Below are 55,237 nucleotides of genomic sequence, written 5' to 3'. Positions count from 1 at the left end.
GCGGCCGGTGGCGAGGACCGTGCCGTCCTCGGCCACCAGCGCCACGTCGGTCTTGCTGTTGCCGCCGTCGACCGCGAGGACGGTCCTCACGACACCACCCACGGCAGGTGCGCCCTGTTGGCCTCGAGCAGTAGGCGGGTCAGCTCGCCCGCGACGGCCTCCTGGCCGATCAGCGGGTGGGCCAGCAGCGCGTTGCGCACCCGTTCCTCTCCGCCGCGCAGCGCGGCGTCCAGGGCCAGGCTCTCGTAAGCCGACACGTTGGCGATCAGCCCCGCGTACAGCGGCTCCACCGCCGGCATCGGCAGCGGAACGGCCCCCGCGGCCCCGATCGTGGCGGGCACCTCGATGACCGCCTCGTCGGGCAGGAACGGCAGCGTCCCCGCGTTGCGCACGTTGACCACCTGGGCGTCGCGCCGGTCGCCGAGCAGCGAGGCGATGAGCGCCACGGCCGCCTCGGAGTAGAACGCGCCGCCCCGCCGTTCCAGCAGCTCGGGCTTGGTGTCAACGGTGGGGTCGGCGTACAGCCCGAGCAGCTCGGCCTCCATCGCCGCCACCTCGGCGGCCCGCGAGGGCTTGGCGCGCTGCTCCTCGACCACGAGGTCGTGGGCGTAGAAGTAGCGCAGGTAGTAGGAGGGGACCACGCCCAGCCTGCGCACCAGCTCCACCGGCAGCCCGATGTCGTCGGCGAGTTCCTGCCCGTGCTCGGCGATCAGCTTCGGCAGCACGTCCACGCCGTCGACGAGGACGGAGCGCTCCCACGTCAGGTGGTTGAGCCCGACATGGCCGAGCGACACCTGCGCCGGGGCGAGTCCCAGGTGCGCGGCGAAGCGCCGCTGGAAGCCGATCGCGACGTTGCACAGCCCGATCGCGCGGTGCCCCGCGTCGAGCAGGGCGCGCGTCACGATGCCGACGGGGTTGGTGAAGTCGACGATCCACGCCTCCGGCGCGTGCTCGCGCACCCGCTCGGCCAGCTCGAGCACGACGGGAACGGTCCGCAGCGCCTTGGCCAGACCGCCGGCGCCGGTCGTCTCCTGCCCGACGCACCCGCACCGCAGCGGCAGGGTCTCGTCGACCTCGCGCGCCGCCTGCCCGCCCACTCTCAACTGGAACAGCACCGCCTGCGCGCCGGCCACTCCCTCCTCCACGGAGGAGGTGGCGACCACCTCGGCCGGATGCCCCGCGCGGGCCAGCATCCTGCGTGACACCCCCGCCACCAGCTCCAGGCGGGAGGCGTGCGGGTCGACGAGCGCGATCTCGGTGAGCGGCAGTTCGTCGCGCAGCCGCGCGAACCCGTCGATCAGCTCCGGCGTGTACGTCGAGCCGCCCCCGACAACGGCGAGTTTCAACCCTTCACTCCTGTCAAAGTCACGCCCTCGATGAAGACTCTCTGGGCGAAGAAGAACACGATGATCACCGGCGCGGTCACCAGGAGCGTGGCCGCCATGGTCAGGTTCCACTGCACGCTGTGGAAGGCCTTGAACGTCGCCAGGCCCAGGGACAGCGTCCAGTTGTCCTGGTTGATACCGGTGTAGAGCAGCGGGCCGTAGTAGTCGTTCCAGCAGTAGAAGAACTGGAACAGCGCCACCGCGGCGATCGCGGGCCTGGCCATGGGCAGGATCACCCTGACCAGGGTCCTGAGGTCCGAGCAGCCGTCGACCCTGGCCGCGTCGGTGTAGTCACGAGGGATCGTGATGAGGAACTGCCGCAACAGGAAGATGGAGAAGGCGTCGCCGAGCAGCATCGGCAGGATGAGCGGCCACAGCGTGTCGGTGAGGCCGACCCTGGCCCACACCAGGTAGATCGGCACCGCGATGACCTGCGGCGGCAGCATCATCGCGGTGATCACCAGCAGGAAGGCGAGCCCGCGTCCGCGGAAGCGGAACCTGGCCAGCGCGTAGGCGACGGGCACCGAGGACAGCAGCATGAACAGCGTCCCGAGCCCCGCGTACAGCAGCGTGTTCAACGTCCAGCCCAGCAGGTGCGACTTGGCGAAGACGTCGGCGAAGTTGGACCAGGCGAACGACTCGGGCCACAGGTTGCCGGTCAGCGCCTGCTCGTCGCTCATCAGCGCGGTCAGGCTCACCAGCACGAGAGGCCCGAGGAACATCGCCGCCAGCGCCACCGCGATCGCGTGGGTGGCGATCCACGACAGCGTCCTGCGCCGCCTGGCGCCCACCCGCGCCTGCGGTGTCGCCCTGGTGGGCCGCGGAGCGGTCAGCGTGGTGCTCACGAAAGGACCTCCTCGGCCTTGCGGAACTGACGCAGCAGGATCAGCGTGAAGATCATGGACGTGCCGAACAGCACCAGCGCGAGCACCGAGGCGTAGCCCATGCTGAAGTCGCGGAAGCCCACGTGGAACAGCCACTGCGGCAGCGTCAGCAACGACTGGTCGGGATAGCCGGGTGTGAAGGTGCTGCCCGCCGAGTCGGTCGCGCCCGAGGCCACCCTGGAGGCGATCATCGCCTGCGTGAAGTACTGCAGGGCGTAGATGACGCCGGTGACGGCCGAGAACATCAGCACGGGCGAGATCGTCGGCAGCGTGATGCTGCGGAACTGCCGCCACGCGCCCGCCCCGTCGATCGACGCCGCCTCGTACAGGTGCTTGGGCACGTCCAGGAGCGCGGCCAGGAAGATCACCATGGTGTTGCCGCAGCCCCAGAGGCCCAGCAGGGTGAGGCTCGGCTTCGACCACGACGCGTCGCCGAACCAGTCGGGTCCGCCGACGCCGATCCACGACAGGATCTCGTTGACCGGGCCGACCGGGTTCAGCAGGAACACGAAGGCCACCGTGCCCGCCACCATCGGCACAAGCGTCGGCAGGTAGAAGACGGTGCGGAAGAAGCCCGCCCCTGCCTTCACCTTGGTGAGCAGCTGGGCGACGGCCAGCGCGAAGATCACCTGGGCGGGCACCATGAAGACCACGAGCCACAGCGTGTTCTTCGCCGAGATCCACACCCGCTCGTCCTGCAGCAGGTACCGCCAGTTGTCCAGTCCCACCCATTCCAGTGTGAACAGGTCGTACCTGGTGAAGGAGAAGTAGGCGACGGAGATCAGCGGGTAGACGAAGAAGATCGAGAATCCCGCGATCCAGGGGGAGAGCCACAGGAGGGCCCGCAGGCCCTCCCGCCGCTTCGGGCCGGCTGTCATCCGCCCGACAGCTTCAGCTTGTCGTCGATGCGCTTGTCGACGCCCTTGAGCCCCGCGTCCAGGTCCTTGACGGCGCCCTTCTCCCAGTTGGTGAGGAAGGTGGAGAAGGCGTCCTGGTTGAAGACGCTGTTGACCGACGCGGGCAGCGTGCTGGTCTTCGGGTGGGCGAAGATGTTCAGGAAGGTCTTGAAGTTGGCGTCGGCCGCCAGCTGCGGCGACTCCATCGCGGCCTTGGTGGTGGGCACGTTGCGCAGCGCGTTGGACAGCGTCACGAGGCTGTCGGTGTCGGTGGTGAGGTGCTTGATCAGCTCCCACGCGTGCTGCGGGTTCTTGGCGCCCTTCGGCACGCCGATCACGGTGCCCGCGGTGAAGCCGCTGCCGTACAGGTCGGGCTTGTCGTCGGCGACGGGCAGCGGGGCGGTGCCGTAGTCGAGGGACTTGGCCTTGGAGTCGTTGGCGATCATGGCGTTGCGCCACTCGCCGTCGAGGATCATCGCGACCTTGCCCTTGAAGAACGGGTGCGCGGCCCCCCATTCGTCACCCAGGCTGCGGCGGAACTTCTCCAGGTTGGCGTAGCCGTACCAGTCGACCAGTTCCTTCTGCCACGTCAGCAGCTGCTTCCAGGCGGGGTCGGTGCCGATGGCCGAGGTGCCGTCCTCGTTGTACCACTTGGCGCCGACCATCGGGCCGAGGTGGGAGGGCGAGTTCTCGTAGTACTGGAAGCTCGGGATGAAGCCGGCCACCTTGATCGTGCCGTCGGGGTCCCTGACCGTCAGCTCCTTGGTGAGCTTGGTCAGCTCCGACAGTGTCTTGGGCGGCTCGTTGCCCTTCATCAGGGCCTTGTTGTAGTAGAGGCCGTACGCGTCGGCCAGCAGCGGCATGGTGCAGCGCTTGCCGCCGAACTCGGTGTAGGAGCGTGAGGCCTCGGGCAGCACGGTCAGGTCGATGCCGTCCTGCTTGATGACCGCCGTGAGGTCCTGGAACGCTCCCGTCTTGCACCACAGGGCCACGTTGTCGGTGGTGAACGAGGCGGCCACGTCGGGTGCCTTGCCGCTGCGGATGGCCTGGGTGATCTGGTCGTCCTGGACTGCCTTGGTGACCTTCACGGTGATCTGCGGGAACTTCTTGTTGAAGCCCGCGATCGCCTCGTCGAAGGCCTTGACCTCGGCGTCTGTCTGGAAGCCGTGCCAGAGCTCGACGGTGGCCGCGGGCAGGGCCTGCGAGGCCGAGCCCGAGGGCTTGGGCTGGGCGCCGAGTGAGGGCGGCGCCTCCTTGCCCGCCGTACACGCGGTCAGCGCAAGAGCGGTGAGTCCTGCGGCCGCGATAGGGACAAAACGCACGGGGGGTGCCTCCCTGGTTCTAAGCGGTTGGAACGGTGGAGCTGAAGACCTCTTCACGCGTGGTGTCGAGGGCGAGGTCGAGGGCGCCGGCCAGCACCGGGTTGCCCTCGACGGTCGAAAGGCGCACGTGCGGGCGCGGGATGGTGAGCGCGTGCAGCTCGTGCTCGATGAGCTCGCGCAGCGTCTCTCCGCCGGCCAGCACGATGCCGCCGGTCAGGACGATGAGCCCGGGGTCGAGCACGGAGGTGATGGCGGCCAGGCCCACGGCGAGGCGGGCGGCGATGTCGCGCAGTCCCGCGCGGGCGTCGTCGGCCTTCTTGCCGGTGCCGGCGGCCGTGCGGACGGCGGCGGAGACGGCCTGGCGGAAGTCGGTGCCGCGCACGCCGTACGAGCGCAGCAGTTTGAGCACGGCAGGGCCGCCGGTGAGCGCCTGGTAGCCGTGGTTGGCGTAGTGTCCCGCCTCGCGTGCGGTCGGCGCGCCCGGGGTGGGCATGTAGCCGACCTCGCCCGCGCCGCCCGTCGCGCCGCGGTGCATGCGGCCGCCGAGCACGACGGCGGAGCCGATGCCCTCGTCGGCCCACAGCAGCACGAAGTCCTGGTGGTCGCGGGCGGCGCCGTGGGCCTGCTCGGCGACGGCGACGAGGTTGACGTTGTTCTCCACGTCGACCGGCACGCCGAGCCCGGAGCTGAGCGTCGGCACCAGGTTGGGGATCTGCCAGCCCGGCATGTCCTTGGCGGTGGCGTAGCCGAGACGGCCGGTGGAAGGGTCGATCGCGGCCTGCACGCCGATCACGATCCTTCGCAGCGGCCCCGGCGAGCCCGCGCCGTCGAGCGCGGCGCGCAGCCTGTCGATGAGCCCGTCGGTGGGGCGGCGGGAGGTGGGCAGGACATGCGAGCCGACGATCTCGCCGGTGATGTCGGCGACGCGCGCCTCGATGCGGTCGGGGGCGACGTCGAGCGCGGCCACGTACGCGGCCGCCGGGTTGATCCGGTAGAGCTCCGCCGTACGGCCGGGCAGCCCCTCCCTGATGCCGTCGAGCACGACGAGGCCGGCCTCCTGCAGCCTGGACAGCAGCTGCGAGGCGGTCGGCTTGGACAGCCCGGTCAGCGTGCCGATCTCGGGCCTGGTCAGCGGCCCTCGGTCCAGCAACGCCTGCAGGGCGGCGCGATCGTTGATCGCACGCAGCAGGCTGGGTGTTCCAGGAACCGGACCGCTCACTCGTCGCTCCCATTAGAGTTAGGAAACTTTCCTAACTCACAATGGACGTGAAGAACCCATAGAGTCAAGCGGTGAGATGAAGACGTGATGTCAGCGGCTCAACGGACCTGATATGGTAGCGATTTGTTGCCACAACAGTCAGAAAGGCCCGGAGCGTCCCATTACTACCAACACTAACGGTTCGGCGGTGACTCGTCAAACCGAGCTGGCCAGAGAGCAGGACTACGTCTCCCGGCTGTACGGGCGCCTGGACGTCCTCCGCGAGCGCACACAACAGCAGCTCAAGGACGTGCTGGCCACGGGGGCGGTCGGCACGCAGCAGAACCGGTCCGAACGCGACTCCTTCGCGGGGATGTACGCCGCCAGGCTGGCCAGGCTGTGGGCGGTCGAGCGCGGCCTGGCCTTCGGGCGGCTCGACCACGTCGAGGAGGGCCGGCTTTACATCGGAAAGCTCGGCCTGAGCGACGACGAGCAGGAGCGGCTCCTGATCGACTGGCGCGCCCCCGTCGCCCAGCCCTTCTACCGCGCGACCCCGACCTCCCCGATGGGCGTGACCCGCCGCCGCCACCTGCAGACCCGCGGCCGCACGGTGATCGGCGTCGACGACGACCTGCTCGACCTCGACGGCCTCACCGACGACGACAGGGCCACGCTGAACGGCGAGGCCGCGCTGCTGGCCGCGCTCGACGAGAAGCGCACCGGCAGGATGCGCGACATCGTGGCGACGATCCAGTCGGAGCAGGACCGCGTCATCCGCGCCGACCTCAACGGGGTGCTGGTCGTGCAGGGCGGGCCGGGCACCGGCAAGACGGTCGTGGCGCTGCACCGGGCCGCCTACCTCCTCTACACCCACCGCGAGCGGCTCGAACGCCGCGGCGTGCTCATTCTGGGTCCCGGCCTCACATTCCTGCGCTACATCGAGCAGGTGCTGCCCTCGCTCGGCGAGACCGACGTGCTGCTGTCGACGGTCGGCGAGCTGTTCCCCGGCGTCAGCGCCACCACGAGGGACCGGCCCGAGGTCGCCGCCGTCAAGGGCGACGCGCGCATGGCCGAGGTGATCGCGCGCGCCGTGCGCGACAGGCAGCGGGTGCCGCGCCAGCCGATCGAGCTCGCCCTCGGCCGCCAGACGCTCACCCTGGACCAGCGGACCATGGAGAACGCCAGGAACAAGGCCATCCGGTCGCGGCGCAGCCACAACCAGGCCCGCGCGGTGTTCGTGCGCTCGGTGCTCAACGCGCTCGCCAGGCAGCTGGCCAGGAAGCTCGGCAAGGGCCTCATCGACGACGACGAGCTGGCCGACCTGCGCGAGGACCTGCGCACCGAGCCCGTGGTCAAGAGTGCGCTCAACAAGCTGTGGCCCTACCTGACGCCGCAGCGGCTGCTGCTCGGCCTGTACGGCTCGGCCGAACGCCTCGACTACGCCGCGGGCAACCTCAGCCGCGAGGAGCGCGCCCTGCTGCGCCGCTCGTCCGCCGAGTGGACCGAATCGGACGTCCCTCTGCTCGACGAGGCCGCAGAGCTGCTCGGCGACATCGACGAGCAGGTCCTGCGCGCCACCGCCATGCAGGCCGAGGAAGAGCTGGCCGCCGCCCGCGCCGCGCAGGAGCGGGAGAAGGAGTCCGAGCTCGCCTACGCGCGCGAGGTGCTGGAACTGACCGGGCTGTCCGACGTCATGGACGCCGAGCGGCTGGCCGAGCGTCAGCGCGGCGACCAGCCGTACCTGACGACGGCCGAGCGGGCGGCCGCCGACCGCAGCTGGGCCTTCGGCCACGTGATCGTGGACGAGGCGCAGGAGCTGTCGCCGATGGCCTGGCGCGCGGTCATGCGGCGCTGCCCCACCAGGTCGATGACCATCGTCGGCGACATCGCCCAGAACGGGTCGAGCGCGGGCGCCCGCTCGTGGGGCCAGGTGCTCGACCCCTACGTCGCCGGGCGCTGGCGCGAGGAGACGCTCACCATCAACTACCGGACCCCGGTCGAGCTGATGGAGATCGCCTCGCGGGTGCTGGCCACCATCGACCCAGTCCTGCGCGCCCCCATGTCGGTGCGCGAGAGCGGCGCCAGGCCGTGGGCGGCGCCGCTGGCCGCGCTGCCCGAACTGGTGCGCAGAGAGACGGAGGACGGCGGCAGGGTCGCCGTGCTCGCCCCCGACGCGCTGCTGGAGAAGGTCGCCGAGCTGGCCGGCGGCGTCACCGGCAGGGGAGTGCTCGACGCCTCCGTGGCTGTGCTCGGCGTCACCGAGGCCAAGGGCCTGGAGTTCGACTCGGTGATCGTCACCGAGCCCGACCAGATCCTCGGCCAGTCGCCGCGCGGTGCCAGCGACCTCTACGTGGCGCTCACCCGCGCCACCCAGCGGCTCGGCGTCGTCCACGACGGGTCGCTGCCCGAATCGCTTCGCGGACTCGCGGGGAGATGAGCGCATTAGACTGAGCTCGCCGAGCATGTCCTAGCTGCGAAAACTTGAGGTTTCCGCTGATCGGGACACGGTTGACATCTGAGTTGGAGTCGGTAGTTTGCTGCCCAGTCCAGCACGGGACTTGGCCGGTTGGCCGTCTCTGACATCGTCGGACCCTGCGTCCGTGACGGAGCGTGACTCCGTCCATACAGCCAGGTGCAGGGCCGTCGGTCCGTCGAGTCGGGGCACCCCAACCGGGCGGGGGGTTGGACCCGGGACGGGCCCGGTCGCCCAGTAGACAACGGAACTCCGCGCTCGCCGCCGACGAGACGGATCCGGTCCGAAGGGTTTCCGGGCCCTCTTCCCGCTCCCGTGCGCTCGGATCACACCGCTAGCGGGTGATCCCATGGCATCCGTCTGCCAAGGGATCACCCTGCAAGCGTGTGGCCTTTGGGGGTCGGCCACCTCGGGCGGTAGCGTTTCCGCAATCAGGTTGCGAACGCGAGGAGAACCCCGGCCGTGGTGCAGGAGAAGCAGGGCGTCGCACCGGCGCCCACCGCGCCGGACGGCGCCCCGACGTGGCCGCTGTGGGGCAGGCTCGCCGCCGCGGCACTCGGCGGACTGCTGCTGTTCCTCGCCTTCCCTCCGCTCAGCTGGTGGTGGTGCGCGCCGCTCGGCATCGGCCTGGTCGTGCTGGCCCTGTACGGCTGCCGCCCCCGCCGCGCCGCGTGGCTCGGCTACGTGGCCGCGCTCGTCTTCCTGCTGCCGGCGCTGGCCTGGGTCAGGCCGATCGGCTACGACGCCTGGCTGGCCCTGGTCGCCGTCGAGAGCCTCTTCTACGCCGCCATGGCCGCTGGGGCCGCCCTGGTGTTCAGGCTGCCGCTGTGGCCGCTGTGGTTCGGCGCGTTGTGGGTCGCCATGGAGTGGGCGCGCGGCCTGTTCCCCGTCGGCGGGTTCCCCTGGGCGCGGGTGGCCTTCAGCCAGGGCGAGACCCTGTTCACCGGCTACGCCGCCCTGGGCGGGGTGCCGCTGGTCTCCTTCGCGGTGGCGCTCAGCGGAGCGCTGCTCGCTCTCGCCGTCGTCACTCCGCGTCGGGTCGTCCCCGCGGCTCTGGCGCTCGCGGTCCCCCTGCTGACGCTGCTCCTCCCGCGCCCCGGCGACGAGGGCAGGAGCGTGAACGTCGGCATCGTGCAGGGCAACGTGCCAGGGCAGGGAATGCACCCGCTGGGCGACGAGCCGGCGATCGTGCTGCGCAACCACGCCAACGGCACCCACGCGCTGGCGCGGGCCGCACGAGAGGGCAAGCTGCTCAAACCGGACCTGGTGATCCTGCCGGAGAACTCCACCGACATCGACCCCTACCGCGACCAGACGGCCCGCCAGATCATCGACGCGTCGGTCAAGGACGTCGGCGTGCCGACGCTCGTCGGCGCGGTCGTGGCGATCGGCGACGAGAACCGGGCCACACGCAGCCTCGTTTGGGACCCGATCACCGGGCCCGGCGCCTACTATGACAAGCGGCAACTGGTGCCGTTCGGCGAGTACACGCCGTTCAAGGAGATCTTCCTCGCCCTGTTCGAGCGGGCCAACCTGGTCGGCAGGCAGTCCGTCGCCGGCGACAGGCCAGGCGACCTGAAGATGGGACCCGTGACCATCGGCGCGGTCAACTGCTACGAGGTCGCCTTCGACGGCGTGGTGCGCGACACTGTCACGGCGGGTGGCACGCCGCTGGTCGTCCAGACCAACAACGCCACCTACGCGCTGTCGAACCTGCCGCCGCAGCAGCTGGCCATGTCGCAGCTGCGGGCCGTCGAGCACAACAGGGCCGTCGTGACCGCGGCGACCACGGGGATCTCCGCCTACGTCACGCCTGAGGGTAGGGTCGCCTGGCAGACGAAGGAACGCGTCGCCGACATGAACGTCGTCAAGGTGCCGGTCCGCACCGGGACGACGATCGCCACGCGGGTGGGCGCGGCGCCTGAGTGGGCATTGTTGGTAGTGGGGGCGGTCGCGATCGGAGCGGCCGCGTGGCGCCGTAAGGGAGAGGATCGATGATGGAGCAGACGCTCGGCCGGGTGCTCGTCGTCGTCCCCACCTACAACGAGCGGGAGAACCTCCCGCTGATCGCCGAACGGCTGCGCAAGGCGCTGCCCGAGGCGCACCTGCTGATCGCCGACGACAACAGTCCCGACGGCACTCCTGAGATCGCCGACGAGCTCGCCGCCGCCGACGACCACATCCACGTCCTGCACAGGCAGGAGAAGCAGGGGCTCGGGGCCGCCTACATCGACGCCTTCCGCTGGGGCATGTCCGAGGGCTTCGACGTGCTCGTCGAGATGGACGCCGACGGCTCCCACCAGCCGGAGGAGCTGACCAAGCTGCTCGACGCCCTCGCCGAGGGCGCCGACCTGGTGATCGGGTCGCGCTGGGTGCCAGGGGGCAAGGTCGTCAACTGGCCGGGCCACCGCGAGTTCCTCTCCAGAGGCGCGAACGTCTACGTGCGGCTGATGCTCGGGCTGCCCGTCCGCGACGCGACCGCGGGCTTTCGCGCCTACCGGGCCGCGGCGCTGGAGAAGATCGGGCTGTCCGACGTCGAGTCGCAGGGCTACTGCTTCCAGGTCGACCTCACCCTGCGTACGGCCAGGCACGGGCTGCGGGTGGTCGAGGTGCCGATCACGTTCGTCGAGCGGACCCACGGCACCAGCAAGATGAGCGGCAAGGTCATGTACGAGGCGTTCTGGCGGGTCGGCATCTGGGGGGTCACCGGCCTGCCCGGCAGGCTGCGCCGCCGCCACTGACCGCCGCGCGGAACGTCCGCGAGTCGGCGGACGTTACTACCAGGTGAACCCCTTCCGCCCGCGCGAATGAGGAAACGATGGTCCGGCTCCTGCTCTTCCTGGCCTTCCTGGTCGTCCCCGTCCTGGAGATCTGGCTGCTCATCCAGGTCGGCTCGGTGATCGGCGGGTGGCCCACCGTCGCGCTGCTGATCGCCGACAGCCTGTTCGGCGCCTGGATCGTGCGCCGCGAGGGCCGCAGGGCCTGGCGCAGCCTGCAGGAGGCGCTCCAGGCGGGGCGGATGCCCGACAGGGAGCTGGCCGACGGCGGGCTCATCCTGGTCGGCGGCGCCCTGCTGCTGACGCCGGGCTTCCTGACCGACCTGTTCGGCTTCCTGTGCGTGCTGCCGTTCACCCGGCCGCTGATGCGGCGGCTCGGGTCGTGGTTCTTCGCCCGGCGGGTCAAGGCGATGGCGGCCGCCTCGCCGTACGCGAACCTCGGGGTGCCCTTCCCGCGCACCGACGGCTTCGGTGGCGGGACGGGCGGCGCGGGCGGGTCCGCCGGCAAGGTCGTGCACGGCGAGGTCCTGCGCGAGGACTGAGGCCCGCGGTCAGGTCTTGACCGCTCCGGCGGTGAGACCACCGGTGATGAAGCGCTGCAGGAACTGGAAGAGGACCAGCACCGGCAGCGCGCCGATGAGCGCACCGGCCGCGAACACGCCCCAGCTCTGGCCGAGCTGGTAGGAGACGAGCTGGTAGAGGCCGACGGCGAGCGTCTGCTGGTCGGGGTCGGTCAGGACCAGACCGGCGATGACGAAGTCGTTCATGGTGGCCACGAACGAGAACAACGCCACGACGACCAGGATGGGCCGCACCAGAGGGAGCAGGACCAGGAAGAAGACCTGCGCGTGCGAGGCGCCGTCGATCTGGGCGGAGTCGTCCAGGTCCCTGGGCACCGAGTCGAAGAAGCCCTTCATGAGGTAGGTGTTCACGCCGAGCGCGCCACCGAGATAGACCATGACCAGGCCGAGCCTGCTCCCCAGCCCGAGCGGCGGGAACACCTCCTTGACGGCCGACAGCAACAGGAAGATCGCCACATAGGCCAGGACCTGGGGGAACAACTGGATGAACACCAGCCCGGCGAGCCCTGCCCGGCGCCCCCTGAACCGGAAGCGGGAGAAGGCGTAGGCCGCGCACGCGCCGAGGAACACCGACCCCGCCGCGGTGACCAGCCCGATCACCATCGAGTTGGCGAACCAGAGGGGGAAGGGATGCAGCCCGTCGGTGAACAGCGTCGCGTAGTGATCCCACGTCACGGCCGCGAACAGGTCGTTCGACCCGGTCAGCGTGCCGCTGGGATCGAGCGACGCGGCCAGCACGAACACCATGGGGAACAGCGCGACCACCGCGGCCGGCACGCCGACCAGGTGCCTCCATGCCTTCATGCCGCCTCCAGCCGCCGCGCCCTGCGGAACCCGGCCAGCGACACCGCCGCGATCACCGTGAAGATCACGATGGACACCGCGCAGGCCAGGCCGTAGTTCCTGGAGGCGCCGCCGAAGGCCAGCTTGTAGACCAGCGAGATCAGCAGGTCGGTCGAGCCCACGTCGACCGGCGCGCTCAAGTCCCTCGGCCCGCCCCCGGTGAGCATGTAGATCACGTTGAAGTTGTTGAAGTTGAAGGCGAACGTCGCCACCAGCACAGGGGCGGTCGAGGCCAGCAGCAGCGGAAGCTTGATCGCCCGCAGCACCCGCCACGGCCCGGCCCCGTCCATCTGCGCGGCCTCCGACAGCGTGGGCGGGATGGCCTGCAGAGCGCCGGTGCAAACGAGGAACATGTAGGGGAACGCGATCCACACGTTCACCAGCAGCACGCTCAGCCTGGCCAGCCACGGATCCGACAGCCACGGGACGTGCGCCCCGCCGAGCAGCACGACGTTGACGAACCCGTGGTCGGTGTTGAGCAGCCCCTGCCAGAGCAGCGCCGCCATGAACGCGGGGAAGGCGTACGGGAAGATCAGTAGCGAACGGTAGATCCGGTGACCGTCGAGGATCAGGGCGAGCGCGAGGCCGAGGCCGAAGCTGAGTGCCACCGACAGGGTCGCGAACACGAACGTCCAGACGAGAACCTCGAGGAACGGTGCCCTGATTCCGGCATCGGTGAACACGCGGGTGAAGTTCTCGGGACCGACGAAGACCTTCCAGCCGGGGCTCAGCGAGCGCCCGTTCGCGGCGGTGAAGGCGCCGTGCCCCCCGTCGCGGTACACGGCGCTCCCGTCGGTGATGCTGTCGCTCTTGGCGTCGTAGGCGAGCGTGGCCCGGTAGAGCGCCGCGGTCACACCGTCGGCGGTCTTCAGCGTCCCGCCGTCCTCCGGCACGCGCAGCGCCGTGATCTCCGCCTGCCTGGCGACGATCTCGCCGTACGCCAGAGGCCGCCATCCCGCCGCCGGCCGGCCCTCCACCAGGAGCCCGAGCCGCCCGTCCCGTTCCATGATCCTGATCGGATACGGCCCGGCCCCCTCCACCTTCACCTCGCTGCCGGCCAGGATCGCCGCGATCGCGTCCGCCTTGGTCCCGTTGTGGCCGTCGCCGTAGTTCGTGAACGCCGCATAGCCCGTGTAGAGGACCACGTACACCTGGTAGACCAGCAGCAGCAGGACCCCTGGCGCCAGGTACTTGGCCGGCACGGCCCGCTTGCTCAGGTAGATCCCGTTGATCGCCACCGTCCCCGCCAGCAGGCCGGCGAACATCCACCACGAGCGCTGCCCGCCGAGCGCCACCAGCCCGTACAGGGCCAGCGCGTCCACCACGGCGAGCGGCGCCAGCCTCAGCGCGCGCCTCACGACGAGCCGATCTTGGCACGGATCTTGTCCGCGGCCTTCCTGGTCAGGTCCGCAGGGTCGCCCTGCCCCGCGATGATCGCCAGCTGGGACAGCCCCCAGTCGGCCCAGACCGCGTCCATCTGCGGGACGTTGGGCGTGGGCAGGCCTTCGGCCGCGGCCTTGGCGAACCCTGTCATGACCAGGTCACCCGCGAGCTCCTCGCGTACAGAGGTCATCGCGGGAGGGCGCCCTCCCGCCGAGTGCAGCGCCCTCTGCGCCTCCGGGGTGGCCAGGTAGTTGACCAGCAGGTCGTTGGCCAGGATCGGGTTGGCGCTCTTGGCGCTGACGTAGAACCCCTGCACGCCCACGAACGGCCTGGCCTGACCGTCTCCCGCGGGCGGCACCGGGTCCACGGAGAACGGCACGCCCGCCTTGGTCACGGCGGGCACGTCCCACGGCCCGGTGACCAGGAAGGGCGTCTCGCCCTTGAGGAAGGCGCTGGTCGCGATGTCCCCGGTCAGCGACGTCGACACCGCCTTCCGCCTGGCCAGTCCGCGCAGGTACGCGGCGAACCGGAGCCCGCCCGCGTTGTCGATCTCCAGGTCGCCGCCGTCGCCGAACACCCGCGAGCCGAAGGAGGTCTGCAGCGCGTACAGGTGGAACGGCGAGCCCGCCTTCGGATCGACGGGCAGGCCGACGGGGAAGACCGCCCTGCCCGACGCCACCAGCGCCTCTCCCTTGGCGACCAGTTCGTCGAACGTCCGGGGGGCCACGGGCACGAGCTTGTTGTTGCGCAGGACCGCCACGCTCTCGACCGCGTACGGCAGGCCGTACGTCTGCCCCCGGTAGGTCATGCCGTCCAGCGCCACCTTCGAGAAGAGCGCGGACCTGGCCGACAGGTCGAGAGGCGCGACGACGCCGTTCTGGACGAGCTTGCCCAGCCAGTCGTGCGGGCCGACGATCACGTCCGGTCCCTGGCCCGAGGGCGCCTGGGAGACGAAGTCGTCGCGCAGGCCGCCCATCGCCTTCTGCACGATCTTGACCTTGACGCCGCGCTCCTGCTCGAAGCGGGCGGCGATCCGCGCCAGCGGGGCCGCCCTGTCGTCGTCGGCCCACACGGTCAGCGTCGGCGTGGCAGGCGGCTCCTGCTCGGCCGCGCATCCGGCCAGCGCCAGGAGCGCGGCAAGGATCGGAAGGGTACGCATCGGGATTCTCCTCAGGATCCGGCGTGCGGGTCGGCCTGGGCGGGATCGCTCCAGGCCGCGACGCGCACCCACACGCGCCGGTCCCCGTCGTGCCGTAGGGGGGTGCGGATGGGCAGGCCGTCGGCGTCCAGCCCGTCGCGGCGCCAGCCGCGGCCGATGGTGCCGTTCAGGCCGACGCCGCGCGGCAGCCGCCACGCGCCGTGGTGGACGCCGGGCGCGACCTCGGTGGTGACCAGGCCGGAGAAGTAGACCGGCGAATCGGCCGGGGTGTCCTCAGGGACGACGACGGTGACGTCGAGCAGCGCGTCGGCCGGGCCGTCCACGACCGTGACCCGCCCGGCCGCCTCCAGCCGTCCGGCTCTGGCGACGACCTCGGCGGTCCCCGCCTCCACCCCGGTCAACAGGCCGTGACCCGCGCCGGGCTCCAGCATCTGGGGCGGTCGCCACGTCACATCGGCGCTCAGCACCGAGTAGACGCAGCCGTCGGACCGCTCGCCGACGGGCGCGACGTCCACGGCCTGGCCGACGGCGCCATGACCGTCCGAGCCCGACAGCGCGACCGGCGGGCCCTCCACGCCGAACAGGTGGAGCAGCGCGCTGCCCGCACGCCCTGCCCAGGCGTCCTCATGGTGCGGCGCGGACGGCTCGTGACGGTAGCGCAGGTCCTCGTCGGGCCCGTACCCCACGCCGATGAGGTGGCCGACCAGCTCGCGCACCGGCTTGACCATGATCAGGCCCTCCATGCCGCCGATGTCGATCCAGATCCGGTTCGGCCCGCGCCCGGGGAAGCGGCGGAAGACCGGCGTCTCCTCGAGGGTCTCCGGGTCCACGAAGACGAGGAACGGCGACAGCACGGCCGCGAGACCGAACACGTCAGGACGGCGGAAGGCCAGGTGGTAGCTGACCAGGCCGCCCATGGAGGAGCCCATCACGGCGGTCGCGCCGGGGTCGCCGGTGATCGCGTAGCGCTCGCGCACCAGCGGGAGCAGCTCCTCGACGAGGAAGCGCTCGTACAGCTCGCCGCGGCAGCTGCCGTTCGGGTCGCGCGGGTACGGCACCTCGTGCGAGTACTCGTTGCCGCGCTGGTCACCGGCGTTGGCGACGCCCACGGCCACCAGCGGCGGCAACAGCCCCCTGCCGATGAGGTCGTCGAGCGTCTCGTCCACCCGCCAGCTCGGCTCGAGGCCCGCGCCCGCGAACACGTGCTGCCCGTCGTGCAGGACCACCAGCGGGTACGGCCCCGCCGCCGCGTCGTAGCCGGGCGGCAGGTAGACGAACACGTCCCTCGCGTTGCCGAGCGCCTCGGAGCGCACACCGGCCAGAACCTCGATCATCGGGCGACCTCCCAGACATGGAAGGCGGGCCCGTCGCCCGGCATCGGCTCTCCAGGTCGCAGGTCGGGACCTCCGGTGAGGCTGGACAGCGCGCAGGGGGCCGGCACCGGCGCGTGGCTTGCCCTGCTGACCTGGATCAGCAGGCTCTCGCCCGGCACGGCACGCTCGAAGAGCAGGACGTCGTCCTCGGCGCGCAGCCAGCGCAGGCCGCCCCTGCGCAGCGCCTGCCTGCTCCGGCGCAGTGCCACGAGCTCGCCGTAGGTCCGGTACGTCTGCCGGTCCCACGTCCCCTCGTCCCAAGGGAAGGGGCGGCGGCCGTCCTCCAGATGCACCCCCTCCACGCCGACCTCGTCCCCTGCGAAGATCATGGGCAGTCCCGGCAGCGTGAACAGGAGCGCGACGCCGAGATGCTGGCGGTCGCGGCCCGCGATCGACCGGAACCTGGCCGTGTCGTGCGAGTCGAGCAGCGTGAGGTTGTGGGTGTAGGAACGCCACGGGAGCCGGCCGGCATGCTCGCGCATCACGTCGGCGACGTCCCGCCCGCCGTACAGCGGGATGGGGCCCGGCGTGCCCCAGAACTCGGTGGCACGTTCCAGCGCCAGCCACGACCAGACCGGCCGGGCGAAGCCCGCGTAGGACATGGTGCCGTGCCAGCCGTCGCCGCGCAGCGCCGCCGACGCGTCGAACTGGTGCTCGGCCAGCAGCAGCCTTCCCTCTCCCAGCGCCGCCCTGGCGTCCGCGGCGACCAGGTCGTTGAGCTCGACGCCACCGTGACGGCCCGCCGACTGGGCGACGTCCACACGCCAGCCGTCGAGCCCGAACTCGTCCGGATAGCGGGCCATCACCCTGCCCAGGCGTCTTCGCAGCTCGGCCGACCTGTGGTCGAACTTGGGCAGCGTCCTCACACCCGCGAACGTGGCGTAGTCGTCGCCGTCCACGTAGTAGAACTCGCGCTCGGGGCTGCGGGGGTCGCCCATGGCGCTGGTGAACCAGTCGTGACCGTCGCCCGAATGGTTGAGCGTGATGTCGCCGATCACCCGGATGCCGCGGGCATGCGCCCTGGCGGTGAGCTCCCTGAGCGCCTCGTCGCCGCCGAGCAGCGGGTCCACCCGGTCGAACGTGGTGGCGTCGTAGCGGTGGTTGGAACGGGCGGGGAAGAAGGGCGTCAGGTAGATCAGGTTGGCGCCGAGCCCGGCGATGTGGTCCAGGCGGTCGGCCACGCCCCACAGGTCGCCGCCGTAGATCTGCTGGAGCGCTTCGGGCCTGCCGTACGGGATGGGCTCGTCCCAGGCCGCGGGCCTGGCCCAGCCGGGCAGGGGGCCGCGTGGCCGGTCGGAGCGGGCGAAACGGTCGGGGAAGATCTGGTAGATCACCGCGTCCGCAGCCCAGGCGGGCGGCGGCGGATAGGCGGTGAGCGTGAAGTCGGCGGCGTCGGTGACCTCGGTACGGCGCAGCCCCGACGCGTTGAGCCAGAGCGGCCCGCGCTCCGTGTGCAACAGGAAGCGGTAGCCGCACTCAGGGTTGACGATCTCGACAGGCGCCCTCCACCACGTCTCGTCCTGCGTGGCCCTGTCGATCCTCGCCTCGGTGAACCTGGGCTCGCCGTCGGGGGAGGTGCGCACGTACAGGCGCTTGACGCCAAGCGCGCCGGCGGTGCGCACGAACACCTCGACACGCTCGCCCAGCCCCGGCGACGGGTCGGACACGTAGAGCGGCGAACCGTCGTGGTGCGCGCTCGTGTTGCAAAGTGTTTCGGACTGCCACATGCTGTCAGTGCTCCGCAATTCGCTGCTTACCTGCTTATCTGGCCGGGAGCCTAGGTCGCTCCCGAAGAAGGTCGCAACACTCGGCAACATGTTTCAATAGTTTCTGGAGGGCGGATGTCAAGGCTGTCGGTCCGGACGATCGCCAAGCGCGTGGGGGTCAGCGCGGCGACGGTCAGCCGCGTGCTCAACGACCGGCCTGGCGTGGCGGAGGAGACCCGCGACCGCGTGCTTCGCGCCATGCGCGAGCAGGGCATGGTCGCGCCCGCGCCCGCGTCCGAGCCGTTCGTCGGCATCATCGTCCCGGAGCTGGACAACCCCGTCTTCCCGCTCCTCGCCGGCGCGATCGAGACGAGGCTCGGCGCCGTCGGCGTGACCGCGATGATCGGCAGCTCCACCAAGAAGGGGCCGACCGAGCTCGACTACATCGCCTCTCTCGTACGGCAGCGCATCCAGGGCCTGGTCCTGATCTCGGGACGGCACGCCAACCCCTCGGCAGACCACGGCTTCTACTGGCAGCTCCACCAGCAGCACCTGCCGATGGTGCTCGTCGGCGGGCACGTCCCCGACCTGCCGGTCTCCACCGTGACCACCGACGAGGCCGCGGGCGCGGCGATGGCGGTGGCGCACCTACGGTCCCTCGGACACACCCGCATCGGCCTGGCCGGCGGCCAGGGGTACCTGCGGCCCTCGCAGAACCGGCTGAACGGCTACCGCAGGGAGATGCGCAAATGGTTCGGCTCGGTCGACGACGCGCTCTACGCGGAGACCGACTACTCGCTGACGGGCGGGCACGCCGCCGCCCAACGGCTGCTGGCGGCCGGCGCGACCGCCATCGTCGCCGGCAGCGACCTCATGGCGCTCGGCGCCCTCGCCGCGGCACGCCAGGCGGGCCTGTCCGTGCCGGGCGACGTGTCCGTGATCGGGTACGACGACTCCTATCTCGCCTCGCACAGCAACCCGCCCCTGACCACCGTCCACCAGCCCATCGAGCAGATGGCGGGGGCCGCGGCCAACGCGCTGTGGGAGCGCCTGCAGGGCTATCACACGCCCCACGTCGACCACGTCTTCCCACCGACGCTGATCGCCCGCGGTTCAACCGGCCGCCCGTCCGGGTGAACGGCGGCCCTTCCCTGAGTCCTTTCCCGTCCTGCCCTTCGCGACGTCCCTTCGCGGCCTGCCCCGGTCCGCCCACGGAGTCGGCACAGCGCGGCTGGGGACCGGCCGTTACCGGCCACGCTGACCGGCGAGCCTGCGTGGGGGTGCCGGCCTCAGGGCAGCAAAAACGCCCCGGACCGGGAAGGTCCGGGGCGTTCCAGCGTCACCGTGTCGGAGGTCAGGCGCTCTTGCGTCGCTGTGCGCGAAGGATCGCCAGCCTCTCGTTGAGAACCTCCTCCAGGTCCTCGATGGACCGCCGCTCCAGCAGCATGTCCCAGTGCGTCCTCGGGGGCTTCGCCTTCTTGGCCTCCGGCAGCTCGCCGTCCACGCGAACCGCGGTGGCGCCGCACATGCGGCACTCCCAGGTCGCGGGGATCTCTGCCTCAGCTGCAAGCGGAACCTCGAAGCGATGCCCCTTCGAACAGGTGTAGGACACCTCCTGGCGCGGGGCCAGATCCGTGTTACGGTCGTTCTCGTAGCTGGTTGCCCCGAGCCTGGTGCCACGAAGTGCGCGCTCGCCCATGTTTTAATGCCTCCTACAGGGCCCCCATCGTGGGGGGTCTGTCTCCCACGGTGTCTAACGCTTGATACCGTGAGTGGATTCCCACCCAAGGGGTGATCCAATCTCGCTTTTTGCGACGAGAGGTGAGCGCGCCGGGCTCTGAGGGCCTGGCGAGATCGTCGGCGGACACGCCGATCACATCCTCTACCCCCCGGATCAGCACCCTGGCCTCGGCCGCCGCACCTCCCACCGGCGCCCGCGCCATCTCCTCCGCTCCACGAACCGATTTCCGCCTCGCCACCACGTCCGGTGGATCGTTCCGCCGGGAACGCTGCCTCACCCCGGCCCTTCCCACGGCCCCCGCGCCCCCGCGCCTCCTCGCTCACGCCTCTCGAGCGACTGCGCCGCTGAGGTCCCGCCGTGTCGGCCTCCGCCGGGCGGCACGGCGACGGCCCACGGACCGAGGCCGGGACGCCTGTGAGCGGCGTACCGGCCTCGGTCCGTGGGTTGAGGGTTCTCAGGCGGGCACGCCCGCATCGGCCCTCGTGCGTCCCCTGGCCAGCGCGATCGCCAGCCACACCCCGCCGACCGCGATCAGCGCGCCATGGGCGATGCGGATGGCGTAGATCGGCGCGAAGAACTGCGGGATGAAGAGCGCGAACCCCACCGCCAGCGGCACGGCGCTCCACGCCGGCAGGGTCCCCGAGCGCCACACGGACACCGCGGTCATGATCGTGCCGATGCCCAACAGGGCCAGCCCGATCGCGAACATCGTCACCGCCGGCGCGCCGTAGCGGAACTCCACGGCGAGTTCCATCAGCGCCGGGGTGTTGTCACGCAGGGCCCGCTTGGCGATCACGTTGAGGCCGAAGTCCTCGGCGCCGTAGTAGGGAAGCGTCAGCCCAGCGCCGATCCAGGTCACCACCGCCGCCCGCAGCGAGAGCCGATCCTTCAGGATCTGGTGCAGTCCGAGCGCGGCCAGGCCGAGGAGGATGAACCCGATCATCGCCGCGAGGTGGCCGACCACCCAGGCGGTCGTGGACATCGCGGCGGCGTCGTCCCCTGAGGGACGCACGGCCGGATAGACGAGGAAGAGCGCGCCGGTGAGCGCGTAGGCCGCCTGGGTGAGCTTCACGAGAACTCCAGATGGGGGAAGGTGCCCTATTGTGAGAGCAATGCTCTCGTTAAGGAGCAGCGATGTCAAGAGCGGTGCTCTCTGTAGTGAGAACTGCTCTGCGCCTGAGCGTGTGCGCTCTCAGGATCGCCGGTCGGGGCGGCCGTGAAGTAGTGCCGGGATCACCTCATGGACATGCGTTCCGCATAGGGCGGCCATGGCGGGGTTCGAGGCGCGAGAAGGTTCTTCAGCGGCGCGGCGACGCTCCGGTGACGAGTGGGACCAGGGTCCTGTCGCCGCTCTCCGTCATGAACACCAGCGGTCCCGCCGCCAGGCCGACCAGTGCGGCCACCGCCTTCCTTCCCTGCGCGCGCGCCAGCCCGGTTCCGAGCGCGGCCATGAGCCTGGTGAGGGCCGGCAGCGGGCGGACGAACATCGTGATCTCGGAGATCAGGCCGCTCTCGTCGAGTTTGAGCAGGACCGACTCCTCCATGGTGTGGCCGCCGAGCGTGGTGGTGGCGGCGAGCATGCGGGTCCTGTCGTCGCCGACGTCGGTGTGGTAGCGGAGCTCGCCGATGGTGGCGAAGACGACGCCGAACAGGGCCCTCAGCTCGTCGTGGCCCCGGAATCCGGCCCGGGCGCTGAGCGGGGAGTGGAAGACCACGTCGGGCGCGAGCGTGGACATGAGCGCGTCGAGGTCCTTCTTCTCGCCGGCCTCGCGGTAGCGGAGTGCGTTGTTCATCCTGGGCTCCCTGAAGGGTTAGTCCTGAAAGTGAACTGATACGAGTTCACTTTAGCAACTGACTATGCTGGGGTCATGAACAGGTTCGGGGACATGCATTGCTCAATCGCTCAGGCGGTCGGCGTGATCGGCGAGCCGTGGACGCCGCTGATCCTTCGCGACCTTTTCCTGGGCGTGCGCAGGTTCGACGAGCTCGCCGAGGATCTGGGCATCTCCCGCAACCTGCTGACGGCCAGGCTGGAGCGGCTCGTCGCGGCGGGTGTGGTCGAGAAGCGGCTCTACCAGGAGCGGCCGGTCCGCTACGAATACCACCTGGGCGAGGCGGGCCGGGAGATCGTGCCCGCGCTGATCACGCTGATGGCATGGGGCGACAAGTGGTCGACCCCTCCCGGCGGCCCTCCGGCGCTGCTGCGGCACTCGTGCGGTGAGCTGTTCACGCCCGTGGTCACCTGCCCGCACTGCGGCGGCGAGGCGCGCGCCGACACGATCACCGTGCTGGGAGGCCCCGGCGCGGCCCAGGGCCCCGGGACGATGGTGCTGGCCGCCCCAGGGGCCGAAGGTCTCGGCATCGGAGGCTAGACCTTCTCCGGCACCTCGTTGCCCGCCTCGCGGATCGCCTTGGGCAGGTTGACGGCCGCCAGCAGCGCGCCGCCCAGGATGAAGAAGATCACCAGCGAGATGATGCCGAGCCGGTAGCTGTCGGTCAGCTGTAGCGCCAGGCCCAGCGTGAACGAGCCGAGGAAGGTCGAGCCCTTGTCGCTGATCTCGTAGAGGCTGTAGTACTCGGCCTCCTTGCCACGCGGGATCACGTGCGAGAACAGCGAGCGGGACAGCGCCTGCGTGCCGCCCATGACGATCGCGATGGCGAAGCCCAGCGCGAAGAAGGCCGTGGCCGAGCCCTTGGGCAGGAAGTAGGCCACGCACACGACCGCGGTCCACGCCACCAGCGCGGCCAGCACCACCCGCTTGGCGCCGAACAGCGAGGCCAGACGGCTGAGCAGCAGTGCCCCGCCGAACGCGACGAACTGCACCATGAGGATGGCCGCGATCTGCACGGTCTTGTCCAGTCCGAGCTCCTTGTCGGCGTATGTCGCGGAGAAGGAGATGACGGTCTGCACGCCGTCGTTGTAGAGCAGGTAGGCCACCAGGAAGGCCAGCGTGAGCGGGTAGCGCCGCAGCTCCATCGCCGTCCTGCCGAGCTGGCGGAAGCTGCCCGCGACCGCCCGTCCCGCCGTCTCGCCCCGCTCGGCCGCCGCGCGCCTGTTGCGCAGCCGCAGCAGCGGGATAATCGTGAACCCGCCCCACCACAGCCCCGCCGAGCTCAGCGCGATGCGCGCCGCGGTGCCGCCGTCCAGCCCGAACGACTCCGCCCGCAGGAACAGCACCAGGTGTACGGCCAGCAACAACCCGCCGCCGAGGTAGCCGAAGCCCCAGCCCATGCCCGACACCCTGTCGCGCTCGGCCGGTGTGGCGATCTCGGGCAGGAAGGAGTTGTAGATGACGAACGCGCACGCGAACCCGACGTTGGCGACCAGGAACAGCGCGCCGCCCAGCAGGTAGCGCCCGTCGCTGACGAACCAGAAGCAGACGGTCGCCGCCGCGCCCACCATGGCGAAGAAGCCCATCAGCTCCTTCTTGCGCCCCGTGTGGTCGGCCAGCGCTCCCGCGATCGGCATCAGCACGATCTGCAGCACGGCCGCCACGCCGACCACGAAGGAGTAGTAGGCGCTGGGCCGTACGTCGAAGCCGAGCACGTCCACGTACGGCGCGCCCGCCGCGGCGGTCTCGGCGATGTCGGTCAGGTAGGGCCCGAGGAACACCGTCAGCACGGTGGTGGGGAACGCAGAGTTCGCCCAGTCGTACCAGTACCAGCCGCGCTGTTCTCGGCGGCGGGCGGCGGGGGAGTCGTCGGAGACGTCAGGGGGTGAGGGGACTGCCAAGGCAGGGCTCCTAGGCTGCGAGCTGGCCGGGGTGCCAGAGCCCGCGCCGGTCGAGGACGTCGCGCAGGCCGGAGATGTTGTCGGTCATGATGCCGTCGACACCCAGGTCGAGCAGGTGGTCCATGCGCAGGGTGTCGTTGATGGTCCACACGTGGACCTGCATGCCAAGAGCGTGCGCCGTACGCACGAGGGAGCGGGTGGTGACCCGCAGCCCGCGGAAGCCGACCGGCACCTGCGCGCACGGCACGCCCGAACGGGCCAGGCGGGCGAGGACACGGCCGTACCCCGAGGTGGCGGCCGCGGCGCGCAGGGCCGCGACGCCTCGCGGGCCGAGCGCCGAGCACACCTCGCGGCCCATCGCCGCGCGCGCCCTGACCAGCCGCTCGTCGGAGAAGGAGGTCAGGCAGATCCTGTGGAAGGCGTTCGTCCGCCTGACCACGGCGGCCAGCGGCTCGATCGCGCCGGCCTCCTTGACGTCGATGTTGAACCGCGCCTCGGGGAAGGAACCGAGCAGGTCCTCCAACAGGGGGATGTCGTGCACGCCGCCGATGCGGGCCTGCCTGACGAAGCTGTAGGGCAGGTCGGCGATCCTGCCCCGGCGGTCGGTCACCCTGTCGAGCGTGTGGTCGTGGAAGGCCAGCAGCACGCCGTCGGAGGTGGCGTGCGCGTCGGTCTCCAAGTAGGTGTAGCCGAGCCCGACCGCCCGTTCGAAGGCCGTGGTGGTGTTCTCGAGCCCTTCGAGTGCCCCGCCGCGATGTGCGAAGGCCAGCGGGCCGGGATGATCGAGAAACGCGAATCGACGGCTGAACACAGGCCGAGTATGCCGGTTGTGAGCCCGGCCCGTCATGTCACCCGGGTTACGACTCGGGCAATTTACTCCATTCCTGACGGCGGGCCTCGGACAGCGCGATCGCGGCGGCCACGCCGACGTTGAAGGAGCCGACCCTGCCGACCTGAGGGATGTAGGCAGCGAGGTCGGCGGCGTCGAGCAGGGCGGGGGAGCAGCCGTGGTCCTCGCTGCCGACGACCAGGCACACGTCACGGTCGAGGTTGGTCCTGTGCAAGGGGCGAGCCTCGCCGGTCAGCTCGATCGCGATGACGGTGTAGCCGTCGTCCTTCGCCTCGCGCACCGCGTCGAGCACCGGCACGGCGTCCTTCCACGCCACGAGCCTGTCGGTGCCGAGCGCGGTCTTGCCCGCCTTCGGGTTGGTGGGCGGAGTCGCGTTGCCCGCCAGCCAGATCTGGTCGACGCCGAACGCGGCCGCGCTGCGGAAGATCGAGCCGATGTTGAACGGGCCCGTCACCGACTCGACGATCATCGACAGTCGGTTCTCCGTGCTGCGACGCCATGTGCGGTTGAGCCGCTTGACGTCGGTCGGGCGCAGCTGCTTTCTCATCGGGTCACCTTCAGGATTCGGTACGCGGCGCGGGAGGTGTGGCGGGTCGCCTGCCACCCCTGGTCGGACAGCCAGCGCTGCAGGGAGTCGGAACCGAGGTGCTTCTGCACCACGAGGTAGGCCACCCCGTCGGGGGTCAGCCGGGTCAGCCAGCGGGTCAGCATCTCGTGCATGGCCTGCTTGCCGATGCGGATCGCCGGATTCGACCAGATCGCCGCGAAGCGCACGTCCTCGGGCACCTCGTCGACGTGCACGGGCCGCACCCGGGGGAGGGCGGCGGCCTCGGCGTTGCGCAGGGTCAGCTCCAGCGAGCGGCGGTTGACGTCGACGGCCCACACGTTCGCCTCGGGCGCGCGGGCGGCCATGGTCAGCGCGATGGGACCGTAGCCGCAGCCCAGATCGAGCAGATCGCCCTCCTGCGGGGGCTTCGGCACGCTCTCCAGCAGGATGCGGGTGCCGAGGTCGAGCCGGTCAGGGGAGAAGACGCCCCTGTCGGTCGCCAGCCGCAGGTGAAGGTCGGGCAGGACCAGATCGACGGACGCGGGTCTGCTCGCCGCCTTCGGCTGCTCCTCGAAGTAGTGGGCCACGTGGGAAAACGTTACCGCCCTCAAGGAATGCGATGGCCCAGCAGGATCGCCGCCGCCGCCACGAGCAGGCCGGCGACGATCGCCGCGACGATGAAGTACTGGCTGACCTCCTGGCTGACGGTCTTGAACCCGAGAGAGGTGCCGATCTGCTCGTAGACCTCGCGCAGCTCGGTGCCCGACTCGGCGGCGTAGGCGCGGCCCGAGGTGCCCTCCGACAGTGACTGCAGGGTGGCCTTGTTCACCGGTACGGTCACCGGGCGGCCGTCGATCATGACGGCGCCGTCCTGCGTGCCGTACGCGATGGTCGAGACCGGCACCCGCGCCTGCTTGGCGGCGTCGACGGCCTCGTTCACCGAGCGGCCCGAGGTGTTGTCGCCGTCGGACAGCAGGACGATCGCGGCGGGCGGCGGGTCGGTGGCCGCGCGCTGGTCGAAGGAGCGGATCGACTCCAGCGAGTTGAAGACCGCCTCGCCGATCGCGGTGCCCGGCCTGGTGGCCAGGTTCGCGATCGCGGTCACGACGGCAGGGCGGTCGGTGGTGGGGGAGATGACCACGTTGGCGGAGCGGGCGAAGGAGACCAGGCCCACGTTGAAGCGCTCGGGCAGGCCGCGCACGAACGACTGCGCGGCGGTCTTGGCGGCGGCGATGCGGCTGGGCGGCACGTCGTCGGCGTCCATCGACAGCGACACGTCCAGCGCCACGATGATCGTGGCCCTGTCGCGCGGCACGCGCACCTGGTCGGCGGGCCTGGCCGCGCCGACGACCAGCAGGCTCATCATGATGAGGAACAGCAGGGGGGCCACGTGCCGCCGCCATCCTGGAGCGCTGGGGGCGACCAGGGACAGCAGGGCCAGGTTGGTGAAGCGCACGGTGTAGCGGCGCCGCCTGAACTGCGCGGCCACGTACACCGCGACCACCAGCGCCACCAGGGCGAACAGCCACAGATAGGTCGGCGCGAGGAACGTCACGAATCCTCCCGCTCCTGGGTGCTTGCCGCGCGATCCTCGCTCACGTACCCGCCCTTCGGTGTGCCAGATGCGTCATGCGCCGCTGGCGTAGCGCGAACTGCGCGATGTCGAACACCCAGTCCCTGTCCGTGCGCAGCACCAGGTGGGCCACCCCGGCCCTGCGCAGCGCGGCCCGGGTGCCCTCCCGCTGCAGGGCCGCCGCCTCGGCGTAGGCGGCGCGCACCCGCGGCGAAAGGTGTACGTCGCTTACGTGCCCAGTCTCCGGGTCTGTGAACGCCACGGCACCGACGTCCGGAAGCTCCAGTTCGCGGGGATCCATGACCTCGACCGCGAGCACCTGGTGCCGGGCCGCCAGCCGCCGCATCGGCCGCTCCCATTCGCGCTCGGCGTCGGGGTCGAGGCTCGGACGGGCGTCGAGGAAGTCGGAGACCACCACCCGCAGGCCGTGCCGCCTGCGCATGGCCGCCAGCACGTCGATGCCCTCCGCCAGATCGGGGGCATCGGGCACGGCCCGGCCGCGCGGCGCGTCTAGCAGCGAGTGCAGCAGGCCGTACAGGGCGGGGCGGCCGGTCCTGGCGGGCATCCGGTGCAGAGCGTCGTCGTGCAGGACCAGCGCGCCGAACCGGTCGCCCATCCTGCTGGTCAGGAACCCGATCGCGCCGATCGCCGAGACCACCAGGTCACGCTTGTCGGTGTCGGCGGTGCCGAAGTCCATGCTGGGCGACAGGTCGGCCAGCGCCCACGTCTCCAGCTCCCTGTCGGAGATCAGGTCGCGCACGTGCGGGATCGTCGTGCGGGCGGTCACCGCCCAGTCCATGCGCCGCACGTCGTCCTCACCCGGCACGTACACGCGGCTGTCGCCGGCCTCGCTGCCGGGACCGGGCAGCAGGCCCGCGTGCTGTCCGTGCAGCAGGCCGTCCAGCTTCCTGGTGATCGTCAGCTCGAGCCTGCGCAGCGCCTGCTCGGCCTGGTTCGTCACGACGCCCCCTTCTCCGGCGCGCGGGTCACCTGTTCTGGTTCCAGACCACGAGGGGCGGCGGTACGGCGTGCAGGATCTGCCTGATCACGTGCTCGGGATCGATGCCGTCGGCCAGGGCGTCGAAGGTGAGCATGAGCCGGTGGCCCATCACGTCCACCGCCACGTCGCGCACGTCGTCGGGAAGCAGGTAGTCGCGCCCCCGCAGCACCGCCAGCGCGCGGCCCGCCGCCACCAGACCGAGCGTGGCGCGGGGGCTGACGCCGACCTCGATCGTGTCGGCCAGGTCCGGCATGCCGTACTCGGCGGGCACGCGGGTGGACATCACCAGGCGCACCACGTAGTCGGCGACCAGCTGGTGCACCGAGACCTGCTCGGCCTGCTGCTGCAGGGCGAGCAGCCGCTCGGGGTCGAGGATCCGCTCGGGCACGGGCGGAGCGACGCTCATCCTGTGCAGGATCTCCATCTCCTCGTGCGCGCTCGGGTGCGGCACCCTGACCCTGAACAGGAACCGGTCGCGCTGCACCTCGGGCAGCGGGTAGACGCCCTCCGACTCGATCGGGTTCTGCGTGGCCAGCACGATGAACGGCCTCGGCAGCGGATGCGTGACGCCCGCCAGCGTCACCTGCCGCTCGGCCATCACCTCCAGCAGCGCGGACTGCACCTTCGCCGGCGCGCGGTTGACCTCGTCGGCGAGCAGGAAGTTGACGAACACCGGGCCCAGTTCGACGTCGAACTGCTCGCTCGAGGGGTGGTAGACGCGGGTGCCGACGATGTCGCTCGGCACCAGGTCGGGGGTGAACTGGATGCGGGCGAACGTGCCGCCCACCACGGTGGCCAAGGTGGAGGCGGCCAGCGTCTTGGCCACGCCCGGGACGCCTTCGAGCAGGCAGTGGCCGCGGGCGAGCAGCGCCACCACCAGCCGCTCGACCATATGATCCTGTCCGACGATGACGCGCCGGACCTCCTCAAGGGTCTGACGCAGCACGGCCGCGTCGGTACCCGTCGACAGCTCTTCGGCAGTGCTCATGTGTGCTATTCCACCAAACAAGGCTTATGGGTGCACGACCCGGCGCGCCGGGTATACGTGCTTTGATGACTCGCATGGCCGTTCCGCTGCAGTACGGTGACCCGCCGCGCCTCGGAGGGTTCGCCGTACAGGCCAGGCTGTCCACCGCGCCTGCCGGCCTGGTCTACCTCGGGCAGGCGGCCGACGGCAGGGCGGTGTCGATCGCGCTGCTCACCCGAGGGGCGGCGCTCGACCCCTCGGCCCGCGAACGGTTCGTGACGGCGATCCGCTCCGCCTCAGGAGTGCGCGGGTGGGTCGCCAGGGCCAGGAACAAGAACACGGTCTCCGACGGTCCGACGGTCATCGCGGCGGACCTGGGCCAGGCGCCGTGGGTCGCGGTGCCCTACGTCCCCGGACGGCCGGGCGCCGAGCGCTTCCTGGAGCCCGTGCTGGTGGGCGGCACGCTGATCGGCGAGGTGCACGGGCCCGACTTCGTGCCGTACTGGCTGGCCGACCGCACGCCCGCGCTGCCCGCGCCGCCACGGCCGCGCGCGCCCCTCACCGAGACGCGGACCAGGGTGCTCGCCGCGGCCGCGGTGCTGGTGCTGCTCCTGTTGATGGGAGCGGTGATCGCGCTGCTGCTGTTCGGCGGGGACGACGACAGTTCGCCGATGCCGCGGCCGTTGCCGCCGACGGAGTTCGTGCCGAGCCCGCCGCCGGTGCCCGTCTCACCCGAGCCGCAGGAACCCGACTCGAGCCCCTCGCCCGGCGAGACGGGCAGGAGCACCCCTGGACAGTCGCCCGGCGACGACATGGGCGAGAGCAACCCGATCTGACCCCGCCCTCCGGACTCGCGCGGGCAGGGCGGGCTCCGGCATGACTGGACTCGTGCGTGCGGGCGTCGTGGGGCCGGTCGCCTGCGGGGGGCGCTTCGCGTGTCAGGAGAACTGCTGCCAGGCGAGCCTGGCGACCATCGCCACCACGACGCACAGCAGCACGATGCGGACGAACCCCGTGCCCCGCTTGAGCGCCATGCGGGCACCCACCTGGGCGCCGGCGACGTTGCAGGCCGCCATGCCGAGCCCCAGCGCCCACAGCAGGTGCCCCTGGTAGCCGAAGACCAGCAGCGCGCCGAGGTTCGTCCCGGTGTTGATGATCTTGGCGGTGGCCGACGCGTGGACGAAGTCGAGCCCGAGGATCGTGGTGAACGCGATGATCAGGAACGTTCCCGTGCCCGGCCCCATGATGCCGTCGTAGAACGCGATCAGCACCCCGGCCGCCACGATGGCCGCCCCCACCCTCGCGCGGGTGCGCAGGTGCGGCTGGGGGAGCGCGCCGAACGAAGGGCGCAGGGTGACGAAGGCCGCCACGCCGAGCAGGACGACCATCACCAGAGGGCGCAGGACGTCGGAGGAGATGGCCGCCGCGGCCGACGCCCCGAGCCCCGAGCTCAGTACGGCCAGCACGCCCGCGGGGACGGCCACCTCGCGATCGAGCTTGGTGGTGCGGACGTAGGTGACGGCGGCCGAGGCGGTGCCGAAGATGGCGGCCAGCTTGTTGGTGGCGATCGCCTGGACGGTAGGGACGCCGGCGACCAGGAGGGCGGGAAGCTGGAGAAGCCCGCCGCCACCGACGACGGCGTCGATCCAGCCCGCTCCCGCGGCGGCCACCAGAAGCACGATGACCTGTTCGACGGACACGCCCGCCACTCCCCCCGCTTACGCCACAAAACGCAAAGCAGGCTACATGTCCTGACATTTCCTATACCGCCCGGGTGTGCGGGCCGTGGGTCTGCGCTTCTCGGGCGGCCCGTCTCGCGTCGAGGACGTTTGCCTCAGGCCGATCCGGGCGGCAGAAGGGCGCTGCGCTCCGGTCCGCGCGGGGGGATCGGCGGCGTCGGCGATCGGTCTCTGCGATGGCGGTGAGCGCACCCCCGAAGGGATTCGCCCGATGTGGTCCGCTCGTCCTCCTCGGGGCGATGGCGGGCGTGAATCCTCGGGGTGATGGCGGGCATGAATTCCCGGGGTGATGGCGGGCATGAATTCCCGGGGCGATGGTGAGGGGCCGATGTCCTCGGAGGGGTTGGGGCGGGGATCCGGTCCCGGCGCGGCCCATCTTGCGCGCCGGGACCGGTGTGGGCGCCCGCTGTGACCCGCGAGCGCCCCGCCATACCCCCCGTTGGATCAGCTCCGGATCAGCTCCCGAAGGGCCCGCCATGCGGAGGGCCGACCTCGGTGGCCACGTGGAGTCCGAGAAGCCGGTCACGCCCTCTTCCCGTCCCGTGAGCCCCGGAACGTGCTGGCCCGTGAGCCCCGGAACGTGCTGGCCCGTGAGCCCCGGAACGTGCTGGCCCGTGAGCCCGGGAAAGTTCCTGGCCCGTAAGTCCCGGAACGTCCTGGCCCGTAAGTCCCGAGAACCCCGGAACGTCCTGGGAACCAGCTGGAAAGTCCTGGACGCCACGGAAAGGCGTCCATGGGCTCAGGCGGGTGTGAGGGTGCGCTTCCTGCCGGCGAAGATGTCGTCGATCAGCCCGTAGGTGCGGGCCTGCTCGGCCGTCATGAACCGGTCCCGCTCGATGTCCTTGCGGATGTCGAGCGGCGTCCGGCCCGTGTGCCTGGCCAGGATCTCCTCCTGCTGGTCGCGCATCCGCAGGATCTCCCGCGCGTGGATCTCCAGGTCGCTCGACTGCCCCCTGCTGCCGCCCTCGGTGGCGGGCTGGTGGATCAGGATGCGCGCGTGCGGCAGCGCCGCCCGCTTGCCGGGGGTGCCCGCCGCCAGCAGGACCGCCGCCGCGGAGCTGGCCTCGCCGATGCACACCGTCTGGATCTCCGGCCTGACGTACTGCATCGTGTCGTAGATCGCGGTCATCGCGGTGAAGGAGCCGCCGGGCGAGTTGATGTAGAGCTGGATGTCCCGGTCGGGGTCGAGCGACTCGAGGGTGAGCAGCTGCGCCATCACGTCGTTGGCCGAGGTGTCGTCGATCGGCGTGCCGATGAAGATGATCCGGTCCTCGAACAGCTTGTTGTACGGATTCATCTCCTTGACGCCGTAGCTGGTCCGCTCGACGAAGGACGGCAGCACGTAACGAGCGTTCATCGCTTGATCACTCCGGCGGCGTGGGTGACGACATGGTCGACGAATCCGTACTCCTTGGCCTCCTGGGCGGTGAACCAGCGGTCCCTGTCGGAGTCCTCGCGGATGCGCTCCAGCGGCTGGCCGGTGTGCTGGGAGATCAGCTCGGCCATCAGCTTCTTGGTGTAGAGCAGGTTCTCCGCCTGGATCTGGATGTCGCTCGCGGTGCCGCCGATGCCACCGAGGGGCTGGTGCATGACGACTCTCGCGTGGGGAAGCGCGTAGCGCTTGCCGGGCGTGCCGCCGCTCAGCAGGAACTGCCCCATGGAGGCGGCGAAGCCCATCGCGACCGTCGCCACGTCGCAGGGGACGAAGTGCATCATGTCGTAAAGCGCCATCCCGGCCGAAATCGAGCCGCCGGGCGAATTGATGTAAAGAGTGACGTCGCTGACCGGGTCTTCGGCCGCCAGCAAAAGCAGCTCACCGCACAGGCGATTGCAAATGTCGTCGTCGACCTCCTGGCCGAGAACGATAATGCGCTCCTTCAGCAGGCGCTGGCTGAGCTGCTCAGGCCAGGCCGTGCGAGTGGTCTCCGTCATGCGTCCACCTTTCTCTCGCGTTACGAATAGGACGCTATCGAGAAGGCTCGAATTTCGGTGGCGACTTTCTCCGTGAGCATATTTCGCTAAAAGCACATTCTGCTGGGAGTGAATAGACGTCGACATAGAATGGGATCTGTGAGATGGAGACTCCTCGCCCGACGGTGGGCCTGCCTGATCCTCGGCGGGGCGCTGCTGATGCCGTACATGATGATCGGGGTGCTGGCCAGCGGCACGCTCGCCGGCCGCGGCAGCGTGACGCAGCTGCTCTTCCCCGTCGACGTGCTGGTCTACGTGGGCGTGCTGCCGCTGGTCGCGGTGACGGGCCTGTTCCTGCCGCTGCGGGCCTTCGAGGTGTCGGCGGCCGAGGGGCTGCTCGGCGCGAAGGTCGACCCGCTGCCCGGGGGGCGGCGCACCTGGGGGGAGCGGCGGCGCACCGCGCTGTGGTTCACGCTGCACCTCGCGGTCGGCGGGCTGATGAGCGGCATCACGCTGGCGGTCGTGCCGTTCGTCGTGTGGCTGCTCGCGGTGCCGTTCACCGGCGACACGCTCGGGATCCTCGGCCACGCCGCGCCGCTGGCGTGGATGCCCGTGGCGGGGCTGGCCTTCGCGGTGGCCCTGGTCGCCCTGGTGGCGGGCGCGGGCGCGCTGCTGGCCAGGCTGGCGCCCAGGCTCCTCGGACCCTCGCCCGGCGACCGGCTCGCCGTCGCCGAGCAGCAGGCCCGCAAGCTGGCGGAGCGCAACAGGCTCGCCCGCGAACTGCACGACTCGGTCGGCCACGCGCTGAGCGTCGTGACGCTGCAGGCCGCCGCGGCGAGCAGGGTCCTCGAGCGCGACCCCGCGACCGCGAGGACGGCGCTCGAGGCGATCGAGCAGTCGGCGAGGGCCGCGCTCGAGGACCTCGACCACGTGCTCGGCGTGCTGAGGGAGGACGTCCAGGCGCGCGCCCCTCAGGCCACGCTCGCCGACCTCGACGAGCTGATCCGCACTTCGGGCGCCGACGTCCGGCGCGAGGTCGGCGACCTGTCCGCCGTGCCCGCCGTGGTCTCGCGCGAGGCCTACAGGATCGTGCAGGAGGCGCTGACCAACGCCATCAAACACGGTCAGGGCGAGGTACGGCTGGCCGCCGCCGTACAGGACGACCAGCTGAGCATCGAGGTCACCAACGCCCCGTCGGCCGCGGCCGGAAGGGGCGGCGGGCGGGGGGTGGCGGGCATGAGGGAGCGGGTCGGGCTCCTGCGCGGCACCCTCCACGCGGGCCCGGGCGAGCAGGGCGAGTGGCAGGTGAAGGTACGGCTGCCGCTACGGTCGGGGGCGTGATGCTGAAGGTCGTGATAGCCGATGACGAGGACCTCATCCGCACCGGGCTGCGGATCATCGTCGACTCCGAGCAGGATCTCACCGTCGTCGGTGAGGCCGCTGACGGCGCCGAGGTCCTGCCCGTGGTCCGGAGGGAGCGCCCCGACGTGGTGCTGATGGACGTGCGGATGCCGCGCGTCGACGGCATCCAGGCCACCAGGCAGCTGGTCGCGCTGCCCGAGCCGCCCAAGGTGCTCGTCGTGACGACGTTCGAGAACGACGACTACGTCTACGACGCGCTGCGGGCGGGCGCGAACGGGTTCCTGCTCAAGCGCACCAGGCCCGACGACCTGGTGCGGGCCATCAGGGTGGTCGCGGCCAACGACACGCTGCTGTTCCCCGCGGCCATCAGGGAGCTCGCGGCGCGTAGGAGGCCCGCGACCGAGGTGCCGGGCATCGGCAGGCTGACCGGTCGCGAGGGCGATGTGCTGCGGCTGATGACCAGGGGACTGTCCAACGGCGAGATCGCCGCCGAGCTGGTGGTCAGCCAGGAGACGGTGAAGACGCACGTCGGCAACGTGCTCACCAAGCTCGGCGCCCGCGACCGCACCCAGGCCGTGATCGCCGCCTACGAGTCAGGCTTCGTCTCCCCAGGTTGACAGGATCTCGGCGGCGGGCAGCGCCGTGCAGTCCGCCGCGCTCCTGCCGGTCGCCCTGAGGTGGGCGTCGACCAGGCGCAGTCCCGCGGCGTAGCCCGCGAGGTCGGGAATGCCGCGCGGCTCCTGACCGAACCTCGCCACGGCCGTGTCGCCGAGCACGTAGGCGGGCGTGACGCCCATGCCCTGCAGGCCGAGGTCGGCGACGATCCTGCCGAACACCTCGTCGTCGAGCGGGCGGGCCGACCACGGCCCCATCGCCTCGGGGCCCGACAGCTCGCGCACGAACGCCTCCGCCAGGCCCTCGGCGATGACGTGCTCGCCGACGGTGACGGTCGCGGGGTTCCATTCGACGTTGCGGTAGCGGACGTTGTGGTGGAACTCGTGCACCGCGCAGTGTGCGATCCTGCCGATGACGTCGTCGTCGGGCCAGGCGATGAGGTAGAGCCAGTCGCCCGCGCCGCCCATGCCGTAGTAACCGCCCGTGACGTTCATGAGGTACTCGTCGTCGGGGTCGCCCATGACGAACATCACCTGGATGGTGTCGGGACCGTTGAAGTCCCGCAGGGCGCCGGCGGCCTTGGCGAGCGTGCGTTCGATCTGCCCGCGGACGTCCTGGTCGATGAGCCTCTGTACGGCGGGCAGGTACCGCGGGTCGTCGCGGTCGACGCGGAAGCCCGCGCCCCGGTGGTGGATGTCGACGATGTCGCCGGGCATGGGGATGGCCGAGCGCATCGGGGCGAGCATGGCGGACAGGAGGGCGGGGCGCTCGTCGAGCGGTCCGCGCAGGAGGTCCGCCATGGCCCGGAAGGTGTCGTGGACGATGATTTCCATGGTGGGACGCTAGGGGCTCCCGTTACGTGAGGCTCAAGACCCTGACGGGCGATGCGGGCGGGCCGGGGAGAATGGGGGCATGCGTGCCAGCCGCCTGCTCTCCCTCCTCCTGCTGCTGCAGACGCGTGGCCGCATGACCGCCACCGAGCTGGCCGAGGAGCTGGAGGTGTCGATCAGGACCGTCTACCGCGACGTCGAGGCCCTGTCGTCGGCGGGCGTTCCCGTCTACGCCGACCGCGGCCCCACCGGGGGCTACCAGCTCCTGGACGGCTACCGCACCAGGCTCAACGGCCTGACCGCCGCCGAAGCCTCCTCGCTCTTCCTCGCGGGACTCCCGGGACCCGCGGCCGAGCTGGGCCTGGCGGAGGTGGCGGCCAACGCCGAGCTGAAGCTGCTGGCCGCCCTCCCGCCCGAGCCGCGCTCACAGGCCGCGAGGATGCGCGAGCGCTTCCACCTCGACGTGCCCAGCTGGTACCGCAACGCCGACGACGTCCCCCACCTGAGCGAGGTCGCCGAGGCGGTGTGGGACCAGCGGCCGCTCCGCATGACCTACCGGCGCTGGGGGCAGCAGGTGGTGGACCGGGTGATCCATCCGTACGGGCTGGTGCTCAAGGGCGGCTCCTGGTACATGGTCGCCGCCCCGCCCGGCGGCTCCCCGCGTACCTACAGGGTCTCCCGCGTCCTCACCGTGGAGACGCTCAACGGCTCCTTCGAGCGGCCCCAGGGCTTCGACCTGGCCGGGTTCTGGCAGCTGTACGCCAAGGAGTTCCGCGAGAAGATGTACAAGGCCGAGGCCGTCATCAGGGTCGCGCCCGGCGCGGAGGGCCTGCTCGACTACACGATGAGCACCACGATCGACCTTCCTGAGCCCGATCAGGACGGCTGGCGCACGGTCACGGTGCCCATCGAGTCGATCCCCCACGCCCGCTGGCTGCTGCTGCGGATGGGCGCGAGCGTCGAGGTGCTGGCTCCGGCCGAGTTGCGGGACCTGATGCGCGACACGGTGGCCGAACTGGGCAGGATGTACGGTCCATGAGCGACCCGGGTCTCATGAAGGCGTGAATACCGCGCAGGTTGGATGCCATCGTCGACCCAGCGATCTACGGTGGGCGACGTGAGCAGATTCGCCCTGGTCGGCTGCACGGCCGTCGCCGTGATCGTCTCCACGGTCATGGCGCTCGGCAACCAGCCGCACGCCCGCCCGCTCGACGCGCTCGGTCACGTCCTGCTGGCCGGAGGCGCGATCGGCCTGGCATGGCTGAAGGACAGGCCCGTGGTGAGCGTGGCGGTCTGCGGCGCGGCCGCGGCCGCGGTGTTCGCCCTCGGCTACGCCTACGCGCTGTGGGCCGTGCCGCCGCTGATGGCGGTGTTCGCCGCGATCGCCGCGGACGACAGGCGGGCGGGCTGGGCGGGCGCGGGACTGCTCGTCGCGGTTCCGGCCGCGGGTGTCGCGCTCGACCCCGAGCTGGGCAACCTGGCGGTGCTGCTGGTGTGGACGCTGGTCGTGGTCCTGGTCGCCCAGCTGGGCGAGGCGTCGAGGGCCAGACGCGGCTACATCGCCGAGCTGGAGCGCACCCGCGAGGAGGAGGCGCGCAGACGGGCCCGCGACGAACGGCTCAAGATCGCGAGGGAGCTGCACGACGTCACCTCCCACACCGTCTCCCTCATCGCGCTGCAGGCGGCCGTCGCCGCCGAGGCCGTCGACCGCGCGGGCGGGCCCGCCGAGGCCCGCGCCGCGCTCGGCGTCATCAGGAGCGCGAGCCGCGAGGCCATGGCCGAGATGAAGGGACTGCTCGGGGTGCTGCGCGAAGGCTCCGAGCACAGGGCTCCGATGCCGGGCCTCGACGGGCTGCGGGAGCTCGCCGCGACCGCGGGAGTGCCGGTGAGCGTCGAGGTGAGCGGCGAGCGGCGGCCGCTGTCCCCGGCGGTGGAGCTGACGGCCTACCGGGTGGTCCAGGAGGCGCTGACGAACATCGCGCGGCACGCCAGGGCGGCCGCGGCGACCGTGACGCTGCGCTTCGAGCGCGGTGGAGTGGTCGTGGAGGTCACCGACGACGGGCACGGCGTGGGCGGCGGCTCGCCCGCGGGGCACGGGCTCGTGGGCATGGCCGAGCGCGTGGCCGCCGTCGGCGGCACGCTCAGCACCGGCGACAGGCCGGAGGGCGGATTCGGCGTGGCCGCGTGGCTCCCGGCGTGATCACCGTGCTGCTGGCCGACGACCAGCCACTCGTCAGGGCGGGGCTGCGCGCCCTGCTGGACACCGAGAGCGACCTGTCGGTGCTGGGGGAGGCCGCCGACGGCCGCGAGGCCGTACGCCAGGCCGCGGCGCTCAGACCCGACGTGGTGCTGATGGACATCAGGATGCCGGAGCTTGACGGCCTCGAGGCCACCCGCAGGATCGTCGGCGCGCGCACCTCGAGGGTGGTCGTGGTCACCACCTTCGACCTCGACGAGTACGTCTACGAGGCGCTGCGGGCGGGCGCGAGCGGCTTCCTGGTGAAGGACGCCGAGCCCGGTGAGCTGCGCCAGGCCGTCAGGGTGGCGGCGAGGGGCGACGCCCTGCTGTCACCCGGCGTGACGCGGCGGCTCATCGAGCGGTTCGCGGCCACGGCGGCACCCAGGGACGAGCCCAGGCTCGGGGCGCTCACGCCGAGGGAGCGCGAGGTGCTGGGCAGGATCGCGCAGGGGCAGAACAACGGGCAGATCGCCGAGACGCTGTTCATGAGCCCCGCGACGGTGAAGACGCACGTGAACCGGATCATGGCCAAGCTGGGCCTGCACGACAGGGCGCAGCTCGTCGTTCTGGCCTATGAGAGCGGGCTGATCCGCCCCGGCGGCGTATGATCGCTCGCGTGACGGGGGAACGTCCGATCGAAAGCGTGAACCCTTCCGCCTCCTCGACGGCTGAGCTTATGATCCAGGGAATGTCGGGACAGGACGTGGCGGTCGTGGTCGATCCCGGCGTGCCCGAAGAGGTGGCCTGGACGTTCAGGGCCAACGCCCCGCTGCTGTCGCGCATCAGGGCCGGATGGCGGCCGCGACCCGAGCCCGAGTTCGTGCCGGGGACGCCCGCCGACAAGCTCACCCTCGTGGGCGTTCCCGCTCTGCTCGCGCTGGCGATCGGCTTCCTGGTCACCGGCGCGGTCCAGCCGGCCTTTCTCGGCTTCGGCGCGGTCGTGCTGCTGTTCACGGTCAAGATACTCTCGCCGGGCTCGCAGCCCGAGGACGAGCCGGGCGACGAGCACGAGATCTTCGAGCAAGCCCGCTGGTACGACGGCCGCTACCACCTGCCCGAGGACTTCGACCCCGAGGCGCTGGCGCTGATGGCGCGCACCCAGCGGGCGGTCAACTCCGTCCTCGGCTCGCACGTCAACGCCGAAGGGCTGCTCGACAACGTGCGCAACGCCGTCATGCTGCCCCAGCAGGAGTGGGAGATCGCCCGCCTGCTGGCCAAGCTGTCGGCCCTGCGCGCCGAGCACAACCAGCTCATCGCGCGCGGCGTCGCCCCTGAGGTGGCCCAGGCCGTCCAGCCGCTCGAACGCGCCCTGGCCAGCAGCGAGGCGGCGGTCGTGGCCAGGGTCGAGGCGCTGGAGCGCTACGCGGGCCACGTGGCCGACGCCGAACGCGCCTACCACGCCCGCGGCCAGATCGAGGAACTGCGCGCCCGCCTGCCGCGCTACGAGGAGCTGGTGGCCGAATCGGGCGCCGACGGCTTCGCCGTACCGGAGATCTCCAGGCTGGCCGACGACGCCGACCAGTTGGAGGAGACGCTGCGCAGGAGTGTGGGCGAGGCGCACGAGGCCTTCCGCTACCTGGACGGCTGAGCGACCTCCAGCAGCACGTCGGCCAGCGCCTCCGCGGCGTCGACCCGGCCCAGCTTGTGGGCCGCCTCGGCCATCGCGGCCCGCAGCGCGGGGTCGGCCAGCAGCGGCATCAGCTCGGCCAGCAGCAGTTCGGCGGACGGGTTCGGCTCCAGCAACGCCTTGGCGGCCCCGCCGGAGGCCAGATAGGAGGCGTTCTTGCGCTGCTCGTCGCCGCCGCTCGGGATGAGCGGGACGAGCACGGCGGGCTTGCCGATCGCCGTCAGCTCGGAGACCGTGCCCGCGCCGCTGCGCGCGATGACGACGTCCGCGGCGGCGAACAGGTCGGGAAGCTCGGCGCCGACGTAGGGGACGGGGTGGTAGCGGTCGGCCAGCTCGGGCGGCAGCGCGATGGCGCGCATCTGCTCGATCCACGCGGGCCCGCACTGGTGGATCACCTGCGCGTACGGCAGCAGCCGGGGCAGGATCTCCGCGAGCATCGTGTTGATCTGCTTGCTGCCCTGCGCGCCTCCCGTCACGTAGATGAGCGGGACCTCGAAGGTCAGCCCGAACTGGTCGTAGGCCGCCGCCCTGTCGCCGTGCAGCAGCTCGGGCCGCACCGGGTTGCCCGTCACGACCGCCCTGTCGCGCACGGAGGCGGGCAGGTGCTCCAGCGAGGATTCGTGCGAGAGCGCGATGCGGGTGGCCATCCGGGCCAGGATGCGGTTGGCCAGGCCGACGACCGTGGTCTGCTCGTGCATCACCAGCGGGCGGCGCAGCAGCTTGGCCGCGACTCCGATGGGCACGGCGACGTAGCCGCCCGTGGACAGCACCACGTCCGGTTTGTAGCGGGCGGCGTGGCCGATCGCCTGCATGACGCCCAGGGGGATGCGGAACAGGTCGGCCAGGTTGGTGCCGAGTTCGCGCAGGTTCGGGCGGCGGCGCAGCTTGCCCGTGGTGATCGCCTGGAACGGGATGCCGTGCTCGGCGGTGATCCTGGCCTCCAGGCCGCTGGCCGTACCGACCCAGAGGACGTCGTGGGGCAGGCGTCGCCGCTGCACCGCGGCCAGGGTGGTGAGGGCGGGATAGGTGTGGCCGCCGGTGCCGCCACCGGTCACCAGCAGACGAAGGGTTCGTGTCACGAGGTCAGCGTATTGCCGCGCGGGCGGGCAGTCGCGCCCCGGTGCCGCTCCGCTCGCGCCCCCGTGTCGTCCCTGCGGCGGCGTGGCCGGTCGCGGCCACCCTCGAGTGTCACGACCATCAGGAAGGGTATTCGCCCAGATATGCCGACAATCACCCAGGGCGACCTGTTCACCGCGACGCTGGAGGTCCTGGATCATCCACCGCTCGGCGTACCCGCCCTCGACGCGGGTTCGCGCGAGGCCGTCGTCCGGCTGGCGGGCGCGAAGTCGCTCGTGCGGATCCTCGACGGCGGAGAAGGACACGACCTCGATCTGGCGTTGCCCGGCGGCTACCGGAACAGGGAGGGCAAGCTCAGGCTCACCGCGCACCGGCTCACCAAGGACGTGTTCGCCATCGAGGCGGGTGAGCGCAGGATCGCGCTGCTGCGTCTGCGCGACAGGGCCGTAGGCCTGCCCGACTTCGACCCCGAGGGCAACCACCATCCCGCGCTCCGCCCCACCAGGCCGTTGCGCCTGCGGCGCGGCAGGACCCTCGGCAGGGCCTCGCTGTGGGAGACGCTACGGCTCGGCGTGGAGGTGGCGCTGCCGATCATCGCCCAGGGCGCCGTCCTGCGCCGCCCGCTCGGCGTGCGGTTGGCCGCCCTGACCAGGGCCGACCAGCGGGCCAACCGGTTGCTCGCCAGGCTGCGAGACCGTCACGACGGCGGTCCCCTGCTGGTGCGGATCCCGCTGCGCGGCTGGGCGGTGATCCCGCTGAGCGAGGCCGATGTGCGGCGGACGCTGCACGGCGCCGAGTTCACCCCTGCCAACAAGGAGAAGCAGGGCGCTCTCGGCCACTTCCAGCTCGACGCCCTCCTCGTCACCAGGGACCCCGAGCTGCGCGCTCAGCGACGCGCCTTCAACGAGGAGGTGCTCAGGCCTGACATGATCGCCGACGCCGTGCGCGCCAAGGTCGCGGACGAGGTGGCGACGCTCCCCACGCGGGGAGTGATCACCTGGCCGGAGTTCCACGCCACTCAGCGGCGCATCGCGCGGCGCGTGGTGCTCGGTGACGCGGCCCGCGACGACGAGCAGCTCACCCGGCTGCTGGACCGGCTGCGCGGGGACGCCAACTGGTCCTACTTCGCGGCCCGCCGTACCGACGTGCGGGTGGCCTTCCAGCGGCGGCTGGAGGCGCACCTGCGCAGGGCCGAGCAGGGCAGCCTCGCCCGCGTCCTGGCCCAGACGCGCGCCGACCCCGCGGTGCATCCCGAGGGCCAGGCGCCGCACTGGCTGTTCGCCTACGACGCCGCGGGCGTCGCGGCATGGCGGGCGCTGGCGTTGCTGAGCGCACGCGAGGAGCCGCGCGACGCCGACCGCCTGCGCGCGGCGATGCGGGAGTCGCTGCGGCGCTGGCCCACCACCCCGGCCATCCTGCGCGACACCACGGCTCCGACGACGTGGCGCGGGGTCACCGTGCCCGCGGGCAGCATGGTCGCCGTCGTCACGTCGTTCATGGACGAGGTGCCCTTCAGCGACGGGCCCGCGAGATGCCCGGGGGAGGGGCTGGTGATGCTCACGGCGACCCACGTGCTCGATGAGATCCTGCGTGAGAGAGAGGTCAGGATGGTGGGCAGGCCGCCCCTTCTCGATCACTTCAGGCTCCGCTTCGCCGTACGGCCGCGCGAACGATAGCGTTCGCCCATGCGACTCGGCGTTCTGGACATCGGCTCCAATACCGTTCATCTGCTCGTGGTGGACGCGCACAGGGGAGCCAGGCCCATTCCCGCCTATTCCCACAAGGAAGAGATGCGTCTCTCGGAGCACCTGGAGGACGGTGACCGCCTCTCGAAGCGGGGCATCGAGCGGTTGGGCGCGTTCGTCGCGGAGGCGCTGCAGATCGCCGAGGACAAGGGCGTCGAGGACTTCATGGCCTTCGCCACCTCGGCCGTCAGGGAGGCCGCCAACGGCGAGGAGGTCGTCGCCGAGATCAACGCGGGTTGCGGAGTGGACATCAAGGTCCTGTCGGGCAACGAGGAGGCGAGGCTGACCTTCCTGGCCGCGCGCCGCTGGTTCGGCTGGTCCTCGGGCAGGCTGCTCACCCTTGACATCGGCGGCGGGTCGCTGGAGATCGCCTCGGGCATGGACGAGGAGCCGGACGTCGCCGCCTCCCTGCCGCTGGGGGCCGGGCGGCTGACCCGTGACTGGTTCACCGCCGACCCGCCGCCGGCCGACGAGGTTCGCAAGCTCCGCAAGCACGTCCGCGCCGAGATCGCCCGCAGGGTCGGCGACGTCGTCAAGTACGGCGTGCCGCACGCCGCGGTCGCCACGTCCAAGACCTTCAAGCAATTGGCCAGGATCGCCGGGGCGCCGCCCTCCAGCGACGGCCCCTACGTCTCGCGCTCGCTGACCAGGGCCGACCTGGCCGAGTGGGCGCTCAAGCTGACCAAGATGGGCGCCGGCGCGCGCGCCGAGCTGCCGGGTGTCTCCGAGGGCCGCGCCGCCCAGCTCGCGGCGGGCGCGCTCGTGGCCGACGCCACCATGGACCTGTTCGAGATCGACAAGCTCGACGTGTGCCCGTGGGCGCTGCGCGAAGGCGTCATCCTGCGCCGCCTCGACCTGCTTCCGGGCCGGCTGGGCTGACTCCATAGTGGGATGGACCCGGACAGGTCGCGCGGAAGCGACACTTCTCTAGATAGCTGCATGAGCTAGTAGAAACCGGGCAGCGGCCACGTCATGTTGTGGACACTGCTCAGCCTGGCCGCCTCGCTGGCGATCATCCTTGGGTTGGTCGCCCTCGCGCTGGTCGCCATCTCCGTCGTCGTCCTGCTCGTCCTCGCCCTCATGGCCGCGGTGTCGGCGAGGGAGTCTCGTTCTCGAAGCGCAGTCTCTTCTCCAGGCTGACGATCGTCCCGCGCTCCCTGCGCTGGGTGAAGCGCACGTCGTCGGCCAGCGCCCGCATGATCTGCAGCCCGCGGCCGTGCTCGGCGCCGGGGCTCGGCTCGTCCACACTGTGCGGGTCGAACCCCGCGCCGGTGTCGACCACCCTGATGACGCAGCGGTCGTGATAGACGCCCGCGCTCACCGTGTACTCGTCGCTCGACACCGCGTGTTTGATCACGTTGGCGCAGGCCTCGCTGAGCATGAGCTCGATGTCCTCCCTGATCGGCCGCACGACATGCAGCGAGCGCAGGGTGCCGTCGAGGGTCTGCCTGATCACCGGCACGCTCGCCGCGTCCCTGGGCAGCCGAAGTGCGATGGTTGCCTCCATTGCCGCCTCCTAGATCTCAGGGATGTGGCCGACCGCGCGCTCCTCGCCCCTCTCCGCGATCATCTGGTTGAGAGTCTCGACGAGTTCTTCCTCCTCGTAGTCCCCGTCGGGCAGCCGATCGAAGTAGACCATCAGGTCGGCGGGCAGTTCCGCCGCCGTCATCCGCTCGGTGATCTCCAGCCGGCTGAGCCGCTCCTGACCCGTGTAGAGCCCGTCGATGAGCTCCTTGACGCGTGTGATCTCCTCTTTCCCTGTCATGGGATGGCCCGTGCCCCCAGAGACGCGTCTCAATCGCCGCACGGGCCTTCGAGGATCTCCAGCGCAACACTGCGGGCGATCTCGCGCCGCTCCTCGTCGGTGAGGTCGTAGTGCTGGGTCAGCCATATCCCCGTGTGGAGCGTGAACAGCGCCATCGAACGGCGCAGCCGTACGCGGACGGGGTCGTCGGGGGCGCTGAGCGCCTCGGCCACCTCCAGCATCCGCATGCGCATCGCCTTGATGGTCGGGTGGTCGCGCAGCGAGGTCTGGTTGCGCTCGAGGAAGCGGCCGAGATCCTGGTGGCGCGAGTGCTCGAGTTGATCGGCGTAGCGCCGGAGGAACTCCCTGCGGGTCTCGGGAGTCTGCGGCTGTGACCGCAACCAGGCGAGCATCTCGTCCTGCTCGGCGATTCTGTCGCCGGCCACGCTGGCGACGATGTCGTCCTTGGTCTTGAAGTGGTAGTAGAGGGCCGCCTTCGTCACGCCGAGCTCCTCGGCGATCTCGCGTAGGGAGGTGGCTTCGTAGCCCTGCTCGGTGAAGAGCCTGAGCGCCACCTCCTGGATCTTCGCCCGCGTATCTTCTCGCATTTCGGTCCAATTTCACTTGACGGCCGGCAAGTAAGACTTTAGCTTAGCGTGGGCTTGCCGGTCGGCAAGTAAGTGAAACGTCAAGATCGGGGAGATTCCGTGGAGCGACGGCGGGAGGTCATGGCGGTACTGCCAGGCCTGATGCTCGCGATGGTGCTGGCCATGCTCGACAACATGATCGTGGGCACCGCGATGCCCCGGATCGTCGAGGAACTGGGCGGGCTGACCCACCTGTCATGGGTGGTCACGGCCTACGTGCTGGGAACGACGGTCTCGACCCCCATCTGGGGCAAGATCGGCGACCTCTACGGTCGCAAGAGCATCTTCATGGCCTCGATCGTCATCTTCATGGTCGGATCGGTGCTGTGCGGCATGGCAGGCTCGTCGATGATGGGCGGCCCCGCCGACGGCATGGCCGAGCTCATCGCCTTCCGAGCCGTGCAGGGCCTGGGCGCGGGCGGCCTCATGGTCAACGCGATGGCCATCATCGGCGACCTGGTCCCGCCCCGCGAGCGCGGCCAGTACCAGGGCATCATGGCGGGCGTCATGTCCCTGGCGATGATCGCGGGCCCGCTCGTCGGCGGCTTCATCACCGACCACCTCGACTGGCGCTGGGCCTTCTACGTCAACCTGCCCGTCGGCGCGATCGCACTCGTCCTGCTCGCCGTCAAGCTCAAGCTCCCCAAGCACCGTACCGAGGCCCGCATCGACTGGCTCGGCGCGATCCTGCTGTCGGTCGGCATCACCGCCCTCGTGCTCATCACCACCTGGGGCGGCAACGAGTACGACTGGGGCTCGCCGCAGATCCTCGGGCTCGCCGCGCTCGCCGTGGTCACCCTGGCCGCCTTCATCCCCGTCGAGCGGCGCGCCGCCGAGCCGATCATGCCGCTCCAGCTGTTCCGCAACCGCAACTTCACCCTCATCTCGGCGGTCGGCTTCCTGCTCGGCTTCGCGATGTTCGGCGCGATCAACTTCCTGCCTCTCTACCAGCAGACCGTGCAGGGCGCCTCGGCCACCAACTCCGGCCTGCTGCTCCTGCCGATGATGGGCGCGGCGATGGTCGTGTCGCTGTTCGTCGGCAAGGCGATCACCAACACCGGCAAGTACAAGGTCTACCCCGTGGTCGGCGGCGTCGTCATGGCGCTCGGCATGTTCCTGCTGTCGATGATGGGCGTCGAGACCCCCTCCTGGCAGACCGGCGTGTTCATCGCCGTCCTCGGCCTCGGCATGGGCTTCCTCATGCAGACCACGATGCTGATCGCGCAGAACAGCGTCGAGCAGAAGGACCTGGGCGTCTCCAGCAGCGCCTCGACCTTCTTCCGCTCGATCGGCGGTTCGTTCGGCGTCTCGCTGTTCGGGGCCATCTTCAACAACCAGCTGCTGTCGGGGCTGACCGAGAAGTTCGGCGCCCAGACCGCCGACAAGATGGTCGGCGGAGGCGGCAGGATGGACGCCGCCGCACTCGGGCAACTGCCCGCTCAGGTGCGCACCGGCTTCCTCGAGACGCTGGCGTCCGCGATCTCCGGCATCTTCTGGTGGGCGATCCTGTTCGCGATCGTGGTGCCCGTCCTGGCCGCCTTCATCAAGGAGATCCCGCTGCGTGGCGGCCCCGCCGCGCAGGAGGAGGCCAAGCTCCAGGCGGCGGCGCTCGACTGACCCCTAGCGGGTGAGGTCGAGCTGCATGAGCTGGGTGTCGACCCACCGGCCCAGCTTGAAACCGACGCCGGTCAGCCGCCCGACGGAGACGAAGCCGAACGCCCGGTGCAACGCCGCCGAGGCGTCCTGGCCGGTGTCGGCGATCACCGCCACCACCTGCCGCGCCCCCGCCTTCGCGCAGCGCGGCAACAGCTCACCGAGCAGGGCCCTGCCCAGACCCTGCCCGGTACGGCCCGGCGCCAGGTAGACGGAGTCCTCCACGGTGTGGCGGTAGGCGGGCTTGGGCCGCCACTGGCCGGCGTAGGCGTAGCCGGCCACCTCGCCGTCCACGTCGGCCACCAGGAACGGCAGCCCGCGCTCGCCGAGCTCCCTCAACCTGGTCTGCCAGAAGGGCAGCTCGGGCGCGGTCTCGTCGAAGGTGACGACGCTGGTGGCGACGTAGTGGGCGTAGACGGCGGCCACGGCCGGCAGGTCGGCCGCGGTGGCGGGGCGGATCGGCACGAGCCCAGCCTATCGACCGCCGCGGCGCCGCCTCCGGGTCGGGACCTGGCCTGGACCGGGATGCCCGCCCCCGCGGCGTGCGAAAAACCGGAGGCGTCCACCCGGGACGACGGTGGACAATCATCGCCATGGATCGCCACACCCTCCGCCGCCCGCGGCCGGCGGACGCCGCCGCCGTGCACGAGCTCGTCGCCGCCTATGACATCTCGGTCATCGGCATCCCCGACGTCACGCCCGACGACATCGCCGACGAGCTCGGCGAGCTCGACACCGAGCGGGACGCGTGGCTGGCCGAGGACGCCTCCGGCACCCCGAACGGCTGGGCGTGGGTCCTCCCCAAGGGCGACAGCGACCAGGCCGACGTCGAGGTCGTCGTCAGGCCGGGCACCGGCGACGGTCTGACCGAGGCGCTCTGGGCGGCCGCCGTGGAACGCTCCCGCGAGCTGGCCGCCGAGCGCGGCCACGAGGGCATGACGCTCGACATCGGCGTCTACCGCGCCGACGAGGACAAGCAGGCGCTGGTCAAGGGGCTCGGATTCGAGGCCGCCACCAGCTTCCACCGGCTCGGCATCGACTTCGACGGGCCCGTCGAGGCGCCCGAGCCGCCCGAGGGCGTCACCCTCCATCCCGCGCTGACCGACGAGCTCAGGCGCGAGGCGCACCGCCTTCACCAGGAGGGGTTCGCCGATCACTTCGGCTTCGTGCCGCTGCCGTACGAGGAGTGGCTGGCCCGCAGGGAGTCCTCCGCGGCCACGGACTGGTCGCAGGTGCTCGTCGCCCGCGTCGACGGCCGGTCGGCCGCGCTGCTCGTGGGCACCGACCACTTCGCCGAGGACGAGAACCGCGGCTACGTCTTCACCCTCACCACCCTGCCCGCCTTCCGCGGGCGCGGCCTCGGCCGCTTCCTGCTGCGCACGGCCTTCGCCGGCGACGCCGCCCGCGGGCGCAGGGGCACGCTGCTGCAGGTCGACGCCAACAACACCACACCCGCGCTCGGCCTCTACACCTCCGCGGGCATGCGCCCCGTCCTCGTGATCGACGTTTGGCGCAGGCGGATCTAGACCCCGGCCACGTGGCAGGCCCTGCCGCTCGGCCAGGCCATGGCGTGGGGCGCGGAGCCGCGCCGACCCCGCCCACGAGCGGCACGAGACGAGATGCGTTCAGCGGCCGCCGGACGTCAGCCGGCGCACGGAGGCATGATCGGACCTCTCCGTGACGGGAGCCTGACCCTCAGCCGCCGTCAGAGACACGGATCCGATGCTTGGCCAGGTGCTCCAGCACCGACTGGTTCGCCTCCCAGCCGTCGGGGAACTTCACCGGCACGCCGAGCTGCACGGTCTCGGCCGAGGGGTGGGCGTCGAGCAGTTCGGGGATGCCCGCCCTCGCCACCACGACACAGGCGTGCCGGTGCCGGGAGGCCAGCACGCACAGCCGCCCGGACTCCAGGTGGAAGGCGGTGGCGTCCCTGCGGCCCGACAGCGGGTGCAGCACCACCGTCACGTCGTACTCCCTGCCCTGCAGCCGGTTGGCGGTGTCGACGGTGATCTCGGGCGGCACGCCCGCGTTCCTGATCGCCGCCACCTGGTCGCGGTGCGCGGCGCCGACCGCGATCCTGTCGGCCGTCACCGGCCGCTCGCCCTTCTCCGAGAGAGTCACCCCGCCGCGCTGCAGCAGCCTCGTCGCCAGCAGCGCCACGGCCTGCACGGCCTCGGCGTCCGTGCGGACCGTGTGGCGGCTGGGCAGCTCCAGCAGCGACCAGCCCGTCGCCGCCGCCTCCTCGAGCGCGCGGTCGTGCACCGTGCCCATGCCCTTCGTGGTGAGCCGCATCGCCCGCTCGTCAGGCCCCGTGCCGGACCTGAACCCGGTGAACGGATAGAAGGCCTGCGACACCACGGGGGCCGCCGAGGCCGGCAGCCGCCACGACACGGGCAACCGGTGCACGGGCAGGTCGGGGTTGTGGCGCAGCAGCACCGACACCGCGCTCTGCAGCGGATCCCACGACAGGCCCGCCCACCTGTCGGCCTCCACGATCGAGAACGGGTCGAGCTGGCCCGGGTCGCCCACGAACAGCGCCCGCTCGAACAGCCCGGCGATGCGCAGCAGCTTGTCCGAGCGCATCTGGTAGGCCTCGTCCACGATCGCCCACGGCCAGGTGCGGCCGCTGATCCAGGCCCACTTGTCCGCGGTGGCGATCACGATGGCCGGGTCGTTGAGATCCTGGATCCTGGTGCCGACGGTGACACTCGGGATCTCCAGCAGCCGTCGCGGCGGCACGTAGCCGGAGGCCGAGAGCCGGCCCACGGCCAGGTCGGGATGCTTGTCGGCGATGCGCTCGATCAGGTCGTCGACCTGCTCGTTGGTCTGTGCCACGATCATCAGCGGCTCGCCGGTCTCGGCCAGGTGCGCGGCCGCTCGCACGACCAGCGTGGACTTGCCCGCACCCGGCGGGGAGTCGACCACCACGCCCCTGTGCCTGGGCAGGTCGGCGAGCACGGCCTGGATGACCTCTTCGGGGCTCATGCCCACTCCTCCTGGGCGTCCTCGTCACTCGGGACGTACTCCTGGGGAGGGCCGCCGTGGGTCCACGGCGTGGCCTCCCTGTCGGGCAGCGCCGCCGAGCCCTGGAAGTCGTCGGTCAGCGAGGTGTAGCAGACCCGCTCGCCCACCTCGGGCACCGAGCCCGGCGCGGGGGTCCTGCCCCTGCCCATGCCCTTGGTGATCTTCAAGGTGACCAGGCCCTCGTGCACCTCGACCAGCTCGGCGGCCTGTCCCCTGCGGTCGGGCGTGCCGAGCGCGGCGCCCGGCTGCAGCCGTACGGGATCGTCGGTCTTGATCAGGACGACCGGCCGCAGCTTGCGGGAGCGGCCTTCGCCCTCGGTGTTGCCGGGATCGGTCTCGATCACCTCGCCCGCGAACGCCTCGCCGGTCAGGCGGTACTCGGCCATGATCAACGGGTCGTCGTAGGCGCGCTGCACCTCGAAGGAGGCCTGCGCCCGCTCCATCCTGGACAGGCGGGCGGCCGCGGCGACCGCGCCGTCGCGGCGGGCCTGTGGCGGCGCGCCTTCGGAGATCTGCTCGGCCATCATGCTGAAGGAGCCCCTGTCGCCCTCCCACCGCGTCGGCACGCTCGCCCCCTCGGGCAGCTTCCGCAGCAGATCGATGGCCTGCCACACCAGCCCCCACGTCGGCGCGAGCTGCGTGCGCAGCGCCTCGGTGACGCGCTCGGCCGCGCCGTCGTCGATCGCGGGGGCGAGCACCTCGGCGTCGAAGCCAGGATCGGTGGCCGGCCCCGCGGGCGGCCAGATCAGCGGATCCTCCGCCTCCTCGGCGGCCTCGGGGCCGTTCAGCCCCGGCGGCGGCGCGATCCAGCCGAGCAGCGCGGCCAGGTTCGCGTCCTCCAGCCCGCTCTGCCCGCTGGCCCAGTGGCGGCCGAGCTCCTCGGTGGCCGTCAGCGTCAGCGACGAGCCAGGATGGGCGGCCCGTTCGGCGAAGTACGTCAGCCACCTGCCGAGCAGCGGCACCTCCTCCGGTACCGGATAGGGCCCGTCGGTCCTGCGGAACCTCGTCGAACGGCCGAGCAGCCTGGTGAACGCCACGCCCGCGGGATTCGGCAGCACCAGCTGCGGCGCGTCCAGAGCCCGCTCGTAGGGATCGGCGTTCTTCCTCTCGACCGTCTCGGTGTGCGTCGCGAAGCCCTCGACGTACGGAAGCAGTGCCTCCGCGAGCTCGGCCATGAAGGCGAACCGCAGATCCCTGTTGCGCGGCTGGGCCACCACGAGCAGCCGGGGCCGGTCGCGGTCGGTGCCCAGCATCGCCGCCAGCGGGGCAGCCGCCTCGCCCGACAGCTTGAGCGGGACGAACACCATCGGGCGCTCGCTCACGTGGCAGTGGCGCACGGTGGCCGTCGGCTGCGCCACCCCCTCCTTGAGCGCCCTCAGCCGGGCCAGTGACGTCAGGATGCTCACGCCAGGCACTCCCTGCGCAACCGTTCGGCGTCTCGGAGCAGGCGGGCGATCTCCTCCTGCCCGGGGGCGGGATCCCTGCGACCCTCGGCCAGCTCCAGCGCCTCCTCGACCGTCGCCACCCCGCCGAGCGCGTCGCGCACCTGCCGCCCGAGCAGGTCGGAAGCGCCGTCGCGGCGGGCCTCGTCGCGGCAGAAGAAGCACAGGTCGCAGGTGGACAGGCAGTCGGGCGCGTAGCGGGCGGCGACCTGGTGCAGCGCCTCGGCCAGCTCGGCGGCCGGCCTGGTCGGCACCCCCTCGTCATCGGGCCGCAGGTCGAAGGTGACGCCGTCGGGCAGCTCGGCGAGCAACCTGTCGATCGAGGTCATCCTGGCCAGTTGCCGTTTCAGCACCGCGAGCTGCCTGCGCACGTCGACCAGCGTCGCCACGGGCCTGTTGGCGAAGTTCTCGGGGCAGACGAGAACGACGTCGTGGGCGACCCGCAGGGGGTCGTGGCCGAGTTCCTCCAGCAGCGTGCGCAGCGCCAGCACGTACACCGCCGCCTGCCTGGCCGCGGCCGCGACCGCCGCGGGGTCGGCCTGCCCGTCGATCACCGCGAACGACTTGATCTCCACGATGTGGAACTGCTTGCCGCGCTGGAAGGCCACCACGTCGGGCTCGAGATACGCGGTGTGCCCCGCGATGCGCAGGCTGAGCAGGGGATGGTCGTAGAGCGTGCCCTGCTCCTCCCGCGCCGCCCTGTCGAACAGCGCTCTGGTGTGCGTGTGGCGCAGGTGCGCGCCGACGTTGTGGACGTCCTGGTAGGCGACCTCGTCGATCGGCAGCCGCAGCAGCTCGCGCAGCATCCGCAGCAGTTCCGCGCAGCCGTCGGCCTTCACCAGCGCCTCGAACGCGTTGCCCCTGGTGATCGCGAAAGGCGACTGCCCGAACGGCGCGGGGAAGCCCAGATGCCTGGCCGCCCTGTCCTTGTCGACACCCGCGCCGTCCATCAGCGCCCTGCGCGCGCAGCCGGGATTGGCGGCCAGCGCGGCGATCGCCCTGGCGTCGTGGGGTTTGGCGGGGGTGGTGCCTCTCAGCGCGTCGAGCCCGTTCACCCGCTCATGCCTCCACTCTTCTCCCAGGCCGTGCGACCATCACGCGCACGCCGCCTTCCTCGCGATCTCGCTCAGCGTAGTGGCGCCGAACAGCCTGGCGGCCTCATCCAGCTGCCGTCCGGCGCGTTCGGCCAGCTCGGCGCGTTCCCGCGTGTCGGCTTCCAGGTGCACGGCCAGCTCCGCCCGCGCCGCTCTGACCACCACGCCGGGCTCGGGTTCGCCGAACCCGCCTGCCGCCCCGGGCACGTTGCGCGCCATCCTGGACAGCAGCCGCCAGGCCTTCTCCGACGGCTCCTCCAGCTCACCGACCCGGGTGGCCACCCGCACGGTCGACAGCAGGAAGTCGACGCGCGGACTGCGCGGCCCCACGACCCTCCGCTCCTGCGGCCAGGTGCTCACCGCCAGCAGCCCGCGGGCGGGGGTGAGCCGGTCGGTGAGCGCGGCACACACGTAGTGGGGCCTGCCGTACGGCGAGCGGCGAAAGGTCCGCTCCTCGTCGCGCCTGAGCGTGCTGAGCTGGGAGCTCCTCAGCGGCTCGGAGAAGAACGCCTCGTAGACGCTCACCACCAGCCGGCCGGCGGCGGGAACCTGGAGCAGGCCGAGCGCGTCGCGTACCCGCTCCCGCACCGGCGGCCCCGTCCTGGCCCCGCCCCGCGCTCCTGCGATCGGCTCGCTCCGGGGCTCCGGAGGGCTGCTGACCTGGAGGTCCCACGCGCGCTCCGCCTTGCGCAGCTCGCCGCGCAGCTCGCGTGCGAGGGAGAGGTCCCTGTCCCGCACGGCGGCGCGCACGCGGGTGCGCAGCACGTCGATGCTGCGTTCGAGGGTGTCGAGGTCGTCGGGCACGTCTTCACCGGCCCTCGAGGATCATCAGCACGACCCCGACGGCGATCATGACGGCGAACAGCGCGGAGGCGGTGGCGTAGCCGCGCGTCGCCGCCCGCCGCGACAGCGCGGTCGGCGCCCCGTGAAGGTCGCCGCCAGGCGCCCCCACCCACCCGCCGGGGTGGCCGAGCCCGTGGCCAGGACCGGTCGGCGCGGCCCCCCACCCGCCCATCGGCGCCTTACCCGCGTGCTCGGGAGCCACATGGCCAGGAGGCACAGGGCCAGGAGGCACATGCCCAGAAGGCACTTGGCCAGGAGCCGCGTGGCCAGGTCCGGTGGGCGCGCCGGCCCATCCTCCCGGCTGCGGCCCCGCGTGGCCCGGCCCCGTGGGCGCGTGTGACCACGCCGCGGCCTGCCCGGCTCCGGTCTGGGCGGCCTGCCATCCGCCCTGCGGGCCGGTGGGCCCTGCGGGCCATCCGCCCTGCGGGCCGCCGAACCCGGGCCGGTCGGCTTCGGGACCGGTGAGCGGGAACCCGCCCTGCGACGGCGACGCCGCTCCACCGGTGCCCCACCCCCCTGACTCAGCGACTGACCCGGCGCCGCCGCCCAGGAAGGCGTCGGGCGGCAGGGCGGCGAGGGCGTCGCGGAAGGCGGCGGCCGAGGGGGTGCGCCGGCTCGGATCGGTCGCCAGTGCCTGCCGCAGCACCTCGGTGAAGGCCGCGGGCACCCCGGGAATCTCGGGCACGGGCTGCCGGTGCAGCGCCATGATCACCGCCAGGTTCGCCACCCCGCTCTCGGGAAAGCGCGGCGGCCGCCCGGACAGCAGCGCGTAGAGCGTGGCGGACAGCGAGTAGACGTCGCCCGCCGCGCTCGGCTCGGTCAGCTCGAACGCCTCGGGCGGCGCGTAGGCGGGCGTCAGCGACTCCCGCGTCACCGACACCTCCGCCCCGGGCTCGGGCATGGTCGCGAGGCCGAAGTCGGACAGCACCACGTGGCCGTAGCGGTTGATCAGGATGTTGGCCGGCTTGACGTCGCGGTGCAGCACCCCGGCCGCGTGCGCCGCCGCCAGCGCGTCGGCGATCCTCACGCCGACGTCGCGCACCTCGGCCACGGGCAGCACGCCCGACCGCATCCGGTCGGACAGCGACCCGCCGGGGCACAGCTCCAGCACCATGTACGGCCTGCCGTCGCGCAGCACGCCCGCGTCGTAGACGGCGGCCACGTGCGGATGCCCCGACAGCGCGCCCGCCGAGGTGACCTCGCGCATGAACCGCCGCTGGTCGCGCTCGGAGACGAGAACCCTGCTGTCGACCTTGAGCGCCACCTCCCTGCCCACCGCCAGCTGCCTGGCCTGGTAGACGACGCCGAAGCCGCCCTGGCCGAGCAGCCCGAGCACCTCGTAGCCTGGCACCTCGGGCGCCACAGCCCACCTCCGATCGCGGTCCTGGTGCGGCAGACTACCGCCCTGCTCCGACAGATCGAATGGGCCGGTACGCGCGGCCGTACGCTCAGCCGGGGGTGGTGTTCCGGTTGGGGGTGAGGCTGGCGGTGGCCTGCGCGCACAACCGGCCCGTCGCGTCGGTGACGGTGGCGAGCGTCAGGACGCGCGTCCTGCCCCGGTGGGTGACCGCGCCGACCACCGTGTAGACCTCCCCCGCCTGGACGGGGCGCAGGTAGTCCACGTTGAGGTTCATCGTGAGATGCAGCGTGGGCCGCTCGGCCGCGCTCCCGCTGGACATGCCGCACGCGTCGTCGAGGGCGGTCGCGATGTACCCGCCGTGCACCACGCCGGACCTGTTGGTCAGCTCGGGCCCAGGCCGCCAGACCAGCTCGACCCTGCCGGGTTCGACATCGACCAGCCGCAGTCCCAGATGGGCCAGGTGGGGGGAGGACTCCACGGTGCCGGCGGCGATGCTCCGCAGGAAGTCCGCCCCTGTCATGCCGGTACGGCCCGCGCCCACGTGCGGTCCTCGGTGAGAAAGCCGTCGAGCGCGAGCCCCGCGCGCTCCAGCTCCGCCGCCAGCTCCTCGACGGTGAGCCGCCGCGACAGGAACGACTGGGTCCACACCCGTTCGCCCGCCGTGTAGCGCATGGTGGCGGCGTAGGTCCCCGGCGCGACCTCGTCCAGCTCCGTCATCATGATCTCGATGCCGTCGTCCTCGCGGCCCCTGCCCACCGCCCAGCGGTCGTGCGCCTCGGGCGGCTGCCACTGGACGAGCACTGACCCGCCGGCCGCGACGTGCCGCGCGCAGGCGGTCAGCAGGTCGTGACGCAGCCCCTCGTCGGGGATGTTGATCAGGTAGGAGCCCAGGACCACCGCGTCGAAACGCCGGTCGAGGGCCAGCTCCTGCGCTCTGCCGTGGACGGTCCGCGCGCCCCGCACGTGCGCGAGCATCTCGGCCGACTCGTCGACGGCCACCACCTGGAAGCCCGCCGCGACGAGCGGGTGGGTGACCCTGCCGACGCCCGACCCCAGCTCCAGGATGCTGCCGCCCGCCGGCACCACCCGGCCGATGACCTCCGCCTCCTCGCCCGGAGGCAGCAGGGTGTAGAACTCGACCGGCGATCCGTCGGGGGTTATGGCTCCTGGTCCCGTTCCGCTGTTCATGATCCGACCCTAACCTCGGAGGGTGCGTCATGTGATCGGAGCGGTGACCGGGTTGGCCGCGCTTCCCGTCGTCCACTACCTGACCGAGGCGGGCGCGGTGGCACTGCGCTCCTGCTACACGCTGCAGCGGCCGGACCTGCGCGGGATCGCCTGCCTGGCGGCGGTCGTGGCCGTCGCCGGAGTGCTGGCCCACGGGCGGTGGCTCTCGCCGCTCGCCGCGCTGGTGTGCGGGCTGCCGCTGGCCGTGCTCGGCGCGCTGTTCGCCGTGGCCCCGTGGGCCGCGACGCCCGTCGTGGGCGCGCTGCCGCCGATCGAGTCGCTCACCGGTACGGCCGAGGCCCCCGGCGTGGTGTCGGGAGTGACGGGACTGCCGCTGGTGGTCGGCGCCCTGCTGCTCGCCTCCGCCGCCTTCCCCGCCAGGTGGCGTTGACGGCGGCCTTCACCCGGTGGACGCCGAGGTGGGCGGGGCTATCCTGGCCCAGTGAACGGCAGGGACCCCGATCGGCGCAAGGCGCTGCTCGACGCCGCCGACCGAGCCATCCTGCGTGAGGGGCCCGAGGTGTCGATGGCGGCCATCGCCGCGGAGGCCGGGATCACCAAGCCGATCCTCTACCGCCACTTCGGCGACAAGAGCGGCCTGTACCAGGCGCTGGCCGACCGCCACGTGCGCAGGGTCATCTCGCAGCTGCGTTCCGAGTTCGACAGG

Annotated in this window: 57 protein-coding genes (2 of these 57 only partly in view); 19 read left to right on the top strand and 38 right to left on the bottom strand. The window is 71.4% G+C overall.

Features of this window, described 5'->3' with window-relative positions; all coding sequences use genetic code 11:
• The 6 genes in view from ACFSKW_RS02680 to ACFSKW_RS02655 are tightly spaced (at most 19 nt apart) and all read right to left on the bottom strand, a layout consistent with a single transcriptional unit that may run on beyond the window.
• Positions 1–90, bottom strand: the beginning of a protein-coding gene (locus tag ACFSKW_RS02680; RefSeq protein ID WP_379568700.1) for an N-acetylglucosamine kinase. It extends 903 nt beyond the left edge of the window; the window shows 90 of its 993 coding nt (coding positions 1–90); it begins with the start codon at positions 88–90; its stop codon lies off the left edge, out of view.
• Positions 87–1,346, bottom strand: coding sequence for a 6-phospho-beta-glucosidase (locus ACFSKW_RS02675; protein WP_379568698.1), 1,260 nt, complete (start codon positions 1,344–1,346; stop codon positions 87–89). The genes ACFSKW_RS02680 and ACFSKW_RS02675 overlap by 4 nt, the downstream gene beginning before the upstream one ends.
• On the bottom strand, positions 1,343–2,230 hold the full coding sequence (locus ACFSKW_RS02670; RefSeq protein WP_379568696.1) for a carbohydrate ABC transporter permease: 888 nt from the start codon (positions 2,228–2,230) through the stop codon (positions 1,343–1,345). The genes ACFSKW_RS02675 and ACFSKW_RS02670 overlap by 4 nt, the downstream gene beginning before the upstream one ends.
• On the bottom strand, positions 2,227–3,147 hold the full coding sequence (locus tag ACFSKW_RS02665) for a carbohydrate ABC transporter permease (RefSeq protein WP_379568694.1): 921 nt from the start codon (positions 3,145–3,147) through the stop codon (positions 2,227–2,229). Before ACFSKW_RS02665 ends, ACFSKW_RS02670 begins: the two co-directional genes overlap by 4 nt.
• Positions 3,144–4,487, bottom strand: a complete 1,344-nt coding sequence (locus tag ACFSKW_RS02660; protein WP_379568692.1) for an extracellular solute-binding protein — start codon at positions 4,485–4,487, stop codon at positions 3,144–3,146. The genes ACFSKW_RS02665 and ACFSKW_RS02660 overlap by 4 nt, the downstream gene beginning before the upstream one ends.
• Positions 4,488–4,506: 19 nt before the next feature.
• A complete protein-coding gene (locus ACFSKW_RS02655; protein ID WP_379568690.1) occupies positions 4,507–5,706 on the bottom strand; it encodes an ROK family transcriptional regulator in 1,200 nt (399 codons plus the stop codon).
• 112 nt (positions 5,707–5,818) lie between these two features.
• Here ACFSKW_RS02655 and ACFSKW_RS02650 point away from each other — a divergent pair, with 112 nt between their 5' ends.
• The 4 genes from ACFSKW_RS02650 (at position 5,819) to ACFSKW_RS02635 (ending at position 11,477) form a co-directional block, all read left to right on the top strand.
• Complete coding sequence (locus ACFSKW_RS02650; protein ID WP_379568688.1) at positions 5,819–8,122, top strand: HelD family protein; 2,304 nt, start codon at positions 5,819–5,821, stop codon at positions 8,120–8,122.
• A gap of 498 nt (positions 8,123–8,620) precedes the next feature.
• Positions 8,621–10,156 (top strand): apolipoprotein N-acyltransferase, encoded by a 1,536-nt coding sequence (gene lnt, locus ACFSKW_RS02645; RefSeq protein ID WP_379568686.1) that lies wholly within the window; start codon positions 8,621–8,623, stop codon positions 10,154–10,156.
• Positions 10,156–10,899 carry a polyprenol monophosphomannose synthase gene (locus ACFSKW_RS02640; RefSeq protein ID WP_379569179.1) on the top strand — a complete coding sequence of 248 codons (744 nt, stop codon included), beginning with the start codon at positions 10,156–10,158 and terminating at the stop codon, positions 10,897–10,899. The genes lnt and ACFSKW_RS02640 overlap by 1 nt, the downstream gene beginning before the upstream one ends.
• A gap of 77 nt (positions 10,900–10,976) precedes the next feature.
• Positions 10,977–11,477, top strand: coding sequence for an FxsA family protein (locus ACFSKW_RS02635; RefSeq protein WP_379568684.1), 501 nt, complete (start codon positions 10,977–10,979; stop codon positions 11,475–11,477).
• Between the two features lie 9 nt (positions 11,478–11,486).
• Here the strand turns inward: ACFSKW_RS02635 and ACFSKW_RS02630 are convergent, their stop codons facing one another.
• The 5 genes from ACFSKW_RS02630 to ACFSKW_RS02610 are packed head-to-tail and all read right to left on the bottom strand — an operon-like array spanning position 11,487 to position 18,001.
• Complete coding sequence (locus tag ACFSKW_RS02630) at positions 11,487–12,320, bottom strand: sugar ABC transporter permease (RefSeq protein ID WP_379568682.1); 834 nt, start codon at positions 12,318–12,320, stop codon at positions 11,487–11,489.
• The gene (locus ACFSKW_RS02625) at positions 12,317–13,717 is read right to left on the bottom strand and encodes an ABC transporter permease subunit (RefSeq protein WP_379568680.1); all 1,401 of its coding nucleotides are present in this window, start codon (positions 13,715–13,717) and stop codon (positions 12,317–12,319) included. Before ACFSKW_RS02625 ends, ACFSKW_RS02630 begins: the two co-directional genes overlap by 4 nt.
• Entirely contained in the window at positions 13,714–14,901 is a 1,188-nt protein-coding gene (locus tag ACFSKW_RS02620; protein ID WP_379568678.1) for a sugar ABC transporter substrate-binding protein, read from the bottom strand. Before ACFSKW_RS02620 ends, ACFSKW_RS02625 begins: the two co-directional genes overlap by 4 nt.
• Positions 14,902–14,912: 11 nt before the next feature.
• A complete protein-coding gene (locus ACFSKW_RS02615) occupies positions 14,913–16,235 on the bottom strand; it encodes an alpha/beta hydrolase (RefSeq protein WP_379568676.1) in 1,323 nt (440 codons plus the stop codon).
• Positions 16,232–18,001 (bottom strand): glycoside hydrolase family 13 protein, encoded by a 1,770-nt coding sequence (locus tag ACFSKW_RS02610; RefSeq protein ID WP_379568674.1) that lies wholly within the window; start codon positions 17,999–18,001, stop codon positions 16,232–16,234. The genes ACFSKW_RS02615 and ACFSKW_RS02610 overlap by 4 nt, the downstream gene beginning before the upstream one ends.
• A gap of 114 nt (positions 18,002–18,115) precedes the next feature.
• Between ACFSKW_RS02610 and ACFSKW_RS02605 the strand changes: the two genes are divergently transcribed.
• A complete protein-coding gene (locus ACFSKW_RS02605) occupies positions 18,116–19,117 on the top strand; it encodes a LacI family DNA-binding transcriptional regulator (protein ID WP_379568672.1) in 1,002 nt (333 codons plus the stop codon).
• 217 nt (positions 19,118–19,334) lie between these two features.
• Here the strand turns inward: ACFSKW_RS02605 and ACFSKW_RS02600 are convergent, their stop codons facing one another.
• The 3 genes from ACFSKW_RS02600 to ACFSKW_RS02590 all read right to left on the bottom strand — a co-directional run bounded on the left by ACFSKW_RS02600 (position 19,335) and on the right by ACFSKW_RS02590 (position 21,514).
• Positions 19,335–19,679 carry an RNA polymerase-binding protein RbpA gene (locus ACFSKW_RS02600; RefSeq protein ID WP_183661557.1) on the bottom strand — a complete coding sequence of 115 codons (345 nt, stop codon included), beginning with the start codon at positions 19,677–19,679 and terminating at the stop codon, positions 19,335–19,337.
• A 496-nt stretch (positions 19,680–20,175) separates the two neighbouring features.
• Positions 20,176–20,793: a hypothetical protein gene (locus ACFSKW_RS02595; RefSeq protein WP_379568670.1), complete on the bottom strand. Its 618-nt coding sequence runs from the start codon at positions 20,791–20,793 to the stop codon at positions 20,176–20,178.
• 226 nt (positions 20,794–21,019) lie between these two features.
• A complete protein-coding gene (locus tag ACFSKW_RS02590) occupies positions 21,020–21,514 on the bottom strand; it encodes a nuclear transport factor 2 family protein (protein ID WP_379568668.1) in 495 nt (164 codons plus the stop codon).
• Positions 21,515–21,589: 75 nt separating this feature from the next.
• Here ACFSKW_RS02590 and ACFSKW_RS02585 point away from each other — a divergent pair, with 75 nt between their 5' ends.
• Entirely contained in the window at positions 21,590–22,093 is a 504-nt protein-coding gene (locus ACFSKW_RS02585; protein WP_379568666.1) for a winged helix-turn-helix transcriptional regulator, read from the top strand.
• Here the strand turns inward: ACFSKW_RS02585 and ACFSKW_RS02580 are convergent.
• Genes ACFSKW_RS02580 through ACFSKW_RS02550 form a run of 7 tightly spaced genes read right to left on the bottom strand, consistent with a single transcriptional unit; the run spans position 22,090 to position 28,412 of the window.
• Entirely contained in the window at positions 22,090–23,454 is a 1,365-nt protein-coding gene (locus ACFSKW_RS02580) for an MFS transporter (RefSeq protein WP_379568664.1), read from the bottom strand. The two genes, ACFSKW_RS02585 and ACFSKW_RS02580, sit on opposite strands and share 4 nt — an antisense overlap.
• A 10-nt stretch (positions 23,455–23,464) precedes the next feature.
• Entirely contained in the window at positions 23,465–24,301 is an 837-nt protein-coding gene (locus ACFSKW_RS02575; protein ID WP_379568662.1) for a glycerophosphodiester phosphodiesterase family protein, read from the bottom strand.
• A gap of 10 nt (positions 24,302–24,311) precedes the next feature.
• Positions 24,312–24,851, bottom strand: a complete 540-nt coding sequence (locus tag ACFSKW_RS02570) for a TrmH family RNA methyltransferase (protein WP_379568660.1) — start codon at positions 24,849–24,851, stop codon at positions 24,312–24,314.
• Complete coding sequence (locus ACFSKW_RS02565; protein ID WP_379568658.1) at positions 24,848–25,438, bottom strand: class I SAM-dependent methyltransferase; 591 nt, start codon at positions 25,436–25,438, stop codon at positions 24,848–24,850. The genes ACFSKW_RS02570 and ACFSKW_RS02565 overlap by 4 nt, the downstream gene beginning before the upstream one ends.
• 20 nt (positions 25,439–25,458) lie before the next feature.
• Positions 25,459–26,406 (bottom strand): VWA domain-containing protein, encoded by a 948-nt coding sequence (locus ACFSKW_RS02560; protein ID WP_379568656.1) that lies wholly within the window; start codon positions 26,404–26,406, stop codon positions 25,459–25,461.
• Between the two features lie 40 nt (positions 26,407–26,446).
• On the bottom strand, positions 26,447–27,385 hold the full coding sequence (locus tag ACFSKW_RS02555; protein WP_379568654.1) for a DUF58 domain-containing protein: 939 nt from the start codon (positions 27,383–27,385) through the stop codon (positions 26,447–26,449).
• Positions 27,386–27,410: 25 nt separating this feature from the next.
• The gene (locus ACFSKW_RS02550; protein ID WP_379568652.1) at positions 27,411–28,412 is read right to left on the bottom strand and encodes an AAA family ATPase; all 1,002 of its coding nucleotides are present in this window, start codon (positions 28,410–28,412) and stop codon (positions 27,411–27,413) included.
• Positions 28,413–28,486: 74 nt separating this feature from the next.
• Between ACFSKW_RS02550 and ACFSKW_RS02545 the strand changes: the two genes are divergently transcribed.
• Entirely contained in the window at positions 28,487–29,227 is a 741-nt protein-coding gene (locus ACFSKW_RS02545; RefSeq protein WP_379568650.1) for a hypothetical protein, read from the top strand.
• Between the two features lie 102 nt (positions 29,228–29,329).
• On the opposite strand, the gene ACFSKW_RS02540 is transcribed toward ACFSKW_RS02545, so the two are convergent.
• From ACFSKW_RS02540 to ACFSKW_RS02530, 3 genes are all read right to left on the bottom strand, one after another.
• On the bottom strand, positions 29,330–30,091 hold the full coding sequence (locus ACFSKW_RS02540; protein WP_379568648.1) for a TSUP family transporter: 762 nt from the start codon (positions 30,089–30,091) through the stop codon (positions 29,330–29,332).
• Positions 30,092–30,869: 778 nt separating this feature from the next.
• Positions 30,870–31,487 (bottom strand): ATP-dependent Clp protease proteolytic subunit, encoded by a 618-nt coding sequence (locus ACFSKW_RS02535; RefSeq protein WP_379568646.1) that lies wholly within the window; start codon positions 31,485–31,487, stop codon positions 30,870–30,872.
• Positions 31,484–32,062: a ClpP family protease gene (locus ACFSKW_RS02530; RefSeq protein ID WP_379568644.1), complete on the bottom strand. Its 579-nt coding sequence runs from the start codon at positions 32,060–32,062 to the stop codon at positions 31,484–31,486. The genes ACFSKW_RS02535 and ACFSKW_RS02530 overlap by 4 nt, the downstream gene beginning before the upstream one ends.
• 138 nt (positions 32,063–32,200) lie before the next feature.
• Between ACFSKW_RS02530 and ACFSKW_RS02525 the strand changes: the two genes are divergently transcribed.
• Both ACFSKW_RS02525 and ACFSKW_RS02520 read left to right on the top strand, forming a co-directional pair.
• Positions 32,201–33,382, top strand: coding sequence for a sensor histidine kinase (locus ACFSKW_RS02525; protein WP_379568642.1), 1,182 nt, complete (start codon positions 32,201–32,203; stop codon positions 33,380–33,382).
• Positions 33,382–34,020 (top strand): response regulator transcription factor, encoded by a 639-nt coding sequence (locus tag ACFSKW_RS02520; protein WP_379569177.1) that lies wholly within the window; start codon positions 33,382–33,384, stop codon positions 34,018–34,020. Before ACFSKW_RS02525 ends, ACFSKW_RS02520 begins: the two co-directional genes overlap by 1 nt.
• Here the strand turns inward: ACFSKW_RS02520 and ACFSKW_RS02515 are convergent.
• Complete coding sequence (locus ACFSKW_RS02515) at positions 33,997–34,851, bottom strand: DUF2268 domain-containing putative Zn-dependent protease (protein ID WP_379568640.1); 855 nt, start codon at positions 34,849–34,851, stop codon at positions 33,997–33,999. The two genes, ACFSKW_RS02520 and ACFSKW_RS02515, sit on opposite strands and share 24 nt — an antisense overlap.
• 79 nt (positions 34,852–34,930) lie before the next feature.
• On the opposite strand from ACFSKW_RS02515, the gene ACFSKW_RS02510 reads away from it, so the two are divergent.
• From ACFSKW_RS02510 to ACFSKW_RS02495, 4 genes are all read left to right on the top strand, one after another.
• Positions 34,931–35,887 (top strand): helix-turn-helix transcriptional regulator, encoded by a 957-nt coding sequence (locus ACFSKW_RS02510; RefSeq protein WP_379568638.1) that lies wholly within the window; start codon positions 34,931–34,933, stop codon positions 35,885–35,887.
• A 78-nt stretch (positions 35,888–35,965) separates the two neighbouring features.
• The gene (locus ACFSKW_RS02505; RefSeq protein ID WP_379568636.1) at positions 35,966–37,048 is read left to right on the top strand and encodes a sensor histidine kinase; all 1,083 of its coding nucleotides are present in this window, start codon (positions 35,966–35,968) and stop codon (positions 37,046–37,048) included.
• Positions 37,045–37,695, top strand: coding sequence for a response regulator (locus ACFSKW_RS02500; RefSeq protein WP_379569175.1), 651 nt, complete (start codon positions 37,045–37,047; stop codon positions 37,693–37,695). Before ACFSKW_RS02505 ends, ACFSKW_RS02500 begins: the two co-directional genes overlap by 4 nt.
• Before the next feature lie 80 nt (positions 37,696–37,775).
• Complete coding sequence (locus ACFSKW_RS02495; protein WP_379568634.1) at positions 37,776–38,675, top strand: hypothetical protein; 900 nt, start codon at positions 37,776–37,778, stop codon at positions 38,673–38,675.
• Here ACFSKW_RS02495 and ACFSKW_RS02490 read toward each other — a convergent pair.
• On the bottom strand, positions 38,660–39,793 hold the full coding sequence (locus ACFSKW_RS02490) for a UDP-N-acetylglucosamine--N-acetylmuramyl-(pentapeptide) pyrophosphoryl-undecaprenol N-acetylglucosamine transferase (protein ID WP_379568632.1): 1,134 nt from the start codon (positions 39,791–39,793) through the stop codon (positions 38,660–38,662). The genes ACFSKW_RS02495 and ACFSKW_RS02490 overlap by 16 nt on opposite strands.
• 141 nt (positions 39,794–39,934) lie before the next feature.
• Between ACFSKW_RS02490 and ACFSKW_RS02485 the strand changes: the two genes are divergently transcribed.
• Both ACFSKW_RS02485 and ACFSKW_RS02480 read left to right on the top strand, forming a co-directional pair.
• Complete coding sequence (locus tag ACFSKW_RS02485; RefSeq protein WP_379568631.1) at positions 39,935–41,467, top strand: cytochrome P450 family protein; 1,533 nt, start codon at positions 39,935–39,937, stop codon at positions 41,465–41,467.
• Between the two features lie 9 nt (positions 41,468–41,476).
• Positions 41,477–42,415, top strand: a complete 939-nt coding sequence (locus ACFSKW_RS02480) for a Ppx/GppA family phosphatase (protein ID WP_379568629.1) — start codon at positions 41,477–41,479, stop codon at positions 42,413–42,415.
• Between the two features lie 65 nt (positions 42,416–42,480).
• On the opposite strand, the gene ACFSKW_RS02475 is transcribed toward ACFSKW_RS02480, so the two are convergent.
• The 4 genes from ACFSKW_RS02475 to ACFSKW_RS02460 are packed head-to-tail and all read right to left on the bottom strand — an operon-like array spanning position 42,481 to position 43,888.
• Entirely contained in the window at positions 42,481–42,618 is a 138-nt protein-coding gene (locus ACFSKW_RS02475) for a hypothetical protein (RefSeq protein WP_379568627.1), read from the bottom strand.
• Positions 42,615–43,043: an ATP-binding protein gene (locus tag ACFSKW_RS02470; protein ID WP_379568625.1), complete on the bottom strand. Its 429-nt coding sequence runs from the start codon at positions 43,041–43,043 to the stop codon at positions 42,615–42,617. The genes ACFSKW_RS02475 and ACFSKW_RS02470 overlap by 4 nt, the downstream gene beginning before the upstream one ends.
• Positions 43,044–43,052: 9 nt before the next feature.
• Positions 43,053–43,301, bottom strand: a complete 249-nt coding sequence (locus ACFSKW_RS02465) for a hypothetical protein (RefSeq protein ID WP_379568624.1) — start codon at positions 43,299–43,301, stop codon at positions 43,053–43,055.
• 29 nt (positions 43,302–43,330) lie between these two features.
• Entirely contained in the window at positions 43,331–43,888 is a 558-nt protein-coding gene (locus ACFSKW_RS02460) for a TetR/AcrR family transcriptional regulator (RefSeq protein ID WP_379568622.1), read from the bottom strand.
• 99 nt (positions 43,889–43,987) lie between these two features.
• On the opposite strand from ACFSKW_RS02460, the gene ACFSKW_RS02455 reads away from it, so the two are divergent.
• Positions 43,988–45,544 (top strand): MDR family MFS transporter, encoded by a 1,557-nt coding sequence (locus tag ACFSKW_RS02455; RefSeq protein ID WP_379568620.1) that lies wholly within the window; start codon positions 43,988–43,990, stop codon positions 45,542–45,544.
• Positions 45,545–45,547: 3 nt separating this feature from the next.
• On the opposite strand, the gene ACFSKW_RS02450 is transcribed toward ACFSKW_RS02455, so the two are convergent.
• Positions 45,548–46,045, bottom strand: coding sequence for a GNAT family N-acetyltransferase (locus ACFSKW_RS02450; RefSeq protein ID WP_379568618.1), 498 nt, complete (start codon positions 46,043–46,045; stop codon positions 45,548–45,550).
• A 128-nt stretch (positions 46,046–46,173) separates the two neighbouring features.
• Between ACFSKW_RS02450 and ACFSKW_RS02445 the strand changes: the two genes are divergently transcribed.
• A complete protein-coding gene (locus ACFSKW_RS02445; RefSeq protein WP_379568616.1) occupies positions 46,174–47,106 on the top strand; it encodes a GNAT family N-acetyltransferase in 933 nt (310 codons plus the stop codon).
• A 169-nt stretch (positions 47,107–47,275) separates the two neighbouring features.
• Here ACFSKW_RS02445 and ACFSKW_RS02440 read toward each other — a convergent pair whose 3' ends face one another.
• From ACFSKW_RS02440 to ACFSKW_RS02410, 7 genes are all read right to left on the bottom strand, one after another.
• Positions 47,276–48,565 (bottom strand): AAA family ATPase, encoded by a 1,290-nt coding sequence (locus ACFSKW_RS02440; RefSeq protein ID WP_379568614.1) that lies wholly within the window; start codon positions 48,563–48,565, stop codon positions 47,276–47,278.
• On the bottom strand, positions 48,562–50,010 hold the full coding sequence (locus ACFSKW_RS02435; protein ID WP_379568612.1) for a hypothetical protein: 1,449 nt from the start codon (positions 50,008–50,010) through the stop codon (positions 48,562–48,564). The genes ACFSKW_RS02440 and ACFSKW_RS02435 overlap by 4 nt, the downstream gene beginning before the upstream one ends.
• Positions 50,007–51,101 carry a hypothetical protein gene (locus ACFSKW_RS02430; RefSeq protein ID WP_379568610.1) on the bottom strand — a complete coding sequence of 365 codons (1,095 nt, stop codon included), beginning with the start codon at positions 51,099–51,101 and terminating at the stop codon, positions 50,007–50,009. Before ACFSKW_RS02430 ends, ACFSKW_RS02435 begins: the two co-directional genes overlap by 4 nt.
• 39 nt (positions 51,102–51,140) lie before the next feature.
• The gene (locus tag ACFSKW_RS02425; protein ID WP_379568608.1) at positions 51,141–51,944 is read right to left on the bottom strand and encodes a hypothetical protein; all 804 of its coding nucleotides are present in this window, start codon (positions 51,942–51,944) and stop codon (positions 51,141–51,143) included.
• Positions 51,945–51,948: 4 nt separating this feature from the next.
• Positions 51,949–53,346 (bottom strand): serine/threonine-protein kinase, encoded by a 1,398-nt coding sequence (locus ACFSKW_RS02420; protein WP_379568607.1) that lies wholly within the window; start codon positions 53,344–53,346, stop codon positions 51,949–51,951.
• 85 nt (positions 53,347–53,431) lie between these two features.
• Positions 53,432–53,884, bottom strand: a complete 453-nt coding sequence (locus ACFSKW_RS02415) for a PaaI family thioesterase (protein ID WP_379568605.1) — start codon at positions 53,882–53,884, stop codon at positions 53,432–53,434.
• Positions 53,860–54,531 (bottom strand): class I SAM-dependent methyltransferase, encoded by a 672-nt coding sequence (locus ACFSKW_RS02410; RefSeq protein ID WP_379568603.1) that lies wholly within the window; start codon positions 54,529–54,531, stop codon positions 53,860–53,862. The genes ACFSKW_RS02415 and ACFSKW_RS02410 overlap by 25 nt, the downstream gene beginning before the upstream one ends.
• A 22-nt stretch (positions 54,532–54,553) precedes the next feature.
• Between ACFSKW_RS02410 and ACFSKW_RS02405 the strand changes: the two genes are divergently transcribed.
• Both ACFSKW_RS02405 and ACFSKW_RS02400 read left to right on the top strand, forming a co-directional pair.
• The gene (locus ACFSKW_RS02405) at positions 54,554–54,961 is read left to right on the top strand and encodes a hypothetical protein (protein ID WP_379568601.1); all 408 of its coding nucleotides are present in this window, start codon (positions 54,554–54,556) and stop codon (positions 54,959–54,961) included.
• 51 nt (positions 54,962–55,012) lie between these two features.
• Positions 55,013–55,237, top strand: partial view of a TetR/AcrR family transcriptional regulator gene (locus ACFSKW_RS02400; RefSeq protein WP_379568600.1) — the 5' portion only. Its footprint extends 381 nt past the window's final position; the window shows 225 of its 606 coding nt (coding positions 1–225); its start codon is at positions 55,013–55,015; its stop codon lies beyond the right edge, outside the window.

Source organism: Nonomuraea mangrovi, from assembly GCF_042681425.1.
In the GTDB taxonomy this organism is placed as follows: domain Bacteria; phylum Actinomycetota; class Actinomycetes; order Streptosporangiales; family Streptosporangiaceae; genus Nonomuraea; species Nonomuraea mangrovi.
Note: the sequence above shows the minus strand (reverse complement) of the source record. Positions and strands in the feature narration are given on the sequence as shown.

Excerpts from the sequence above, each read along its gene's own strand:
- ACFSKW_RS02640 (WP_379569179.1), top strand. The coding sequence starts at position 10,156 with ATGGAGCAGACGCTCGGCCGGGTGCTCGTCGTCGTCCCCACCTACAAC.
- ACFSKW_RS02475 (WP_379568627.1), bottom strand. The coding sequence starts at position 42,618 with ATGAGGGCGAGGACGAGCAGGACGACGACGGAGATGGCGACCAGCGCG.
- ACFSKW_RS02630 (WP_379568682.1), bottom strand. The coding sequence starts at position 12,320 with ATGAAGGCATGGAGGCACCTGGTCGGCGTGCCGGCCGCGGTGGTCGCG.
- ACFSKW_RS02635 (WP_379568684.1), top strand. The coding sequence starts at position 10,977 with ATGGTCCGGCTCCTGCTCTTCCTGGCCTTCCTGGTCGTCCCCGTCCTG.
- ACFSKW_RS02550 (WP_379568652.1), bottom strand. The coding sequence starts at position 28,412 with ATGAGCACTGCCGAAGAGCTGTCGACGGGTACCGACGCGGCCGTGCTG.
- ACFSKW_RS02650 (WP_379568688.1), top strand. The coding sequence starts at position 5,819 with ATGGTAGCGATTTGTTGCCACAACAGTCAGAAAGGCCCGGAGCGTCCC.
- ACFSKW_RS02545 (WP_379568650.1), top strand. The coding sequence starts at position 28,487 with ATGGCCGTTCCGCTGCAGTACGGTGACCCGCCGCGCCTCGGAGGGTTC.
- ACFSKW_RS02620 (WP_379568678.1), bottom strand. The coding sequence starts at position 14,901 with ATGCGTACCCTTCCGATCCTTGCCGCGCTCCTGGCGCTGGCCGGATGC.
- ACFSKW_RS02470 (WP_379568625.1), bottom strand. The coding sequence starts at position 43,043 with ATGGAGGCAACCATCGCACTTCGGCTGCCCAGGGACGCGGCGAGCGTG.
- ACFSKW_RS02575 (WP_379568662.1), bottom strand. The coding sequence starts at position 24,301 with ATGACGGGCCGGGCTCACAACCGGCATACTCGGCCTGTGTTCAGCCGT.
- ACFSKW_RS02510 (WP_379568638.1), top strand. The coding sequence starts at position 34,931 with ATGCGTGCCAGCCGCCTGCTCTCCCTCCTCCTGCTGCTGCAGACGCGT.
- ACFSKW_RS02610 (WP_379568674.1), bottom strand. The coding sequence starts at position 18,001 with ATGTGGCAGTCCGAAACACTTTGCAACACGAGCGCGCACCACGACGGT.
- ACFSKW_RS02585 (WP_379568666.1), top strand. The coding sequence starts at position 21,590 with ATGAACAGGTTCGGGGACATGCATTGCTCAATCGCTCAGGCGGTCGGC.
- ACFSKW_RS02605 (WP_379568672.1), top strand. The coding sequence starts at position 18,116 with ATGTCAAGGCTGTCGGTCCGGACGATCGCCAAGCGCGTGGGGGTCAGC.
- ACFSKW_RS02570 (WP_379568660.1), bottom strand. The coding sequence starts at position 24,851 with ATGAGAAAGCAGCTGCGCCCGACCGACGTCAAGCGGCTCAACCGCACA.
- ACFSKW_RS02495 (WP_379568634.1), top strand. The coding sequence starts at position 37,776 with ATGTCGGGACAGGACGTGGCGGTCGTGGTCGATCCCGGCGTGCCCGAA.
- ACFSKW_RS02530 (WP_379568644.1), bottom strand. The coding sequence starts at position 32,062 with ATGACGGAGACCACTCGCACGGCCTGGCCTGAGCAGCTCAGCCAGCGC.
- ACFSKW_RS02440 (WP_379568614.1), bottom strand. The coding sequence starts at position 48,565 with ATGAGCCCCGAAGAGGTCATCCAGGCCGTGCTCGCCGACCTGCCCAGG.
- ACFSKW_RS02465 (WP_379568624.1), bottom strand. The coding sequence starts at position 43,301 with ATGACAGGGAAAGAGGAGATCACACGCGTCAAGGAGCTCATCGACGGG.
- ACFSKW_RS02410 (WP_379568603.1), bottom strand. The coding sequence starts at position 54,531 with ATGAACAGCGGAACGGGACCAGGAGCCATAACCCCCGACGGATCGCCG.
- ACFSKW_RS02665 (WP_379568694.1), bottom strand. The coding sequence starts at position 3,147 with ATGACAGCCGGCCCGAAGCGGCGGGAGGGCCTGCGGGCCCTCCTGTGG.
- ACFSKW_RS02600 (WP_183661557.1), bottom strand. The coding sequence starts at position 19,679 with ATGGGCGAGCGCGCACTTCGTGGCACCAGGCTCGGGGCAACCAGCTAC.
- ACFSKW_RS02520 (WP_379569177.1), top strand. The coding sequence starts at position 33,382 with ATGCTGAAGGTCGTGATAGCCGATGACGAGGACCTCATCCGCACCGGG.
- ACFSKW_RS02515 (WP_379568640.1), bottom strand. The coding sequence starts at position 34,851 with ATGGAAATCATCGTCCACGACACCTTCCGGGCCATGGCGGACCTCCTG.
- ACFSKW_RS02535 (WP_379568646.1), bottom strand. The coding sequence starts at position 31,487 with ATGAACGCTCGTTACGTGCTGCCGTCCTTCGTCGAGCGGACCAGCTAC.
- ACFSKW_RS02590 (WP_379568668.1), bottom strand. The coding sequence starts at position 21,514 with ATGAACAACGCACTCCGCTACCGCGAGGCCGGCGAGAAGAAGGACCTC.
- ACFSKW_RS02460 (WP_379568622.1), bottom strand. The coding sequence starts at position 43,888 with ATGCGAGAAGATACGCGGGCGAAGATCCAGGAGGTGGCGCTCAGGCTC.
- ACFSKW_RS02445 (WP_379568616.1), top strand. The coding sequence starts at position 46,174 with ATGGATCGCCACACCCTCCGCCGCCCGCGGCCGGCGGACGCCGCCGCC.
- ACFSKW_RS02485 (WP_379568631.1), top strand. The coding sequence starts at position 39,935 with ATGCCGACAATCACCCAGGGCGACCTGTTCACCGCGACGCTGGAGGTC.
- ACFSKW_RS02480 (WP_379568629.1), top strand. The coding sequence starts at position 41,477 with ATGCGACTCGGCGTTCTGGACATCGGCTCCAATACCGTTCATCTGCTC.
- ACFSKW_RS02615 (WP_379568676.1), bottom strand. The coding sequence starts at position 16,235 with ATGATCGAGGTTCTGGCCGGTGTGCGCTCCGAGGCGCTCGGCAACGCG.